This is a genomic window from Streptacidiphilus sp. EB129, assembly GCF_041262645.1.
Taxonomy (GTDB): Bacteria; Actinomycetota; Actinomycetes; order Streptomycetales; family Streptomycetaceae; genus Streptacidiphilus.
The window spans coordinates 110,797-168,467 of record NZ_JBGCCS010000001.1 but is presented as its reverse complement, the minus strand read 5'-3'; the positions used below and the strand labels follow the sequence as shown (position 1 = coordinate 168,467).

The window sequence follows — 57,671 nt, the reverse complement described above, 5'->3', positions numbered from 1 at the left end:
CCCCGGACCTATCCGGCCGTCTCGCTGACGATGCCCACGCATCGCCGCGAGCCGGACAACATCCAGGACCCGGTACGGCTGCGCACCCTGGTCACCGAGGCCAAGCGGCAGGTGGACGCCGACCCGGCGGTGGACCGCGCGGTGCGGCTGGAGCTGCACCGCCGGCTCGACCTGATCGCCGGGGAGGCCGACCTGCGGCACGCCCTGGACGGGCTGGTCGTCTTCGTCAGCACCGACGAGCACCAGCTCTGGTACGTGGCCCACCAGGTCCCGGAGCGGGTCGTCCTCAGCGACAGCTACCTGACCCGCAACCTGGTGGCGGCCCATGCCCACGCCGAGCCGTACTGGGTGCTCTGCGTCGCCGCCGACCGGGCGACCCTGTGGCACGGCTCGGACGAGAACCTCCGCGAGAGCCGCGACCACGGCTTCCCCATGACGGTGGAGCCCTGGGCGGAGGAGAACGACGTCCAGCGCAAGGAGCGGGTCGGCGACGTCCCGAACAGCTTCTCCTCCGAGCAGACCCGGTCCTTCTTCCGCGCCGTCAACACCGCGATGGCCGAGCTGCTGCACGCCTCCCCGGACCCGCTCTACCTGGTCGGACTCGCCGAGGCGCTCACCCTGCTGGAGGAGACCGGCGACAGCGTGAAGCGCAGCGCCGGCCACACCCTCACCGGCGGGCTGGTCAACGGACCCGGCCGGGCGCTGCACGAGGCCCTGCACGCCGCCTTCGACGAGCGGTCGGCCCGGATCGAACGGGACGTGGCCGACCGGCTGGACCGGGCCGCCGGCCGTGGAGTGCTCGCCGCCGGCCTGGACGAGGTCTGGCGCAGCGCGCTGGACGCCAGGGCCGGGCTGGTGACCGTGGAGGAGCACTACCAGCAGGACGTGCTGATGACCGGCGAACACCTGGAGCCGGTCACCGAGGAGCTGACCGCCGCGGGCACCAACGGGGCCAGGATCCGCACCGACATCGTCGACGAGATCGTGGAGAAGGCCCTGGCCAAGGGCGCCGACGTGGTCTTCGTCCCGGACGACGCACTGGCGGACCGCGGCCGCATCGCCGCCGTGCTGCGGCACTGACGCCCGCACGCCCCGCCGGCCCAGGCCCGGCGGGGCGCCGGCGCACGTCGGCGGTGACCTCGGGAGTCGACCGCCGACAGCATCGGCTCACGGCGCCGTCACCTCACGACGCCGTCAGGTCACCTTGAGCTCCGGACGCCCGGTTCCATGCAGTGCGAACGCCGCGTTGATCAGCGCGACATGGGTGAACGCCTGCGGAGTGTTCCCCAGCTGGCGGCCGGCCAGCGGATCCCACTGCTCCGCGAGCAGGCCCAGGTCGTTGCCGAGGGCGACGGTCCGGGCGAAGAGGTCGGCGGCCTCGCTCCGGCGGCCGATCGCGGACAGCGCCTCGGCCAGCCAGAACGAGCACGCCAGAAACGCGCCCTCCACCCCCGGCAGCCCGTCCCCGACCCCGCCCCTGTCTGCCGCGCGTGCCGCGGCGTAGCGGCGGACCGGGCCGGCGGCGCCCAGCTCGCTCCAGACCGCCTCGACGGTGCGCACCCACCCGGGGGTCGTCCGGCGGCAGGAAGCCGGTCTTGGCGATGAACAGGGTGGCCGCGTCCAGCTCGCGGCCGCCGTAGTGCTGGACGAAGACCCCCCGCTCCCGGTCGTACCCGTGCGCGCAGACGTCCGCGTGCACCGCCTCCCGCAGTGCGCGCCAGCGCTCCAGCGGGGCGGGCAGCCCGGTGGCCTCGGCCATCCGTACCGCGCGGTCGGCGGCGACCCAGCACATCACCTTGGAGTGTACGAAGTGCCGCCGCTCGGAGCGGACCTCCCACAGCCCCTCGTCCGGCCGCTGCCAGTTCTCCTCGACGAAGGACATCAGCGTGCGGAACAGCCGCCAGACCTGACGTTCCATCGGGATCCCGGCCAGCAGCGCCAGGTGCAGGGTGTCGGCGACCTCTCCGTAGACGTCCAGCTGGAGCTGGTCGACGGCCGCGTTGCCGATCCGCACCGGGGTGGAACCCCGGTAGCCGGGGAGCCAGCCGGCGACGGTCTCGGAGACGGCGCGCTCCCCGGCCACCCCGTACAGGGCTTGGAGGTGGGCCGGATCACCGGCGATCGCCCGGAGCAGCCACTGCCGCCAGGCGGTGGCCTCCTCGCGGAAGCCGCCGCGCAGCAGCGCGGCGAGGGTCATGCTGGAGTCCCTGAGCCAGCAGAAACGGTAGTCCCAGTTGCGTTCGCCGCCCAGGCACTCGGGCAGCGAGGTGGTGGTGGCGGCGACGATGCCGCCGGTCGGGGCGTAGGCGAGGGCCTTGAGGGTCAGCAGCGAGCGCAGCACCGCCTCGCGCCACTCGCCCTGGTAGCCGCAGCCGTCGGCCCAGCGCTGCCACTGGTCGACGGTCTGCAGCAGCGACGCCTCGGGGTCGAAGCGGTGTGCGGCCGACTGGTGCGAGGGCTGCCAGCTGAGCGCGAAGGCGGTGCGCTGCCCGGAGCGCACGGTGAACTCCGAGCGGGTGCAGCCGTCCACGCCGTAGGTGTGCACGCCCGGCGGCACCCGCAGCCAGGCGGAGTCGGGCCCGGCCACCGCGACCCGGTAGTGCTCGGTGCGGCGCACCCAGGGCACGATCCGGCCGTAGTTGAACCGCAGCCGCAGCTCGCCGCGCATCTCCACGCTGCCGCGCAGCCCCTCGACCACCCGGACCAGCCGGGGTGTCCGGTTCCGCTGCGGCATGAAGTCGGTGACCCGGACCGCGCCGTCGGCGGTCTCCCAGCAGGTCTCCAGCACCAGGGTGTCGCCCCGGTAGCGGCGCGAGGTGCACTCCTTCGCGCCGTACGGGGCCAGCCGCCAGTGGCCGTGCCGGTCGTCGCCGAGCAGCCCGGCGAAGCAGGCGGGCGAGTCGAAGCGGGGCAGGCAGAGCCAGTCGACCGAACCGTCGCGCCCGACCAGCGCGGCGGTCCCGCAGTCTCCGATGAGCGCGTAGTCCTCGATGCGTCCGGCCATCCGCATCGCCCCCCGTCCGCGTCCGCAATGCCCGATAGTTTATCTATGTCATATTATGAGGCCCCCTAGTGCCCTGCTCCTTCGAGACGCCACAGTCTTTCGAGAAGCCCATGCCGGAAGGGGCCGCATCGTGCGACGCCAGAACTGGACACCCGGCTGGATCGACCTGGACACCCCCAACGCGGCCCGGATGTACGACTACTACCTGGGCGGCTCGCACAACTTCGCGGCCGACCGCGAGGCCGCCCGGCGGGCGATGGCGCTCTGGCCGGAGCTCCCGCTGATCATGCGCGCCAACCGGGCCTTCATGCGCCGCGCGGTCCAGTACCTGGCCGCGGAGGGGGTGAACCGGTTCCTGGACATCGGCTCCGGGATCCCGACCCTGGGCTCGGTGCACGAGGTGGCCCGTGAGGTCGACCCGCGGGCCCGGGTGGTCTACGTGGACCGCGACCCGGTCGCGGTCGCGCACAGCACGATGCTGGTCGCCGACGATCCGCTGACCGAGGTCGTCGAGGCGGACCTGACCGATGCGGCGGACCTGCTCGCCCGGCCCGAGGTGCGGCGGCTGCTGGCCCCCGGCGAACCCGTGGCGGTGCTGCTGGTCGCGGTGCTGCACTTCGTCACGGACCAGCAGGCGCCGCACCTCCTGGTGGCGGAGCTGCGCGACGCGATGCCGCCGGGCAGCGCCCTGGTACTCTGCCACGCCGCCCTGGAGGGCCGCCCGGACCAGGCGGGATCGCACCAGGAGATCTACGCGAGGACCGCCACGCCGCTGACGATGCGCAGCGTCGAGCAGATCACCGCCTTCTTCGACGGCTTCGACCTGGTCGATCCCGGGGTGGTGTACCTGCCGCAGTGGCGGCCGGACGATCCGGAGTCGGTCGATCCGCACCCCGAGCGGATGACCGGCCTGGTCGGAGTGGGGCGAAGGCCGTGACCGCGACACCGGACGCCGCACCCGGCGCGGCCGCGGCGCTGCACGAGGGCTGGGCCGAACTGCTGGACCGGCAGGCCCTGTCCATGCACCCGCGGGCGCTGCGCAGGGTCGCCGCCACCACCTCGGACCTGCTGCACCGGGCCGTGAGCGCCTCCCCGATCGACCCGGCGCCGGTCGAGGCGGCGGCCGCGCAGCTGGTGGAGGCGCACTTCACCGACCCCCGGATGCTCAGCGGTGCGGTCCGGCTGCTGCAGGGGCTGCCGCTTCCGGACGGGCGCGGCGGCGAGCTGGCGGCCGCGTTCGCGGCGGGCTGGGCCAGCGCGCTGCGCGACCGCACGCTGCGCGAGCAGGAGGCCATCCGGCTCGCCGTGGACTCCGCCCGCAGGGGTGTGGAGCAGGCGCTGAAGGCCTCCGAGGCCCGGTTCCGGGCGCTGTTCGAGACCGCCGCGATCGGCATCGGCATCGGCGACATCGAGGGCAACATCCTGGCGGCGAACCGCTCGCTGCTGGAGATGTTCGGGGCCCGGCTGGAGGACCTGAAGGACCGCAAGGTGGAGGAGCTGGTGCACCCGGAGGACTCCCCGGTGGTGTGGACCGCCTACCGCGAGCTGGTCCGCGGCGCCCGGGACTCGTTCCAGTGCGACAAGCCGTACTACCGGGGCGACGGCGAGGTCCTCTGGACCCATCTGACCGTCTCGCTGATCAGGGACGAGGGCGGCGCGCCGAACTACCAGGTGGCCATGATGGAGGACATCACCGACCGCTACCGGCTGCAGGACCGGCTGCGCCACCAGGCCACCCACGACCCGCTGACCGGGCTGCCCAACCGGGCCGCCTTCTTCGAGCAACTGGAGCAGCTGTTCGACAAGGCCGGGCCGACCACCCGCTTCGGCCTCTGCTACGTCGACCTGGACGGCTTCAAGGTGGTCAACGACAGCCTCGGCCACGAGACCGGCGACCAGCTGCTGATCCGGGTGGCCGGCCGGCTGCGCTCCGCGCTGACGCCGATGGGGCACCTGGTGGCCCGGCTGGGCGGCGACGAGTTCGTGGTGCTGCTGGAGGACAGCCGCGACGAGCAGGAGGCGGTCTGCGCCGCCCAGACCGTGCTGGCGGCCCTGGACGAGCCGGTGCTGCTCGGCGGGCACCGGCTGGCGGTCGGCGCCAGCATCGGCGTGCTGGAGCGCAGGGTGGCCAGCACCACCCCGGACGCGGCGGTGCGGGCCGCCGACCTGACGCTCTACCGGGCCAAGGAGGCCGGCCGGGGCCAGTGGACCCTCTTCGACGCGGAGAGCAACGCGCAGTCGGTGAGCCGCTACACGGTGTCGGTGCGGATGCCGCTGGCGCTGGAGCGCGGCGAGTTCTTCCTGGAGTACCAGCCGCTGTGCGCACTGGCGGACGGCTCGCTGACGGCGGTGGAGGCACTGGTGCGCTGGCGGCATCCGCTGCTGGGGGTGCTGGGCCCGGACGAGTTCGTGTCCACCGCCGAGGACACCGGGCTGATCCTGCCGCTGGGCCGCTGGGTGCTGGAGCAGGCGTGCGGCCAGGCCGCCGACTGGTCCCGCCGCTTCGGCGCGGCCGCGCCGCAGGTCAACGTGAACATCACCGCCCACCAGGCCCGGAGCCGGGGCCTGGTGACGGACGTGAACCGGGTGCTGCGGGCCAGCGGCCTGGACCCGGGCCGACTGCAGCTGGAGCTCACCGAGAGCGCCGCGATGGGCCCGGAGGACGCCTCCGTGGAGATCCTGGAGTCCCTGGTCGGGCTGGGGGTCTCGCTGTCCGTGGACGACTTCGGCACCGGCTGGTCCAACCTCGCCTACCTCAGGGACCTGCCGGTCTCGGCGCTCAAACTGTCCGGTTCCTTCATCGGTGACCTGAACGGCCAGGAGGACCTGAACGGCCAGGAGGAGGACGGGACGACGGGGCCCGGCAGCGAGGATCACGTGGGATGGCGCATCGTCAGCGGGGTGGTCTCGCTGGCCCACACCCTGGGGCTGACCCTCACCGCCGAGGGCGTCGAGAACGCCGCCACCGCAGAGCGGCTTCGGCGCCTGGGCTGCGACTGGGGCCAGGGCTGGCACTTCGGCCGCCCGGTCCCGCCCTCCGAGATCGACCGCCGGATCGCCGAGGGACCGGTGCGGGGCGCGACCGGACTACCATGAAGGCAGGCGAAAAGAGCGGTATGTCTTGATTGCTGCTCCAGTGCGCAGGACAATGTGCCTGGCACCGGTTATGTGCGCCATGTGGTGGTCGACGCGTCAGCGTCCGAGATCGAACCAGTCGCGCTGCGGGCCGGACCACGTCCCGTCCGACGCGGCGAGCCGAATCCCTCTACCGGAGAGGCATCTCCGATGGGCTCCGCCCGGCGCACCGCCGCCTGCCCCTGCCCTGTCGCCCGCGACTCGCTCTGCACCGCCGTCGAAACCGACGGGCGCGTCCGGGCGTTGGTGCGACCGCACGGACACCCGCTCGGCGTCGACGCGGCCCGTCAGGGGGCCCGCGGTCGCGACCGGGCGGGGGGCGAACCACCATGACCGTGGTGCCGGTCCTCGCCTACCATTCGGTGTCCGAGGAACCACCCTCCTGGATCGCGCCCCGCACGGTCACGCCCAGGACCTTCGCCGAGCAGCTCGACCGGATCACCGACGGCGGCAGGACGGTGGTGCCGCTGCGCCGGCTGGTGTCGGCGATCCGCGGCGGCCCACCGCTGCCGCCCCGGCCGGTCGTGCTCACCTTCGACGACGGCTTCGCCGACTTCTACTGGACGGTGGCCCCGCTGCTGGCCGACCGCGACCTCTCGGCCACGCTCTTCGTGACCACCGGGGCGATCCACCCGCCCGGCGGCCGGCCCAGCGGCAGCCTGCTGCCGCCGGCGCCGATGCTGAACTGGCGTCAGGTCGCCGGCCTGGAGGCCTACGGGATCGACATCGGCGGCCACTCGCGGACCCACCCGCAGCTGGACACCCTGTCCGGGCACCGGTTGTGGGAGGAGATCGCGCTCTGCAAGCGCGAGTTGGAGGATGTGCTGAGCCGGCCGGTGTCGGCCTACGCGTACCCGCACGGCTACTCCACCCCGGCGGTGCGCCGCAAGGTGCAGCGGGCGGGCTGGACCTCGGGCTGCGCCCTGGGCGGGGCACTCGGCTCCACGACCGACGACCCGCTGCGGATCGCCCGGCTGACGGTGCGGGCCGACACCCCGCCGGAGACGTTCCGGCTCTGGACCGAGGGGCACGGCGCCCCGTCGGCACGGACAGGCGAGACGCTCCGCCAGCGCGGCGGACGCGCCTACCGCCGCCTCGTCGCCGGCCTCGGCCACCCCCGTTCCTGACGCAGCGGGCTCTCCGGCCCCGACCGTCGGGGCCCCGCCAAATGACCCTTCCCGCCGTCCCCCGGCCCGGCGTTACGGCTGCCCGACATCACGGCAGCCCAACGTGACGCCCGGACGGCGTTAACGGCTACCCAATGTCACGGCCGCACGAGCTCAAGGCCGGACGCGGTCAAGGCCGGCGCCCGCGGGCGCTCAGCCGCGGGCGGGGCGCAGGGCGGAGGCCGTGAGGCCGACCGCGTAGCCGCCGTAGCAGCGGGCCGCCTCGGCGACGGCGCGCAGCTCTCCGGTGCGACCTCCCGCAGGGCCCGGCGCGGGCCCCAGCGCCCGCACCGCCCGGACCGGCAGCTCCACGCCGAGGATGAGCGCCATCAGGGCCCACGCCTGCCTGCGCGGCCAGTGCGCCCGGGCGTACTCGGTCCGGCTCCGGAGCGAGTAGAACAGCCGGCGGCCGGGGACCTGGCCGGTGCTCACCCCGCCCCGGTGCCGGACCAGGGCGTCGGCGAGGAAGTAGCAGCCGTAACCGGCCCGGCGGGCCCGGTAGGCGAGGTCGACCTCCTCGTAGTAGACGAAGTAGCGCTCGTCGAAGCCGCCGAGCCGGTCGAACAGCGGCCGGCGGATCAGGAAGAACGCGCCGATCACCTGGTCCACCGGGCCGCTGCCGCCGGTCTCGGCCGGTGACAGCCGCTGCCGGGGGACGCGTCCCGGCATCAGCCGGGCCAGGCCGGTCGTCTTGGCCAGGGCCATCGGCAGGGTCGGGAAGCGCGAGCAGGACGACTCGAACTCCCCGCCGTCGCCGACCATCTGACCCCCGCAGATACCCACCCGGGCCTGTTCGGGGCGGTGCAGGAACCCGACCGCCAGGTCCAGGGTCTCCGGGAACAGCACCGTGTCGGGGTTGAGGAACAGCACGTACCCGGCCGGGCCGGCGTCCTTCGCGGCCCGCGCGCCCTGGTTGCAGGCGACGGCGAAGCCGCGGTTGTCCCGGTTCCGGAGGAACCGCAGCGGCAGGCCCGGCTGCCGGTTCAGGTCGGCGACGGCGTCCATCGAGTCGTCGGTCGAGGCGTTGTCCACCACCACCACCGCATGCAGCGTGTACGCGGTGCGGCGGGCGTCCGCTACCGAGCGCAGGCACTCGCGCAGGCACGCCCCGGTGTTCCAGTTGACGATCACGATGTCCAGGACCGGCGGGTCGTCGGAGTGCCTCTGCGTCATCCGCGTTCACCCCGCATCGGCGAGGCCGAGCAGCCGCCGGTAGCACTGGTCGATGGCCGCGCACATGACGGCCGGTTCGAAGGTGGCCCGGACCCGGGTGCGGCCCTGACGGCCCATCGCGGCGGCCTGCTCCGGATGGTCCAGCAGCCAGCCGACCGCACCGGCCATCGCCGCCGGGTCGGCGGGGTCCACCAGCAGGCCGGTCGCGCCGGGCTCCACCAGGTCGGGCACGCCGTTCACGCAGGTGGCCACGGTCGGGCGGGCGGCGGCGAGCGCCTCGGTGAGGGCCCGGCCCAGTCCTTCGTACAGCGAGGAGATGACGAAGACGTCCAGTCCGGCGACGAGCCGGGCCGCGTCCGGGCGGTATCCGGTGACCCGCAGTTCCACGCCCAGCGCGGCGGCCTCCCGGCGCACCTCGTCCTCCAGCGGACCGCCGCCGACCATCACGAACGCGGTGTCCGGGTGGGTGGCCCGGAGTGCGGCCGCCATCCGGACGAAGTCCAGCGGCGCCTTCTGGTGGTCGATCCGGCCGACCGTGCCGACCAGCGCGACACCGGTGGGCACGCCCAGCTCGCGGCGCGCCCCGGCGTCGAAGTCCAGCGGGATGGAGCCGAGTTCCACCGCCGAGGGCACCACCTGCACGCTCCCGGGCGGGGCCAGCCGCTCTTCGACGACCTCCCTGGCCAGCTGCGGCGCCACCGCGAGGAACGCGTCGGTGAAGCGGCGCGGAAACCGCTCCAGACGGCGGTAGGCGGCCCGGCGGACCGGGGGCATCCGGTCGTGGAAGCTGATGCCGTGGAAGGTGTGCACCACCACCGGGGTGCGGCACAGCCGGGCCGCCAGCCGGCCCAGGAAGCCGCCCTTGGCGGAGTGGGTGTGCACCACCGCGAAGCGCTCCCGGCGGATCAGCCGTACCAGCCGGACCAGCACCAGCAGGTCGGCGGGCGTCAGCACCTCCCGGAACCCGCGGATCTCCACGGTGCGGACCCCCGCGGCCCTGGCCCGCTCCCACAGGTCTCCGCCGGGCACCCCGACCACCCACACCTCGTACACCCGCGGGTCCATGCCCACGGCGGTCAGCAGGGTGTTCCCGCCCGCGCCGGCCCAGAACCGGGTGATCACGTGCAGCACCTTGACCCGGGGCGGGGCCGACTGCGGCGGCAGCAGTCCGACCGGTGCCACCGGGCTCGGCGCGGCCGGCCAGGCCGTCATCCCGGCACCGCCGCACGCGGGGCCGGCTCGGCCCGCGCCCGTGCCCAGCGCTCCTCGCGTTCGGCCCGGACCATCGCCGCCAGACCCTCGCGGATCCCCACGGTGGGCCGGTAGCCGAAGGCCCGCCGGGCCACCGAGGTGTCGGCGGAGGTGTGCCGGACGTCGCCGTCCTGCTCCGGGGTCCGCAGCAGCCGTACCGGCGCCGCCAACTCCGAGACGATCGCGATGACCTGGTTCATCGACACCGCGCGGCCGCTGCCGCCGACGTTGGCCACACCGGTCCAGTCGCAGAGCGCGGCCCTGCGCATGGCGGTCACCACGTCGCGGACATAGGTGAAGTCCCTGGTCTGCTCGCCGTCCCCGTGCAACGGGAAGGGCTCGCCGCTGAACGCCGCCGGGACCAGCCGGGCGAACGCCATGTCGGGCCGCTGGCGCGGCCCGTAGACGCTGAACAGCCGCAGCGAGACGGTCGGGATCCCGTGGCAGGTCCGGTAGAGCTCGCACAGGTGTTCTGCGGCGAGTTTGGTCACCCCGTACGGCGACAGCGGCCGGGGGCGCAGGGTCTCGGTGACCGGGTAGCTCTCGGCGTCCCCGTAGACCGAGGAACTGGACGCGTAGACGAAGCGGCGCGGCGGGGCCGTCCTGGCGGCCTCCAGCAGGCACTGGGTCGCCTGGACGTTGCGTTCCAGGTAGACGGCGAACTGCTCGCCCCAGGAGCCGCGCACCCCCGGCTGCCCGGCCAGGTGGTAGACCACCTCGGCCTCGGCGAGCAGTGGTTCCAGGGGCAGTTCCAGCAGGTCGCCGCGGACGAAGCCGAACCGCTCCCGGCCCAGCAGCCCGGCGAGGTTGCGCTCCTTGCGCAGCGGATCGTAGTAGTCGGTCATCGCGTCGACCCCCACGACGCTGTCCCCGCCGGCGAGCAGGTGCTCGCAGAGGTGGGACCCGATGAATCCGGCCGCGCCGGTGACGAGGGCTCGCACCCGGAACCACCTCCACGGATCACGACGGTTGCCGGTCGGCTCGGTCGAGACGCCCGGTCCAGCCTCCTCTGACGCTAGGTCAGCGCCTGCTCCGGGTGATCCCGTCCCGGCACGAGATCGGCTACGTCATCCGCGCGAGCCGGCTCCACCGCTCCCAGGACCTGGCGGAGCGTCCGCAGCACCAGGCCGAGGTCGCGCAGCGGCGAGCGGGTGGCCAGGTACTCCGCGTCCAGGGCCACCCGGCGCGGCACCAGGACGTCGAGGTAGTAGCCCTCCGGGTCGGGGACGCCGTCGGGCGGCGCCGCGAGCTCACTCGCCCTGAGCTGCACCGGGCCGGTGATCCCGGGCCGGTGGTCGAACACCCACCGGCAGTCCCGGGGGTAGCGGCGCGCCATTCCGGGGGTCTCCGGACGCGGCCCCACCAGCGTCATGTCGCCGCGTACCAGGTTGACCAGCTGCGGCAGTTCGTCCAGGTGGGCGCGGCGCAGCAGGGCGCCGACGGGGGTCACCCGGGGGTCGGCGGCGCCGGTCAGTTCCGGCCCCTCCGATCTCCAGCGCATGGAGCGGAACTTGTAGAGGGTGAACTCTGCTCCGCCCTCCCCCACCCGCTGCTGGCGGTAGACCGCCGGGCCCCGGCTGCTGCCGCGCACCAGCAGTGCGATCCCGCCCAGCAGCGGCGAGAGCCCGACGAGGGCGAGCGAGCCGACGGCGACGTCCACCGCGCGCCGCACGGACGCCGGCCGCCGAGGCCCGGCCGGCGGCCTGCGCACAGCGGTGAGCCCGGAGCATCCCGGCCCCGCCGCATACGGCGCGGGGGGCGGCGGTGCGGGGTGGACGTGGAGCGGTGCGGGGGAGGGCGGAGTGGGGGGCTCGGGGGCGGCGGGCGGTGGCAGTTCCAGCGCGGAGCGCCAGGCGGGGAGCCAGGCCTGGAAGGAGTACTGGCGGCGGGTGACGTCGTGGGCCCGTGCGCCCAGCCGGGCGCGTCTGTCCGACGAGCAGTCCAGCAGGCCGAGCAGGACTTCGGTCCACTCGCCGGGCTCGCGCGGTGCGGCCGCGCCGAAGCGGTCGAGTATCTCCTCGTTCACCCCGATCGGGTCGGCCACGGCCGGCACCCCGGCGGCGCCGTACTGGAGCAGCTTGTATCCGCACTTGCCCCGGCTGTACGGGGTGTCGGGGAGCGGCATCAGCCCCAGGTCGAGCTCAGCGAGCACCGTCCGCTGCACGGCCTCGGACCAGGCGACGCGGTCGATGAGCCGCTCCAGCGGCCCGAGCGAGCGGCGGGTGGTGCCGATCAGGGTGAGCCTGGCGCCGGTCCTGGCATGGACCTCGGCCAACGCGTCCGCGACCAGCAGCAGGTAGCACTCGTTGCCGGGCGAACCCAGCCAGCCGAGCCGGGGCGGATCGTGCAGCTCGTAGCCGGTCTTGCGCAGATAGCTGGCCGGATCGACGCAGCTGGGGATGATCCGGACGTCGTGGTGGTATCCCGACGCCCAGTCCGCGAGCACCGGGCAGCCCGCCACCACGCGGTCGGCCGCGCCCACCGCTGCCAGCGCCTTGGCCGCCTTGGGGGCCCAGCGGCGGGCCAGGCCGCCGTCCCCGTGGTCCCACTGCAGCGCGTCGTCGAAGTCGTACACCGCGAAGCCTGCGGCGGCCATCAACCGCCGTTCCAGGCCGCCACGGCTCAGCGGCGACGCCTCCCGGTGCAGCAGCAGCCGTTCCGGCCGGGCGTCGGCCAGTTCCCGGAGCCGCCGTTCGGCACGGGCCACCGCGGCCGGGCGCCGGGCCAGTTGCGCGGGCCTGGCGTCGCGCCGGGACAGGTAGCTGCTGACCACGAAGTCGGCGTCGACCCGGTCCAGCCACTCGAAGACCCGTACCCGCGCGCTCCCCGCGCCACGGCCGTAGGGCGTGACCGCGCAGTTGGGCGCGGGCGCGTCCCGCATCCCCGGGTCCTGCGCGGGCAGTTCCTGCGCGGGCAGCTCCTGCGCGGGCACCGCTGCGCGGTCGTCCCGCGTGGACACGTCCTGTGCGTGTCTGTCCCGGACCAGCATGGCCTGCCTCCACCGGCGGATGGGACACCCACGCTAGGCAGCAGCACGACGACGACGGCTCCCGCATTCGGACGACATTCCGGCAGCCGTTCGCGGTAGCACGTCCACCGCACATTGCCTGATGCCTGCTCACCGCCGACCCTCGGCCGCAGGGCCCCTGTCGCGCAAGGGCGGTCGTGCATAAGGCCTAGCGCGACTGGTCCCCCCGCCGGATCCGGAGGCCATGGGTCCGCTCCTAGGCTGGGGACCGCCGATCGAGTCGGGCTTCTCACCCGTACCCGGGGAGAGGGCCCGCGCGCCGCCGCAGTCGGGAGACTTCCATGCAGAACCAGATCTCTGGGCAACACGTTCTGATCACCGGTGGCATGGGATTCATCGGGGCGTCACTCGCCAGGACACTGCTGGACGGCGGCAACTCGGTGACCCTGCTCGACGCGGCCGGGCCGGAAGGGTCCACCGCGCAGGCGCTCGGCGTGACCGGTCACCCCCGGGTCCGCTGCGTCCGGGGCGACATCACCGACCGGCGCACCTTCCGTCTCCTCGGCGAGGACTACCAGTACATCGTCCACGCCGCGGCGGTACTGGGCGTCGAGCGGGTGTGCCGCGAGAGCATCCTGACACTGGACGTCAACATCCGCGGCACCCAGCTCTGTCTGGACTTCGCCGCCCGGCAGCGCGCGCTGCGGCGGATCCTGGTCCTCAGCACCAGCGAGGTCTACGGCCGCTACGCCGGCGGGGCCGCCGAGACCGCGTCCATCCGGCTCGACCGCGACTCGCTGCGCTGGAGCTACGCGGCGAGCAAGGCCGCGGGCGAGTTCCTGGCCATGGCCTACCACGCCGAGCGCGGGGTACCGGTGTCGCTGGTGCGCCCGTTCAACATCTACGGTCCGTACCGCTCCGAGGGCAACGCCATGACGACCTTCGTCAGCCGCGCGCTCCGCGGCGAGGCGATCGTGGTGACCGGTGACGGCGCGCAACGGCGCTCCTGGTGCTTCATCAGCGACTTCCTCGACGGCGCGATCCGCTGCCTGAGCAGCGACGCCGCGCTGGGCGAGACCTTCAACATCGGCAACGACGCCACCTCCCTGTCGATCCTCGAACTCGCCCGGCTGGTCGTGGAGCAGAGCGGTTCCCGCTCACCCGTCCAGGTGCGCGGCGACCGGACCGCGGACGTCGTCGACCGTGCCCCCGACATCGGCAAGGCCCGCCGGGTGCTGGGATACCGGCCCACGGTGGGCCTGGTGCCGGGCGTAGCGGCCGTGATCGAGGCGACGCGCACGGACGCACGGCCGGTCCGGCCGGCCAGGCCGTCCAGGCCGTCCCGTCGGCGCCTCACCACGGTCCGCTGACCCACGGGCCGAAAGAGGGCTGCCTTGACGGACGAAGGAGGGTGCCATGACTCTCGTCGCTGACATCCGGCGCGGCACCGCCGTGGTGGGCGTGGTGGGACTGGGATATGTGGGACTGACGAACGCCATCGCCTTCGCCGAGGCCGGGTTCCGCGTGGTCGGGCTCGATGTCGAACCCAGCCGGGTGGCCCGGATCGGCAGGGGCGAGAGCCACCTGGAGCACGTCCCGCACCGGGACGTCGCACGCCAGGTGACAGCCGGACGGCTCACCGCCACCACCGACTTCTCCGTCGTCGCGGAACTCGACTGCATCCTCATCTGCGTGCCGACACCGGTCCGGCACGAGGGGCCGGTGCCCCAGCCGGACCTGTGCCATGTGAAGGCCGCGGCCGAGCTGATCCAGCCCCTGCTTCGCCGGGGCAGCCTGATCGTGCTGGAGTCCACCACCTACGCGGGCTGCACCGAGGAGGTGCTGCAGCCGATCCTGGAGCGCGGCGGCCTGCTGGCCGGCCGCGACTTCCTGCTCGGCTACGCGCCCGAGCGGGTGGACCCCGGCAACGCGCGCTTCGCGCCGGCCGGGATCACCCGCGTCGTCAGCGGCTGCGGGGCGTTGTGCCGGGAGGCGATCGAGACCCTGTACGCCAAGGTGTTCAGCACCGTCGAGACGGTCTCCTCGATCCGCGCCGCCGAGATGTGCAAGCTCTTCGAGAACACCTTCCGCTGGGTCAACATCGGCCTGGTCAACGAGCTGAAGATGCTCTGCGACCGCCTCGGGATCGACGTCTGGGAGGTGGTCGCGGCGGCCGCGACCAAACCCTTCGGCTTCATGCCCTTCCAGCCCGGCCCCGGCGTCGGCGGACACTGCATCCCGGTCGATCCGTACTACCTGGCCTGGAACGCCCGTCAGCTCGGCCTTGAGGCCCGCTTCGTGTCGGCGGCCGGAAGCGTCAACGACCGCATGCCCGAGTACGTGGTCCAGCGCACCGCCGAGGCCCTGCGGGCCGGCGGCGGGCAACTCGCCGGGGCCCGGCTGCTGGTGGTCGGCGTCGCCTACAAGCGCGACATCGACGACATCCGGGAGAGCCCGGCGGTGACCGTGATGCGCATGCTGCACGACCGGCACGCCCTGGTCGACTACCACGACCCGCACGTCCCCGAACTGGCCGAACACCTGGTCGGCCGGTACGCGGTGAAGTCCGTCCCGCTGTCGCCGGAGGCGATCCGGAGTTACGACGCGGTACTGATCCTGGTGGACCACTCCGACATCGACTGGGCAGACCTGATCACCCACGCCGCCCTGGTCGTCGACACCCGCAACGTCACCGCCCAACTCACCGCAAGCCCGACCTACCACGGCCCGCACATCGTGAAGGCCTGACGCGGGTGAGCGCTCAGACGAGCAGGGACTCCAGCGGCTGCAGGGTGCGGTCCCAGGCGAGCCGGCCGGCCTGGGCGTAGGCCTCGTCGCTGAGCCGCTGCCACTCGGCCGGGTCACCGAGCGCGGCGACCGCAGGGCCGAAGGTGGACTCGTCGTACGGGACCGAGCCGCGCAGCCCCTCCAGGTGGCGCCGCCAGGACGGGACCAGGACCGGCAGGCCGTGGGCGAAGTACTGCAGGTGCTTGGCCGAGAAGCCGTCCCGGCGCAGCTCGTCCCGGGTGCAGGTGACCAGTCCGAGCTGGTAGTCGGCGAGCACCTCGGGGGACGCGTAGCCGAGGTGTCTCAGGCCCAGCCGGGGGTCCGGCGGCGGGCCGCCGTAGACGTCGATGTGCGGGTACAGCCGGGTGAGCCGCGCGAGCAGGTCGAGGTTGATGAACCGCGAGCTCAGCGAGCCCAGGTAGGCGATCCGCGGCGGGTCACGGAACCGGGCCCGCCGCGGCGAGGGCACGCAGCCGAAGTTCAGCGTCAGCAGGTTGCGTCCGCTGATCCCGTAGTGCTCGACGGCGTAGCGGGCGTAGGAGTCCCAGTGGAAGGCCAGATGGTCCACGCCCTCGAACAGTGCCGCCTCCCGGCGCCGCAGGCTGCGGTGCTGGCGGCCCGTGAGCCTGCCCTCCAGCAGCAGTTCGTCGGCCCACGGGGTGGGGCAGTCGTACAGCGTGCGGGCGGGACCGGCCCCGGTCAGCACGCCCGCGTCGTAGGGCTCCTCACAGACGATCAGGTCGAACTCGTCGAGCGGCAGCGAGGAGCGCAGGATGCCCCGGCGCAGCCTCTGGTCGGCCAGCAGCAGGTGGTACGACAGGGTCCGGCGGAGTCCCTCGCGGCGGAGCAGCAGGGCGGACGCCGCCTCGGTCGCGTACAGGGCGAGCCTGCGCGGCGCCGGGGCGGGGAGCCGGCTGCCGACGCTGCCGGGCCGGGCGGAGGCGCGGCTGAGCCGGTAGGTGTCGACCAGGGTCACCTGGTGGCCCCGCTCCCGCAGGAAGCGCTGGACCTGGAGCGGCTTCAGCTGGTTGGCATAGCCGTCCAGCTGGCAGACGACCAGTACCCGCTTGCCCGCCGGGCGCGGTTCCTCCGCGGCGGTCCGCGGTCCCTCCCCGGTGGTCGGTGTGGCGGCAGTCATCCCGCACCTGCCTTCTCCGGTGCCGTTGCTCCCTTGCCGGTGCGCGGCGTGGCCAATGCTTGGCGGCGGCGCCCGCGTTGGCACCGCCGTGCCGCCATCGCACCGCTCTGCCGTCACCCTACGTGGACGGAGCCGGGCCGGTCGCGGGTGATCCGTAGATGGCGTACGAGAAGTCGTCCTGCCACCGGATCCCGGGCTCGCGGGCCGTGCCTAGGTTGTGGACAAGGTCACGTCCGCTCTGAGGAGGCCCGCGATGCACGTGTCGATGGTCGACGCGACGGTGGTCGACGGCGGAGCGTCAGCAGTGGCGTCCGAGGTCGACGAGTCGCCGATCCCCTTCGCGCGCACCGAGATCTGCCCGGAGGCGCGCGAGGCCGCGCGGCTGGTGCTGGAGTCGGGCTGGGTGAGCGCCGGACCGCAGACGGGGCTGTTCGAGCGCGAGTTCGCGGACCGGGTCGGGGCCCGGCACGGCGTGGCGGTGAGTTCCTGCACCGCCGCCATCGAACTCGCGCTTCGGGCACTGCGACTGCCGCCGCAGAGCGTGGTCCTGGTCCCGACCCTGACCTTCTGCGGCGCCGCGCAGGCCGTGGTGCACGCGGGACTGCGGCCGCTGCTGGTCGACGTCGATCCGGGGACGGCGATGCCGACGCCCGGCACCGTCGCCCACGCGGTCCGGGACTGCGGGCCGGCCCAGGCGATGATGGTGATGCACTACGGCGGGTCCCCCGCGCCGGTGGAGGAGCTCGCCGAGGCGGCCGGACTGCCGCTGCGGCGGGTCGTCGAGGACGCCGCACACGCCCTCGGCACGTCCGTCGGCGGCCGCCCGGTGGGCTCCCTCTCCGAGGCGACCTGCTTCAGCTTCTACGCCACCAAGAACCTGCCGATCGGCGAGGGCGGCATGGTGACCACCGACGACGACGATCTCGCCGAGTGGGTGCGCCGGGCCCGGCTGCACGGCATGTCGGCGGACGCCTGGCGGCGCAACCTCCCCGGCGGCAGCTGGCAGTACACCGTCGACGAGGCCGGACTCAAGGCGAACATGACCGATCTGCAGGCCGCCATCGGGCGCGCCCAGCTGCACCACCTCGGCGACTGGCAGCACCGGCGCGAGGTCCTCGCCGCCCGGTACACCGGGCAGCTGCGGTCCGTGCCGGGGCTGGTGCCGCCGTCGGCCCCCCGGATCGGACGCCACGCCTGGCACCTGTACGCGATCCGCGTCCTGGAGCGGTACGGGATGTCCCGGGACGAGCTGCTGTCCTGGCTGGCCGAGCGGGGCATCGGCAGCTCCGTGCACTTCATCCCGCTGCACCAGCTCTGGTACTTCCGCCGCACCGCGCTGCGCCCCCCGGAGGGGCTGCCCGGGGCGGACGCGCTCTTCCCGCAGCTGCTCTCGCTGCCGCTGCACCCAGGGCTCACCGACGACCAGGTCGACCGCGTCTGCGCTGCGCTCGCGGCGGCGCCGCAGGCACAGCAGCCCCGCACGCAGCGAGCCGACACCCCGGCCCCGCAGGCGCAGGAGCCGCACCCGCACGCGTCGTCCGCGCAGGCCGCGCCCGTGCCGGCAGATTCCGCGCAGGCCGCGTCCGTGTGGGCAGAGTCCGTGTGGGCAGAGTCCGCGCCGGGGCCGGATCCGGAGCGGAGCCCTCATGACTGACGGCCGACCGCCGCGCGGAACCACCGGCCTGCGGACCCTCATCGTCGGGGCCGGCCAGGCCGGTCGAGCGCTGGCCCGCGACCTGCTGCGGGTGCCGGAGTTCGGCCTCGCGCCGGTCGGTTTCCTGGACGACGACCCGGACAAGCCGGGCAGCGGCCCGCTGCCCCGGCTGGGCGCGCTGGACCAGACCGGACCGGCGGTCACGGCGCACCGGATCGAGGCCGTCGTGGTGGCAATCCCCGGGCTGCCCGCCGAGCGCTTCCACCAGGTGGCGGCGGCCGGGGCGACGGCCGGAGCCAGCGTGCGCTACCTGCCCTCGTTCACCGCCGCGCTGCGGCACGACCCACGCGGTACCGATCGCCTCCCCGACCCGCGCAGCGCCCTCGGCGGCTCGGGTGGTGGCGGCACGCTGGACATCAGCCGCCTGATCGGCCGCCAGGACCCGACCGCCGCAGGCCCTGAGGCCGTGGGCCCCGATGCGGTGAGTGCCGAGGCGCGGGACGCCGTCGCCGGGCGCCGGGTGCTGGTGACCGGCGCCGGTGGATCGATCGGCAGCGCGCTGTGCCGCGCCCTGCGCGCCCTCGGGCCGGAGCGACTGTTCCGTCTCGACCACGACGGCTCCAACCTCTACGGCTGCAACCTCTACGGCCAGGCCCGCGACGACGACGTGGTGATCTCCGACATCCGCGATCGTGCCCGGCTTGAACAGGTGTTCCACCAGCTGCGACCCGACCTGGTGTTCCACACGGCCGCGCACCACCACCTGGCGATGCTCGAACACCATCCCTGCGAGGGTGTGAAGTCGAACGTGCTCGGCACCGACCACCTGGTCCAGGTCGCCATGAAGACCGGCGTCGAGCGCTTCGTCCTGGTCTCCACCGACAAGGCCGCCGATCCCGTCTCGGTGCTCGGGGCGACCAAGCGGCTGGCCGAGTCGCTCGTGCAGGCCCGGCACACCGCGTCCACCGTCTTCGCCGCCGTCCGGCTCGGTGATGTGCTGGACAGCCGCAGTTCACCGCTCGCCGCCCTCTCCGCCCAACTGCGGTCGGGGGCGCCGGTGACCGTGGCCCACCCGGACCTGACCCGCTTCTACCTGACCGTCGATGAAGCCACCGCGCTGGTGCTGGAGGCTGCCGGGCTGGCCACCGGCGGTGAGGTGTTCGTCCTGGAGCTGGGCGCACCGGTGCGCGCGCTGGACCTGGTGCACCGACTCGCCGAGCAACTCGGCACGGAGCAGCCGCAGATCGGGTTCACCGGACTGCGGCCGGGCGAGAAGCTGAACGAGGCGCTGTTCTCCGAACGCGAGCGGCGCCGTCCCACCACGCACCCCCGGATCCGGGCCGCGGTGCCGTACTCGCCGCGCGAGCTCGGCTTCATACCGCTCGGCCTGCCCGGCCTCTACGCCGCCGCCGAGCGCAACAATGCCGCCGAGGTACGCAGCAGGCTCGCCCGGCTGCTCCCGGGATTCCCGCCGCCGGAGCGTACGGCCCCGTCGGCCACCGCCGAGCGGCAGTTGGTACCGGCTGCCACTCCGTACGCGGGAGGCATCTGATGCTGCGCCGCCGCAAAGCAGGCCGAAGCGAGGAAGGTCCGGGCGTGGAAGGTCCGGGTGTTGAGGCTCCGGGCGTGGAGGGTGCGGACACCCTCGGTGGCGTATCGCGGCACCGACGTCGGCGCCGCATCCTGCTCTCGCTGCTCGCCGCGCTGGTGGTGCTGCTCGCGCTCGGCGCCGGCGGAGTCTGGTACGGCGTCAACCACTACGCCGGCCAGGTGCAGCGGATCCCCAACGCGCTGCCTACCGTCCCCGCCTCGCAGCGTCCGGTGAAGCCGGCCGCCGAGGCCGGCGCGGTGACCTTCCTGCTGATCGGCACGGACTCGGAGTCGACGGTGCCGACCACGGGCAACGCGGCCAAGGCCCCACTGTGGGTGTACGGGGCGCAGCAGAGCGACACCATCATGCTGCTGCATCTGACCGCCGACCGGAAGAACGCGTACGTGATCTCGATCCCGCGCGACACCTGGGTGCCGATCCCCGGCCACGGCAGCGCGAAGATCGACGCGGCGTTCTCCTGGGGCGGCCCGCCGCTGCTCATCCAGACCGTCGAGCAGCTCACCAACGTCCGGATCGACCACTTCGGCGCGATCGACTGGAGCGGTTTCAAGGCACTCACCGACGCCGTCGGCGGCGTGACCATCACCATCCCGAGCAACTCCTACGACTCCGAGCAGAACATCCACTGGACCGCCGGGACCTACACCATGAACGGCACCACCGCCCTGGCCTACGTCCGGCAGCGCTACGGCTTGCCCAACGGTGACCTGGACCGGATCGCCCGGCAGCAGAACTTCCTCCGGGCGCTGATGTCGAAGACCTCCGGCGAGTTCTCGCTGACCAACCCGTTCGGGGTGAACCGGGTGCTGGACGCGGTCACCAAGGCGGTCAGCGTGGACGATCAGCTGTCCAACGGCGACCTGCGCGATCTCGCGCTGAGCCTGGTCGGCCTCAAGGCCGGCAACGTGACCTTCGCCAGCGCTCCGCTGGGCCAGTTCATCACCGTGGACGGCCAGGACGCGCTGACGCTGGACCCGAGCCGGACCCCGCAGCTCTGGCAGGCGATCAGCCACGACAGCCTGCCGTCCTGGATCCACCAGTACGGCGGCGACACCGTGCTTCCGGCCGCAGTGCAGTGAACGGCCGAACGGGTGAAGGTGCGCCCCGCCGAACGGGTGAACGTGTGAAGCGGCACCATCGCGTCTCAGCGGCGCACCGGCGGGGAGGCCAGCTCCACGCCGAGGCGGTTGGCGAGCGCCACGGCCTCCAGCCGCGAGTGCACGCCGAGCTTGTCGAGGACGCTCTGCACGTGGGTGCGGGCGGTGTTGGTGGTCATGCTGAGCGCATGCGCGATCTCGGTCGTGCCGTCGCCCTGGGTGAGCCGCCGCAGCACCTCCAGTTCCCGCTGGGTCAGCCAGCGGAACGGTTCGCTGGGGCCGTTCCGCCGGCTTCTGGCGTGCCGGATGGTCTCCAGGGCCAGCACCGGTTCGATGAACAGCTCGCCGGACGCGACTCGCCGGAGCGCGCCGTCGAGCACGTCGATGCCCTGGTCCTTGCTCAGGTAGCCGGCCGCGCCGGCCTCCATGGCGGCCGCCACCAGCACCGGGTCCGGGTCCCGGGAGAGCGCCAGGATCCGGACCTCCGGCTCGTAGCGGTGGATCAGCCCGATCACGTCGACGGCCCGGCCGTCCTCCAGGTACAGGTCCAGGACGCAGATCTCCGGACGGTGCGCGAGCACCGCGCGCATCAGCCCGCTGCGGGAGGTGGCGGTGGCCTTGACCTGGTGGCCCCGGCCGACCAGGGCCAGCGCCAGAGCGTCCGCGAGCAGCCGGTGCGCGTCGGCCACGATCAGTTCCACGACGGGCCCTCCTTCCGGGGCGGACGCTGCCGGTGTGCCCTTCCCGGGCTGCGTCCTCCCCGGCTGCATCCTTTCCGGCTGCGTCCCCTTCAGAGAAGCAGACCGGAACCGACCCGGCCACCAGTGGCGGGCCCGCGCACCCCGTGACAGCCTCGAAGGCATGTCGGGCGCGATCAGCATCGTGGTGGCCGACCGGCGCCGTACGGTGGCCGAGGTCCTCGCGACGGGGCTGCAGCACAGCGGGATGGCGAGCCGCGCCGTCACCGGAATGGCCGAGGCGCGCAGTCTGGTCGCGGCCGGGCACGGCGACGTGGTGGTGGCCGACATCGGCCTGCTGAACGCGGACGGCCTCCCCGAGGAGGGCCTCCCGTGGGTCCGCGAACTCAACGTGCCGGTGATCGTCCTCAGCGAGGGCGGCGGCAGCGACGATCTGGCCTGCGCGGCCGTCCGCGCGGGGGTCCGGGGATGGGTGCCCAAGAACAGCTCGCTGCGGCACCTGGTGATGGTGATCGGCGGGGTGCTGCGGGAGGAGACCTGGATCCCGCCGCCGCTGCTGACCCGGGTCCTCGACGAACTGCTGACCCTGCGGGAGACCCAGGAGCAGGGCGCGGAGTTGCTGTCCGGCCTCACCAGCCGCGAACGCGAGGTGCTGAGCCTGCTCTGCCTGGGGCTGAGCCGGCCGGAGATCGGGCGGCGGCTCTTCCTGTCGACCAACACCGTGCGCACCCATGTGCAGAACCTGATGATCAAACTCGACGTGCACTCCTCGGTCGCCGCAGTGGCCCTGGCCAACCGGGTCGGTCTGGCCCAGCCCCTCGACGACCCCGGCCGCGCGTCGTGATCCCCCTGACCGTCGTGATCCCCCCGCGCACCGTGACGCCCGCGCGGGGAGCCGCGTCCGGCACGGTCCCGCCGGCCGAGGAGCTTGACCATGGGCGCACACAGCCCAAGAGTGGGCCGATGATCTCCGCACACTCCGCCACCGGTCCGACCCGCCACCACGACCACCGCGATCGCAGCGCCCGCCGCGACCGGCCGGCCGGTGTCACGGCCGTGGCCGCCGCCGCGGTTTGGCTCGCCGCTCTGCTCAGCGGCTGCAGCTCGGCCGGGCCGACGACCCCCCGTCCCGGCACCTCCGTCGCGGCCACCGGCGGAGCAGCGGTGCCCCGGCCGGACCATGTGGTGGTGGTCGTCGAGGAGAACCACTCCTACGCCGACATCATCGGCAACACCGCGGCCGCGCCGTACCTCAACTCGCTGGCCGGGCAGGGAGCTTCGTTCACCCACTCGTTCGCCGTCACCCACCCCAGCGAGCCCAACTACCTGGCGCTGTTCTCCGGTTCGACGCAGGGCGTGACCGACGACTCCTGCCCGCACTCCTTCGCCGGACCGGACCTCGGCTCAGAACTCACCGGTGCGGGGCTCAGCTTCGCCGGCTACTCCGAGGACCTGCCCGCCACCGGCTCCACCAGCTGCGACAGCGGCGCGTACGCCCGCAAGCACAACCCCTGGCTGAACTTCACCGACGTGCCCGGCACGGCGAACCAGCCCTGGACCGCGTTCCCGCACGACTACACCCGGCTGCCGACGCTGTCCTTCGTCGTCCCCAACCTCGACCACGACATGCACGACGGATCGGTCCAGCAGGGCGACAGCTGGCTGCGCCAGAACCTCGGCGGCTACGCCACCTGGGCGAAGACCCACAACAGCCTGCTCGTGGTCACCTGGGACGAGGACGACCAGAGCCAGGCCAACCAGATCCCCACCCTCTTCATCGGCGAGCAGGTCCGCCCCGGGCAGTATGCCGAGACCGTCGACCACTACCGCCTGCTGCGCACCCTGGAGGACGCCTTCCAGCTCCCCCACGCCGGTTACGCCGCGTCGGTGACCCCCGTCGTCGACGCCTTCCGCCCCACCCCTCCGTGACCTTCCGCGGGGCGCAGAGGGTCCGCTGAGCCGGTCCGCCGTTGCTGTCGCGCAAATGACGTAGCCGAAGTCCCGCCGCTGGCGCATCCTGCCTCGACCGCGGCTTCGTACGGTGAAGGCATCCGGTAGTCACCGTGCCCCGGCCGGGACGGAGGAGTCCGATGGACCTGCGCGACTACGTCAGAGTGCTACGCGAGCGGTGGAGGTTCGTCATCGCCAGCCTGCTGATCGGTCTGTGCGTCGCCGGAGCGGCGATCGCCCTGACACCGCGGACCTATACCGCGCATGCCCAGCTCTTCGTCGCCACCAGCGACACGAACAGCGCCAACGCCTACCAGGGCGGCCTGTTCTCCCAGGAGCGGGTCCAGTCGTACACCCAGATCATCGACAGTCCGTCCGTCATCAACGGCGTCATCTCCACGCTGGGTCTGCACACCACGGCCGAGAAGCTCGCCGGACAGATCAGCGCCACCGCGCCGCTGGACACCGTCCTGATCGACATCAAGGTGACCGACACCTCGCCGCATCAGGCACAGGCCATCGCCAACGCGACGGCTACCCAGTTCACCAGGTTCGTGTCGAGCATCGAGCCGGCATCGCCGAGCGGAGTCCCGCTGGTCAAGGTCAGCGCGGTCGGGCCGTCCGCGGCGCCGACCTCGCCGACGAGCCCCCAGCCGGCGCTCTATCTCGGCATCGGGGCCCTGGCCGGCCTCGCCATCGGCATCACCGGCGCGCTGCTGCGTGCGGCGCTCGACACCCGGATCAAGACCCGCGACGACGTCCGCCAGGAACTCGGCCTGAGGACGCTCGGCGCCGTGCCCGCCAACTCCTCGTCGCGACGCAGGCCGCAGACCGAGGACACGCCCCGGTCGGCGCGGACCGAGGCCGTCGATCAGCTCTGCACCAGCATCCGGTACCTCGGCGGCGGCGATCCGGCCCGGTCGCTGGTGGTCACCAGCGCGCTCCCCGGCGAGGGCAGAACCACGACCGCCGTCGACTTGGCGTTGAGCCTGGCACAGGCCGGCCGCCGGGTCGTGCTGGTCGAGGCTGATCTTCGCCGGCCACGGCTGGCCGAACTGCTCGGCCTGCCGGGAACGGTCGGGCTCACCGACGTCCTGCTGGGAACGGCCGAACTCGACGACGCCGTGCAGGACTGGGGCGACGGGCTGCTGCGGGTCGTGGTCAGCGGCGGAACCGCGGCCGACCCCACCGAACTGCTCGCCAGGCCCGCCCTGGGCGACCTGCTGCGCGCCCTGGAGACGCGCGCGGACCTGGTGCTGCTGGACAGTCCGCCTCTGCTGCCGTTCACCGACGCCGCCGTGCTCGCCGCGGAGGCCGGCGACGCCTGCCTGGTCGTGCGGGCCGGTCGGACCTCCCGCGCGCAGGCACGGCGTGCCCTGGACAGTCTGGCGGCGGTCGACGCCCGGATGCTGGGCGTCGTCCTCACCACGGCGGCCGGGGAGCGGTCGGACGATGTCCGCCACGGCCGCGGTGCGGCCTCGGACGGGACCGCGGCACGCTCCGGACCGCGTCCGACCCCCTGGAAGGCTGACCGGAACGGCGGACCCAGACCACCCCGGTCGACGACGGTGAACGGCGTGCCGGTCCTGACGCTCGACCCCCCGAGCACTCGCGCCGGCAAACGCCGCACCTAGCATCCGCCCAGGTCAGGCAGCGATGTCACCGCAATCGATAGCACTGGTCCTCGGGATCACCGCTCTGCTGGCCGTGATCCCGATCCTGGCTGCGGCCCGCCACGCACTGGCGTTCGGCGACTGGGACCTGACCGCGACGTTCGTCCTCGCCGTCGGGGTGGTCGCGAGTCTGCCCACGATCGTGTCCAGCCTCGGCTCGTCCCAGCCGGTGACGACGAACGCCTTCGGCAATGTCGAAGTAGGGCTGTCAGCCGGCGCCTACCGGTTGGACCAGGCCGGCAACGCCGCGCTGCTCGCCGGAAGCGTGCTCTTCTTCGCGCTGAGGTGCTTCAGCGGCAGGGTGCGGATCAACGTCGCCCCGCTGATCGCCGCCGGAATCTGTCTGGTCACCGCTACCTCCGACGCGCTGAACGGCCATCAGATGTTCGTGAGCAGGCAGGTCGTGCTGCTGGCCGTACTCCTGGCCGCCGCTGTCGCCCGACCGGGTCGCTCCGCCTTCCTCGGCGCGGCCGCGACCGGACTGCTGCTGACGTTCATGGGTGGGGTACGCGCGCTGATCAACGCCAACGCCGTGTTCCGCGACTGCCGATCCGACAAGTGCAGTGTCTTCGGGGTCCTCTACACCGGCGTGTTCCCCAACGAGAACACCTTCGGGCTGGCGCTGGCACTCTCCATCCCGTTCATCTGGATCGCGCTGCGCGGCCCGGTCCGGGTGGTCCTCGCGTTCTACGTGGGCGCTGTCGTGCTCGTGACCGGCAGTCGACAGGCCACCGCGACCGCCGTCGCCGCGCTGTTGTTCCTGCTCCTCCTCGCCCCCCGCCTGCGCGAGCCGAGGAGCGGGGACGACGCCGACGCGAGATCCGGCTCGACGGGGAGGAGTTGGCTGGCGCTGGGAGGCATCGCCGTGGCGGCCGGCACCAGTGTGGTCCTGCCGTTCCTGAACCTCGGCCCCGACGCGCTGTCGCAGCGGGAGGCCTACTGGAGCCTCGCCAGGGGACAGTTGCAATCCTCGCCGATCATCGGGTTCGGAGCCAAGGCCTGGGCCGACCTCTACCAGGTCGGGCAGATCCCGGTGGCGCTCACCTACTCGCTGCACAACCAGTGGCTCGACGTCCTCTACGCGGGCGGGATCATCGGCCTCGCCGGCTTCCTCGCGCTGCTCGGCTACCTGCTGCTGCGCGGCGGCAGCTCCGGCCTCGCGGTCGCGTCCTGCGTCATCATCCCGGTGCTGGTCACCGGGAGCCTGGAGCGACCGTGGTCCTTCGGCATCAACGACTGGCTCAGCTTCACCCTGGTTGCCGCCACACTGATCCCGGTGACGGCGCGCGGCAGTGCGGGGCGCGCCGGCACCGGGCCGACGGACCGGAGGAGGCGCCAGTGGCTGTCTGGGGCCCATGCCCTCACTGCCCCACCGGTCGGCCGGTCAACGATTCCACCGTGGACTCCGACGGGCGGAGAGCCTCGTCCCACGCCGGTCAGCGCGCCTGGGCACAGGGTTCGTCCCTGATCCGCCGCCACTTGCCTTGTCACCCGCGGCCTGTCGCCCACAGCTTGTCACCCGCGGCGACATCTCCCCGCAATCACCGAGAATCTCGCCGCGGCACCGCGACGATCGCGGCTACGACGAGGCCGGCTACCACCGGAAGGCCGGCCAACGTGAGCGGCGCCATGCCGTGCCACCCGGTGCCCGCGACGAGCAGTTCGCCCGCGACAGCCACCAGCACCGCGAGCGCGATCGCCAGGATCCATCGCAGGGGGATGCGTTGCCGGTGGAGTTCGGCGACACGGCCGCAGAGCACCACGAAATACAGCGATCCAGCCACCAGACCGATGGCGGTGGCGGCGACCACCCCGACCACCCCGAACATCAGCGCCAGCGGCACGGTCAACGCGGAATTGACCACCGTCGCGAGCCAGGAGTAGCGGGTCTCCAGGCCGGGTCGCCCAATGGCCCTGACCAGGCAGGTCCGCATCCCGGTGAGCGCGACGTGCACGGTGTACCCCACCAGCAGTGTGGCCGCCACCACCCCGCTCAGCCGCAGCCCCGGGCCCAGCCACACGGGCACGGCGAAGATCACGGCGGCGGTCGAAACCGCTCCGTAGGCGAGCACGGCCCCCAGCCAGCGGGGCTGCAGCAGGTGGAACTCCCGTACCGCGCCTGGCAAGCCGTGCTGGGCGAAGCCGGTGGTCATGCGGGTGAGGATCGGAGGGAAGGCGTAGAGCGGGAGGCTGCGCACCGCGGACGCCGCCTGGAGTCCGGCGGCATAGATCCCGACGTAGCGGATCGGCAGAAGCGCGGCGATCACGAAGGCGTCGATCTCGCCGTTGAGGAACACGGTCAGGCCGGAGACCTGCATCCGAAGGGCGTAGCCGCCGAAATCGCGGCGCTCGCGCGAGGGCGGCAGCAGCGGACGACGGATGACGACGTGCCGCGCCCCCAGCACGAACCCGCCGACCAACAGGACCACGAACCGGAGGGCGGTGACGGCGGCCAGCGCGGTCAGCGACCCGCCGTGCCCGATGACCAGCACCACGCCCGCCGCGTAGACGGCGCAGGAGCAGAGCGTGACACCTGCCAGGCCCCGGAACCGGGCGTTGGCCTGCAGCAGCGAGGTGGCCGAGTTGGTGACCAGCGCGAGGGTGACCAGCGGTCCCAGGAAGCGCAGTACCTCAACGGTCTCGCCCCGCAGTTGCGGCGAGATGTGCAGCAGGAAGGCGGAGGGCGCCAGCAGTACGCACAGGCCGCTGAGGAGCAGGCCGAGTGCGGCGAACAGTGCCAGCGACCCCACAACCAGGCGCCCGGTCCCGGCCCGGTCGCCGTGTGCCTGGTGGAACGCGTAGAAGCGCGCCAGCGAGGCGCTGACGCCGCCGTCCAGGGAGGTGAGAGTGAAGAGCAGGACCAGGATCAGCGACCAGACGCCGAAGCGGTCCAGTCCGAGGTGACGGATCAGATAGGGCGTGAGCGCGACGTTGACGACCAGGGGCGCGGCCTGGGCGATCGCGCTGTAGCCCACTCCGGCGAAGAGATCCGTCCCTGTGCCGCCGACCAGTCGGCCCAGTGAGGCGAATCGAGCACGGGGGCGATCGAGGATTGTCAATGCCCTGCCCTCCAGCCTGTACTGGCAACGTACCTCGTGGGCCGCGACTGGTCGGGGGGTGATCCTCAGATGGCGTACCTGAAGTCGTCCTGCCGCCGGATGCCGCTCCTGCGGAGCGGGCCCGATCCCGCAGCAGGACACAGCGGCTCGGCAGCAGGGAACGGCGGTCAGTTCTCGACGAGTTGGACGGTGAGGGAGAAGGGGGCGCCGTCGGGGTCCTGGAGGGAGGCGGTCTCGCCGTAGGGGGTGGTCGTCGGGGGTTCGACGAGGGTGGCGCCCAGCCGGAGCGCGTGCAGGGTGGCCTGCTGGATGTCGGTGACCCCGAACGAGACGTGCCAGTGCGGGCGTTCCGGCATCGGCCCGGCCTCGCGCGGGGCGGTCCGCAGCGCGGCGAACTTGTGGCCCTCGATCCGCAGCACCACCCGTTCGTTCTCCCAGGACACGTCCAGGTGCGCGGGGTCCTGCGCGGCCCAGTCCAGCACGTCGCCGTAGAACAGCGCCGCCGCGAAGGCGTCGGTGGAGAGCTCGATCCAGGTCGGCGCGCCCGGCATGGGCAGCCTGCGGGCGGAGCCGATCCGTCCCTGCCAGAGGCCGAAGACCGCGCCGGACGGGTCCACGGCCAGGGCTATCCGCCCGCCGTGGATGTCCATCGGGCCCACCCCGACCGTGCCCATCCGCTCCCGGACCCGGCGGGCGGCGGCGTCCACGTCCCTGACCCCGAAGAAGGTGGTCCAGGTCGAGGCGTAGCGGGCACCGGTGTCCGCCAGGGAGCCGATCCCAGCCACCCTGATCCCGTCCACGCTCGCGTAGACGTACTCCCCGGGCTGTTCCGGGCCTGCCTCGAACGACCAGCCGAGCAGCGGACCGTAGAAGTCCTGCGCCAGCTCCGAGTCCTGCGCCAGCAGGCTGATCCAGCTGGGCGTCCCGGGGAGGCACGGCACACGGGGGGACCGTGCGGTGCGCAGTTCGCTCATTGTGATCTCCCGCGTCCTCCAGGCCGTAGGACAAATCACCCCATGTCCGCCCTTGCGACGATACACCCGGCACTGCCGGGGCGGCGGTTCGGCGGAATCGCCGCCCCCGGACCCCGGCCGGCCGCGTGCCGGGAGTCGCCCGCGGCGGCAGCGGCGGCCAGGACACGGCGGAGCCCCGCACTCCCGGGCGGGAGTACGGGGCCCGTTGCGCTAACGATCTGCGGTGCCGATCTGCGGTGCCGATCTGGCGTGCTGACCCGATGCGCAGGCCTGCTGTGCCGACCTGATGCGGGGTCAGCCCACCGTGGCGAGCGCCTTGACGAACGCGGTGCCGTCGACGGTGCCGAGGCCGGAGGCCAGGTCGTAGCCGGGGCCGGCGGTGTAGCCGGTGACCCCGCCGAAGGAGTTGTTGCCGGTGGTGATGTCCACCTCACCGCTGATCTTCGGGGGCAGGTAGGACAGCCCGTACAGGGCCGGGTTGATCAGGCCGAGGCGGTGTCCGGCCATCTGGGCGGCGAGCGCGACGACGCCGGAGAAGATCGGCGTGGCCTCGCTGGTGCCGCCGACCAGGCCCCAGCCGGTCGCGTTGGGGTCGTAGGACGCGTACGTCCAGGCCGCACCGTCGACCGCCGCGCTCATGCTGATGTCGGGGGTACCGCGATGGGTCCCGACCACTCCCTTCACCCCGGTCTGGTACCAGGGACGGGAGAACACGGCGGAGACCCCGCCGCCGCCCGCGCCGTAGCCGTCGTTCCAGGTGGTGTCGGGCGCCAGCCGGTTGCCCTGGTCGTCGAGCAGCAGCTGGCTGCCGCCGACGGAGGTCACCAGCGGGTCGGAGGACGGCCAGGAGTCGACCTTGTACGGGAACAGCGAGCCGTCCAGCGCCGAGTCGGTCGCACCGTTGTCGCCGGAGGCGCCGAGGACGGTGACCCCGTGCTTCAGGGCGTCCTGGAAGGCGTAGCGCAGGTTGGTGAGCGAGGAGTAGTCGCCCTGCGCGAAGCCCGGGAAGGTGTTCTCGGTGGCGCCGAAGCTCTGCGAGATGACGTCGCCGACCCCGGAGTCGATCATCGACTTCTCGGCGTTCATCATCTCCGGGAACCCGGTGGTGCCCTCGGTCTCCGAGACCGCGGTCTCGACCAGGACGATCTTCGCGTCCGGGGCGATGGAGTGCGCGTACTCCACGTCCAGCGTGGTCTCCCCGGCCCAGCCCGACATGTCGGCGTTGCCCGGGTCAAACACCGGTACGTTGCCCCACTTCACCACGTCGACCTTGGTGTCGGGGAACCCCCACTGCTTGTCGAACACCTGCAGGTCGTTCTGGATGGTGGGCGACCCGTAGGAGTCGACGATCACGATGGTGCGGCCCTTGCCGGTGATGCCCCGGGCGTAGAGCGGGTTGAGGTTGTACGCGTTCCGGTACTGCACGGGCGAGTAGCAGTGGATGCCGATCTGCGTCACGCACTGGCTGGTGGGGATCGGTGCGGCGGCGGTGCGGGCCAGCTTGAAGAAGCCGGCGGACGCGGGACGGATGGCCGCCCCGATGTGTCCGGCGCTGCTGTTGCCGGCCTTGGCACCCGCCACTGCGGTGGTGGCGGGAACGGCTGCCGTGCCCAGGGCCAGAGCGGTGACTCCGGCGGCGAGCGCTACGGCGGAAGTGCGTCGCATGGGACTCCTTGACTGTGGAGGGCCCGTCCTCGACGGTTGGTGTCCCATGTCACCGCTGGTGGCACGTCCACGTCAGCAAAGTCGTCTAATCGTGATATTCGCTGGTCGGATGAGTCTCGGCGCAACGCCGGAGCGGGGCACACGATCACCCGTATGCCCTGCTGCGGCCGTAATTGTCCCGCTGGCTTCCGCCGCCGAGCACCGCCCACCCCCGCCGACCGCAGCCGACCCCAGCTGCCCGCCACCGCCCCGCCGCCCGCCGCCGGGCGGCCTACTGGCGGGCCGGGGCCGCCGCCCTGGCCGCCGTCGCGGCGGCGCCCGCCGCGCCCGCCGCGATCCGGGTCAGCTGCCGGGGCAGGACCAGAGCGCCCAGGGCCGGAAGGGTCTGGTGCTCGCGCAGGCCGATGCGCGCGTGCAGGCGGTGCAGCCACCCGGGGGCCCACCAGTTGAGCTTCCCGAACAGCGTCATGGTGGCCGGCACCAGCAGCATGCGCACCAGCGTCGCGTCGACCAGGATGGCCACGGCCAGGGCCAGGCCGATCTCCTTGATGTCGAGCATGCTGCCGGTCGAGAAGCCCGCGAACACCACCACCATCAGCAGGCCGGCCGAGGTGATGATCCGCCCGCTGCGTTGCACGCCGAGCTCGACCGCCGAACGGCAGGTGTAGCCCAGTTCGTGCAGTTCCTTGATCCGGGAGAGCAGGAACACCTCGTAGTCCATGGACAGGCCGAAGGCGAAGGCGAACACCAGGACCGGGATCCAGGCCTCCAGGCCGCCGGTGGGGGTGAATCCCAGCAGCCCGCTGAACCAGCCGTCCTGGAAGACCAGCGTCATCACCCCGAGCGAGGCGCCCAGCGAGAGCAGATTCATCACCAGCGCCTTGAGCGGCACCAGCACCGACCCGGTCATCAGGAACAGCAGCAGGAAGGTGACCGCCGCGACCAGCCCCAGCGCCCACGGGCCGCGCGTGGCGACCTCGTGCTTGAAGTCCACCACGGTCGCGGCGTCGCCGGTGACCCAGGTGGTGAGCCCGCCCCGGTCGGCGCGCAGCTCGTCCACCACGTGCTGCGCCGTCGCCCCCTGGGCGCTGCCGTTGACGTCCACCGCGACGCTGACCAGACCGTCGCCCGGCTCCGCCGTCGCGGCGGCGACGCCGGGCAGCGAGCGGATCTGCACGGCGTAGGCGGCGGCCTGCGCCTGGGTGCCCTGCACCGCGACGGTGACTGCGGGCTGTCGCTGCTCGGGGAAGCGGGTGGCCAGCGCGTCCGCGACGGCCCGGCTGCTGAAGGACTTCGGCAGCACGTCGGCGCCGGCGCTCTGCGCGTGCGCGGTGAAGAACGGGGCCGCCAGGGCCAGCAGTACCGCGCCGACGCCCAGCGCCACCGGCAGCGGACGCTTCTGCACCCGGCGCACCGTACGGGCGAACACGCCGTCGTCGGCGACCGGGGTCGCCGGGGCCTTGATCCGGCCGCCGACGAAACCCAGCAGGGCCGGGATCAGGGTCAGGCCGGAGAGCACGGTGATCACCACCACGCTCACCCCGGCCGCCGCCACCGCCCGGAAGATCGGGCTGACGAAGACGAACAAGCCGGAGAGCGCGGCCGCGACGGTCAGCGCGGAGAAGGCGATGGTCCGCCCGGCTGTGGCGGCGGTGCGTTCCACCGCGGCGGGGACGTCGGCGCCTCGGCTGCGCTCCTCCCGGAAGCGGTTCACCATGAGCAGCGCGTAGTCGATGGAGAGGCCGAGCCCGAGGATGGTGGCGATGGGCAGCACGCTGGTGTCCATCGGCATGATCCGGCTGAAGCCGAGCAGGGCCAGCAGCGCCCCGGCGATCGAGCCGATGGCCCCGATCAGCGGCAGCCCCGCGGCCAGGAAGCCGCCGAAGATCAGCACCATCACCAGCAGCGTCAGCGGCAGGGTGACGAACTCGCCGAGTTCGGTGTCGTGCTTGGTCTGCTGCTGCACCTGGCTGTCCAGCACCTGCTGTCCGCCGAGCTTCACGGTGGTGCCCGGCGCCGCGTGCGGGATCGCGGCAAGCCGCTGGGACGCGGCGGCGAGCGCCCTCTTCCCCGCCTGGCCGTCGGCCAGCTGCACCTGGACCAGGCTCGCGCTGCCGTCGCTGGAACGCAGCGCGGCCGGGTCCGTACCCCCGGTCTGGTGAGCGGCGGTCTGGTGAGCGCCGGCCTGGGACGCGGCGCTCTGGGACACGGCGGCCGGGTAGGTGGTCTGGTAGGCGTCGCTGACGGCGCTGACCCCGGGGATCCGGGTCAGGTCGGCGGCGGCCGCGGTGACCGCGGCCTTGACGGCGGGGTCGTCCACCGACCGGCCGTCCACCAGTGCGGTGAGGGTGTGGTCGGAGGCGTTGGACGCCGCCAGCAGCGCACTCCCGGTCGCCGACTCCGATCCCGCGGCCGCGGCCGAGGGGGCGGCGGCGTCGAAGACCTTGGTGCCGAAGAGAAGTCCCCCGACCAGGAGCACCGCCCACAGAGCGAGCACCCAGCGCCGGTGGCGGTAGCAGAACCGACCCATCGCCGCGAACGGACCGCCGCAGCGGGGGGAGGGTGCGTACATACGGAGACCTTGCTTCCGGGAGAAGGACTGATGAAACCTTCGCCCAGAAGTTGCCGTATGGGAAGTTTAGTGATCTATGGCCTATTTCACGGTAAGAAGCCGTGATGATCCATTTAACCCCTATCTCCGGCTTATCAATCCCCTCCCACCGGCCGTTCGTCCGGCGGACGGCGCCGAAGCACCCTCCGCCGGACGGTCCCCGCTCTCAGTACTCTCAGTTACTGCGGAGCCCCCTACTTCGGGGGGACGAGGGACCAGAGCTGGTTGGCGCCGCCGTCGGCGGGCCACTGCAGCACCGTGCCGCCGTCGTAGAGCGAGCTGTTGTCGAGGTCGATCAGCTGGCCGTCGTACACGCTCTTGAGCTGCACCTGGTTGGGCCCGGCGTCGACCAGGGTCCAGCGCGAGTTGGAGTTGCCGTCGTCGTGGTACTGGATCAGCTGGGTGCCCTGCCAGGTGGTCGGGCCCGGGATGTTCAGCAGCTTGCCGCTGTTCACGTTGGCGATGGTGTAGACGCCGCCGCCCTGCGCGTTGAAGGTCCAGAGCTGGTCCGACTGCCCGTTGTCCTGCCACTCCAGGATGCCCGCGCCGTCGGAGGTGGAGTCCTGGCCGACGTCCATCCGGCCCCCGCTGGCGCCGTTCACCAGCTTGTACTGGGCGCCCGGGGTCGGCACCGGGACCAGCTTCCACTGCTGGCTCGCCCCGCTTCCGGCCGCCTGCTGCACCACGGTGTCGCCGGAGAGGTCCGCGTTCTGGCCGTCCGAGCGGGCGGTCAGCGTGTAGGAGCCGCTGCCGGTGGGGGTGACCGCCCACTGCGAACCGGCCGAGTTGTCGTCGTGGTACTGGATCAGCGCGGTGCCCTGGGTGGTCGAGCCGCCGGGAACGTCCACCAGCTTGCCGCTGGCCACGTTGTTCAGCTTGTAGTGCCCGTCACCCGTCGGGAGCAGCTGCCACTGCTGGTCCGCGGCGCCGTTCGCGGACTGCTCCACGATCCCGGCGCCGTCGGCGCCGGAGCCGCCGCTGACGTCCAGGTACTTCCCGGTGGCGACGTTGACGAGGTTGTAGTGCAGCGCGGTGGCGGCGGAGCCGGCCGTGGGGGTGACCCGGAGCAGCCGGACCCCGTGCGGGTTGATGGTGGCGGTGAAGCTGCCGGTGGCGCTGCCCAGGTCGGTGTGGTTCCACAGGTCGTGCAAGGTGGCCGAGCCGCTGAAGCCGATGTCGGACCAGCGCGCGGTGACCGGGGCGCTGGAGCCGGTGAGGTTGAACAGCGCGACGGTGTAGCTGCCGTCGCCGTTGGGCGCGGACCAGACCTGCTGCTGGGTGAGCCGGTCCACCGGGCGGGCCGGGTGGCCGGCCTGGTCGACGGCGATCACCTCGTCGTTGGTGAGCAGCGACAGGTCGCCGCTGTCGAGGTTGGTGAGGTCGGTGCCGAGCAGCAGCGGCGCGCCGGAGATGGCCCACAGGGTGAGCTGGCTCTGCCGCTCGTCCGGAGTGAGGCCGTCGTTGGAGCCGTTGCCGACCTCCAGCGAGTCCAGGTCGTTCCAGCCGCCGGTGCCGGCGTACTTGGTCCACTGCGGGACGTCGCCGAAGCGGTAGGCGACGTTGGTCCAGTCGGTGAGCGGGTAGGAGGAGGCGCTGCAGTAGCACTCGACGTCGCCGTCGATCCGCCAGCCGTTGGCGTACTGCTTCCAGGTCGGGGCGTTGTTGACGTCCAGGGAGTTGGACAGCTCCAGGCTGATGGTGCGGCCGGTCTGGTTCAGCGCCTGCGACCAGTGCTCGATGTCGGCGGTGTCCCAGTCGCCCACCCCGTCGATCTTGAGGTAGTCGATGCCGTAGGAGGCCAGCTGGTCGGCCCAGGAGTTGAGGTAGGCCTGGGCGGCGGCGGGGTTCTTGGCGTAGTCGATGTAGTACATCGAGCCGTTGCCGAAGTTGTAGTTGGTCTCGTAGCTGCTGGTGTTGGAGACGATGTCCCGGGCGTGGAAGGACGTGCCCTGGATGGGGGTGTTCTGGTTGTAGGCGGCGACCGGGATGCCCGGCGTCAGGTACATCCCGAACTTCTCACCCAGCGCGTGCACGTAGCCGCCCACCGCGCCCATGCCGTCCGGGAAGCGGGACGGGTCGGTGGCCCAGTGACCGTAGGCGTCGACGGTGCTGGCCGGGTTGAGGTACCAGAAGTCGTCGATGTTCACGTTGCGGTAGCCGTGGGAGACCAGCCCGCTGTCCGCCATGGCCTTGGCCTGTGCCTCGATATTGGCTTCTGTTGGATTCTTCCTCAGAAAGCTCCAACTACTCCACCCCATGGGTGGGGTCAGCGCGGCTCCGTTGGCCTGGGCCTGGGCCGGGGCGGCGCCGAGTGAGGTCATCTGAGCGGCAGTCAGGGCGACAGCCAGCGCGGCGAGTAGGGCTGATCTACGCAAGGGGGTGCCTCCGGGTGGGGATGGGCGAAGCCATGAGCAGAACCAACAGGTTCAGACAGAAAACAACTTTGCGCACCACATCACAGTGGTCGGCTCAAGACATGTCAAGGGCTCTTTCATGACTGGTTCACATCCCGCACATGGACACGGCCCGGCGCGTTGGCATTGAGCTGCCACCTCGCCGACGATGGAGGCATGGACATCCAACCCACGGGGCCGGATTTCGAGGACCCGTTCCACCCCCCGGTGATCGTCCAGCCGGTCACCGCGGCGGCGACGCCGTTCCGTCGCGTCGAGATCTACGGGCGTGAGGTCGGCGTCGCCTACTGCGCCGAGGATGTCGTCGAGTTCCTGCGCCGCGCGGGCGTCCCGGACGCCGACCTGGACGACGAGGAACTGGTGGGATGGCACGGCGGCGGCCGGGACGTCTGGGTGTGACCGGCCCCGCCCGGTGACCGGGTTCGGGGCTCGACGGTTCGGGGCCCGACGGCTCAGGACCCGCCCGGGGCCGGTACGGCGGACTACCCGGCCGCGCTGGAGCAGTGCCGACCGACCGTCACCCCGGCGATGACCGACGAGTCGCCGCGGACATCAGCTCGCGCGCCCGGCCCTGACGGCCGGTCACCCGGTCAGCCGGTCAGCCGGTCAGCCGGTCAGCCGGTGCACCAGAACAGGAAGTGCGAGGTGCAGCCGGGCGAGTGCGTGGCCGAGGGGGCGGCCGACGGCGATCCGGAGCCCGGAGCGCCCGGGGCGGACGCCCCCGAGGACGCCCCCGGGGACGCCGTGGCCCCCCGGGGCTCCACCGTGGCGGAGCCTGCGGACGCCGACGGCGAGGTGCTCGGGTGCGCGGACTGCGAGGCGGACGCGGACGGCTTCGCGGTCGCTCGGTGACTGTGCGTCACCGGCTGAACCGGCGCCGCCGCGCCCGTGGTGACGTCCGCCGACGGGCCGGCGCCGGGGTCGGCCGTGGCCGTCCCCTGCGCCGGCGCGGCCGATGCCCCGGTGGCGGGGGTCTGCGCCGAGCCGATCAGCAGCGCGCTCACCCCGCCGACCACGACCAGCCCGGTCGCGGCGAACAGCAGCGACCGTCCCCGGGCGGCACGCTTGCGCCCTCGTCGCCGGGCCGCCGCCCGGCGCGGACCGAGGTCGGTGGCCGGTGTCGCGGGCAGCCCGGTCGACCGCACGGCGGGAAGCACGGCCGTCGGTTCGAGGGGCGGGCGCGGCGGCTGGCCCGGCCACGCCGCCGCGGGGGCCGGCATTTCTGCGGGCCGCCCGCAGCCGGGGCAGGAAAGGGCACCGTTGAGATGGCGCCTGCAGGTTGAGCAGAAGTTCATGCGGTCTTCCGTGCAGGTTGCGGTCGTGCCGCCGGTGGGGGTGTGCCTTTCGCACCCTACGGTGACCAGAACATGATCGAACAGACGCGCGGTGTGTCATTCATGGGGAGAAACAGTGACGTCGTCACTGTCCGGAGCGGTCCCCGCCGTCCCGGTGACATCCCCCGTCGCACGCCCGGTCGCCTCCCCGGTCACCCGCCCGGCGGCTCGTCCGGCCGTCCACTTCGTGGCCGCCAGGCCGATCAGTGCCGCCGTGCAGTGCCCGATCGAGGTGAAGTCCGGCAGTGCCCCGTACCAGTCGGCGTCCACCAGCGGGTAGAGCAGGACGGCCGCCGCCCACCACGGCCGCAGCCGGCGCGGCAGCAGCGGGGTGACCGCGGCCACGGCGGCGATCGACACATAGCTGACGCCGTAGTCCAGCGCGTGCGGGGTCCAGGCCGGGTAGGCACCGTCGCCGGTGGCCACCGCGATCACGGCCGTGGTGGTGAGGGTGGCGCCGACATGCGCGAGCAGGACGACGGCGACGGCCCTGCGCGTCCCGAACCGGCGCTCCAGCAGGGCCAGGCAGACCACCAGGCCGACCACGACCACCAGCAGGAAGTTCAACGGCCCGCCACCGTCGACCACCAGCATGCTGCCCAGCAGGCTGCGGAGCGGGTGCTGCCGCATGTTGTCCAGGTTGGTGCTGATGCCCAGCAGCAGCCGGTCCGCCGAAGCGGCCGGGAGCACATGGTCGACCAGCACCGCGTCCAGCGCCAGCAGCACCAGGTAGCCGAAGGTCGCGGGGTTCCGGCGCGGATAGCCGGTCACCCGGCGCAGCCGGCTGTCGATTCCCATGGCGATCATTGTCCCCGAGACTGCCGGTCCCCGAGACCCCCGGCCCCCGAAAAGCTGCCGGTTCAGGAGTCGGGCCAGCTGACGGAGAGCCGGATGTGCCGCTTGTCGATCACCAGGCCCTGCGGCAGCCGGTCGTCGGCGGTGCCCACCGGGTAGGCCGCGATCCGCGGGCCGGGGCCGTAGCGGTGGTCGCGGTCCCAGGCCCGGATCTGCTCAACCATCAGCCCGGCGAGCCGGTCCGCCGAAGGGCCGTAGCCGTGCGCGCCGAGCTCCCAGCCGCCGTGGCCTCGGCGCAGCGCCAGGTAGGCGAGCGACCCCCGCTGGACCGTCGCCGGGCAGGAGTTCGGGGTCGCCGGATCCACCCGAGCCGCGTGCGCGGCCCGGCGCACCGAGAGCTGGCAGGAACCCGGCAGCACGCCGGCCAGCCAGAGCGACAGGGAGTCGAAAGGCTCCATCCGGGAGACGGCGACACCCGACCAGACCTCGGTCCGGACCGAGTCCAGGGCCCGGGACAGCCGCTCGGTGTCCAGCAGTGCCCCCTCCTCGTCCAGCTCCAGGAGGACCCCGCGCCCGCGCAGCAGCACCGGGTGGTCCCGGTGCTCACCGGCCCCCTGCATCGCGACGAAGCCGCACATCACCGACGAGCGGCTGACCAGGCAGTCGCCCGCCGGTTCGAAGGCCAGCGAGCGGGTCAGCCCGCGGAACCGCAGCGGGACCACCAGCCGTCCCTCCGGGGCGAGTTGCGCCGCCCAGGCGGGCGGGATGTCCCAGGCTCCGACGGTGACGACGATGCGGTCGAACGGCGCGTGCTCGGCCCAGCCGTCCTCGCCGTCCGCCAGTACCACGGCGATCCGGCCGTAGCCGGCGTCGTCCAGCAGCCGCCGGGCCCGCTCGGCCACCTGCGGGTCGATGTCCAGCGTGGTGATCCGGCCGCGCGGGCCGACCAGCTCGTCGATCAGCGCGGCGTTCGGCCCGTTGGAGCCGATCTCCAGCACCCGCATACCCGGCCGGATGTCCGCCTGCTCCAGCATCACGGCCTGGATGCCGGGCTGCGACAGCGAGCTGGTGACCACGCCGCGCGAGTCCCGCTTGGTGACCACGACCTCGTTGGCGTAGGCCGTACGCAGCGACACCTCCGGCGCGAAGCGGTGCCGCGGCACGGTGCGGAAGGCGGCCTCGACCGCCTCGGACCGGATCGATCCGGCGGCGACCAGCAGGTCGGTGAGGTCGTCGCGGAGCTCGGCCGCGCGGACCGTCTCTGAGTCGCTCATACCGTGATCCTTCCCGGTGAGACCGTCAAGACTCCTTCAAGAAGTTCAACACTCTGTTGACGCGAACCCCTGGGACTCCTACCTTTTCCTTCGAGCGAAATATTTATTTCGCATAGCGGAATTGTGGCCTCGTCTGTCGGGTCATGCACGCCAGGAGGTCCCCCATGAACCTGTCTCCACGCGAGATCGACAAGCTGCATCTCTATGTGGTGGCCGAACTGGCCCGCAAACGCCGCGCCCGGGGCGTCAAGCTGAACTACAGCGAGGCCGTCGCGCTGATCAGCGAGGCGATCCTGGAGGCGGCCAGGGACGGCCTGACCGTCGCCGAGTGCATGGAGCTCGGCCGGACCGTGGTGAGCGGCGCCGAGGTGATGCCCGGCGTCCGCGAGATGCTGCCGCTGCTGCAGATCGAGGCCGCCTTCGTGGACGGCACCAAGCTGGTCTCCTGCCACGACCCCGTGAGCGCCGATCCTGTGAGCGCCAATCCTGTGAGCGCCTGAGTGTCCGCCGCGGTGGTCCTGGTCGGCGGCCACGAGAGCGCGGACGGCCGGAACCTGCGGGCCTGGGCCGACGAGGGCCGCGCCGTGGCCGCCGGGCAACCGCTGGTCCGAGCGGTCGAGGAGGCCCTGGCCGGGCCCGGCCCGGTCTGCGTGGTCCCGATGTCCCTGGGCCGCGACCCGCACCTGCTCGCCGACACCGCCCGCACCCTCGCCTGGCTGGCCCGCTCGGTTCCCCCCGGCCGGATCGCGCTGGCCGACCCCTTCGGGACGACCGAGCACCTGATCGGCTACCTCCGCGCGGCCGCCGTACGCAACAGCGCAGCGGACTCGACCGCGCTGCTGCTCACCGGACCGGCCGCCGACCGCGACGCGGACGCCGAGCTGTTCCGGATCGCCCGGCTGGTGTACCAGTACGGGCGGCACCGCTGGGTCGAGGTGGCCTTCGACGGCGGCGACCCGGAGCCCGGCCAGGGCGTCGACCGCTGCCGCAGGCTCGGCGCCCGCCGGGTGGTCGCCGTCCCGGCGACCTTCGCCCCGGCCGCCGTACCCGGCGCCGAGGACGGCGGTCCGCTGCTCAGCGGTCCCGCCGTGGCGGGGGTGATCCGGGCCCGCACCCGGGACGCGCTGCACCGGCTGGGCCACGGCACGGACGGGATCGCCGATGCCCTGCACCGGTACGGCGACGCGCACGGCCACACCCACGGCCCCTCACACGACCCCAGTCACAGCCACCCCTGAGCCACCCCTGAGAGAAGGAGTCACCATGTCAGGCGGAGCCGCCTACCTCTACGGGGACGACCCGATCGAGATCAACGCCGGACGTGCCAAGGCCACCCTCCGGGTGAGCAACACCGGCGACCGGGCCGTGCAGATCGGATCCCACTACCACTTCTTCGAGGCCAACCGGGCCCTGGAGTTCGACCGGGCCGCCGCCTACGGCATGCACCTGGACCTGCCCTCCGGCACCGCCGCCCGGTTCGAGCCCGGCGACACCCGCGAGGTCGAGCTGGCCGCGTTCGCCGGCAACCGGCGGCTGGTCGGCTTCAGCGGCCTGGTCGACGGCGGCCTCGGCTCCGCCGACACCCGCGAGCGCGCCCTGCGCCGCGCCGCCGAACTCGGCTTCCGGGGCGCCGAACGCGGCGCCGAGCCGGCCGCGAACCCCGGCTCTTCGAACCCGGGCTCCGGGCACGCCGAAGACCACCCCGATGTCCGAGAAGGCAGACTCTGATGGCCGTCATCCCCCGCAGGCAGTACACCGACCTCTTCGGCCCGACCGTCGGGGACCGCTTCCACCTCGCCGACACCAATCTCCTCGTCGAGGTCGAGAAGGACTACAACGAGGGCCACTACGGCGACGAGGCCGTGTACGGGGGCGGCAAGGCGATCCGCGACGGGATGGCCCAGGACCCGGCGGCGACCTCACTGCAGGGCGCGCTGGACCTGGTGATCACCAACGTCGTGGTGATGGACCCGGTGCTCGGCATCGTCAAGGGCGACATCGGCGTACGGGACGGCTTCGTCGTCGGCGTCGGCAAGGCCGGCAACCCCCGGCTGCAGAGCGGGGTGCACCCGAAGCTGGTGATCGGCCCGGGCACCGAGGTGATCTCCGGCGAGCACCTGATCGCCACCCCCGGCGGCATCGACACCCACATCCACTTCATCGCCCCGCAGCAGGTCCAGGAGGGCCTGAGCAACGGCATCACCACCCTGATCGGCGGCGGCACCGGCCCCTCGGACGGGACCAACGGCACCACCTGCACCCCCGGGCCGTGGAACATCGGCCGGATGTACCAGGCGGTGGAGGACCTGCCGGTGAACGTCGGGCTGCTGGGCAAGGGCAACGCCTCGCTGCCGCAGGGGCTGCGCGAGCAGGTCGAGGCCGGCGTCTGCGGGCTGAAGATCCACGAGGACTGGGGCACCACCCCCGCCGCCATCGACACCGCGCTGCGCGTCGCCGACGAGTACGACGTCCAGGTGGCGATCCACACCGACACCCTCAACGAGTCCGGCTTCTTCGAGGACACCCTGTCCGCGATCGACGGCCGCACCATCCACACCTTCCACACCGAGGGCGCGGGCGGCGGCCACGCCCCGGACATCATGCGGATCGCCGGGGAGCCCAACGTGCTGCCCTCGTCGACCAACCCGACCCTCCCCTACACGGTCAACTCGGTCGACGAGCTGCTGGACATGGTGATGGTCTGTCACCACCTCAGCCACAACGTGCCCGAGGACGTCTCCTTCGCCGACTCCCGGGTCCGGGTGGAGACCATCGCCGCCGAGACGGTGCTCCACGACGAGGGCGTGATCAGCATCTTCTCCTCGGACTCGCAGGCCATGGGCCGCATCGGCGAGTCCTTCGCGCGGGCCTTCCAGACCGCGCACCACTGCAAGGACCAGCGCGGCAAGCTGGACGGCGACTCCGAGCGCAACGACAACCAGCGGGTGCTGCGCTACCTGGCCAAGCTCACCATCAACCCGGCCATCGCCTCCGGCACCGCCGAGCACATCGGCTCGCTGGAGCCGGGCAAGCTGGCCGACATCGTGCTGTGGCCGATCAACGCCTTCGGCGCCAAGCCCAAGATGGTGATCAAGGGCGGAATGATCAACTGGGCGCTGATGGGCGACCCCAACGCGTCGCTGCCGACCACCCAGCCGATCTACTACCGCCCGATGTACGGGGCCATGGGCAAGGCCCGGACGGCGACCCGGGTGTCGTTCATGTCCCAGGCCGCGGTGGACCTCGGCGTCCCGCAGCAGCTCGGCCTGGACAGCCGGGTGCTGCCGGTGCGGCACTGCCGCACCATCGGCAAGCAGCACATGGTGCGCAACGACGCCACGCCGGTGATCGAGGTGGACCCGGAGACCTACCGGGTCACCCTGGACGGCTTCCCGGCCACCATCGAACCGGCCCGGACCCTGCCGCTCAACCACCTCTTCTACCTCGCATGACCGGCGCACCCGTGAACGCCGTGATCCCCGTGATCCCCGTGGACGAGGACGCGCGGGAGCTGGACGCGCTGCTGGTCGGCCTGCAGCTGACCGATTCGGCCTTCCCCAGCGGCCGCTACACGCTCTCACAGGGGCTGGAGGGGTACGCCCAGGCCAAGGCCGTCGACCGGGACAGCCTGCCGGTGCTGCTGGCCGACCTGCTGCGTTACTCCGTCGGCCCCTCGGACGCCACCGCGCTCGCGCTGGCGCACCGGGCGGTCACCGCCGGCGACTGGGACGCCGTGGTCGAGGTCGACGAACGGCTGAACGCCACCAAGCTCAACCGCGAGTTGCGGCTGGCGTCCACCAGGACCGGACGGCAGACCCTGGACACCGCCCGGGCGGCGCTCGGGCGTCCCGCCGTCGACCGCTACGCCGAGCTGGTGACGGCAAAACGGACGCCCGGCAGCCAGGCCGTGGTGACCGGGGTCTGCTACGCCGCGGCCGGAGTGACGGTCGGGCCCGCCGTGGCGAGCGACCTGTTCGGCTTCGCCGCCAACTTCGTCGGCGCCGCGCTGCGGCTGCGGCTGACCGACCACTGCCGGGCCCAGGTCACGCTTCGCGAGCTGGCCCCGGTGATCGCGGAGGTGACCGCCGCCGCGTTGCGGCGGGAACTCGCCGACCTGGGCGGCTGCGTCCCGGTCGCCGATGTGATGTCAGGCCGTCATGAACGGGCCGAGGCACGGATGTTCGCGTCGTGACGACCGGACCGGAGCAGGGAGACAGGACATGACGGACAACGTGCTGCGGGTCGGCATCGGCGGGCCGGTGGGCTCGGGCAAGACCGCGCTGATCGAGGCGCTGGTGCCGGTGCTGATCGCCCGCGGTCGCCGCCCGGCGGTGATCACCAACGACATCTACACCCAGGAGGACGCCCAGCACGTCCGGCGCAACCTGGCCGGCATCCTGGCGCCGGAACGGGTGGTGGGCGTGGAGACCGGCGCCTGCCCGCACACCGCCGTCCGCGACGACCCGACGATGAACCTGGCGGCCGGCGCGGAGATGCTGGAGCGCTTCCCCGACGTCGACACGCTGCTCTACGAGTCGGGCGGCGACAACCTGACGCTGACCTTCAGCCCGCTGCTGGTCGACATGTTCTTCTTCGTCCTGGACACCGCCGAGGGCGAGAAGATGCCGCGCAAGCGCGGCCCCGGCATCACCGACTCCGACGTGCTGGTCATCAACAAGATCGACATCGCCCAGTACGTGCGTACCGACCTGGCCGTGATGGAGGGGGACGCGCACCGGGTCCGCGAGGGCGGCCCGGTGGTGCTCACCAACAGCCTGACCGGGGAGGGCCTGGACCGGGTCGCCGACCTGCTGGAGACCTACCGCCGGGTGCCCGCGTGATCGCGGCCGCCACCCCGGTCGAACCCGCACCGGTCGCCGCCGCTCAGGTCGGCCGCGCCGGCGCCACCCCGGGCGCGACGGCCGCCACGGAGGTGACAGCCGCGCCCCCCATCGCGACCGCGCCGGCGCCGGCGGTGGCGACGGCTGCCGTGGGTTCGACCGGGGCGCACCGGCTCACCCCCGCGCACTACGAACCCGCCCGGGTGCCCCGCGAGGTGCTGCGGTACGCCGGCCGCCCGGACACCCTGGGCGTCGGCGCGCCCGGCAAGATCGGCCTGCTGGAGCTGCGCTTCGAACGCCTCGGCGACCGTACCGAACTGGTCAGCCAGTACCAGAAGTCGCCGCTGCAGATCATGCGGCCGTTCTACTTCGACCCGGCCCGGCCGGACCTCGCCGTCACCTACCTGATGTCCACCGGCGGCGGCATCGTCCAGGCCGACCGGCTGCGGATGGACCTGCGCTGCGGCGCCGGCACCGCGGTGCACCTGACCACCCAGGCCGCCACCAAGGTGCACCGGATGGACACCGACTACGCGACCCAGCTGGTGCACCTGGACGCCGGCCCGGACAGCTACGTCGAGTACCTGCCCGAGGCGACCATCCCCTACGCCGACGCGCGCTTCTACCAGCGCACCGTCATCACGGCCGCGCCCAGCGCCACCGTGCTGGCGTCCGAGACCGTCTCGGCGGGCCGCCTGGCCCGGGGCGAGCGGCACGCGTACCAGGTGTTCGCCGCCGACCTGGAGTGGCGCCGTCCCGACGGCCGGCTGCTCGCCCTGGACACGGTACGGCTGGAGCCGGCCGCCGGCGGGGTCGACGGTCCGGCGGTGCTGGCCGGCCACGACGTGATGTCCACCTTCTACGCCGTCACCCCGCTGGCCCCGGCCGCCGAGGTGGCGGACGTGCTGCACGAGGCGCTGCGGGACGGCGGGCTGCGCTTCGGCGTCAGCGTGCTGCCGCAGGACTGCGGCGCCTGGGCGCGGGTGCTGGGTCCTGACTCCCCCGGCGTCAACGCCGCGGTGCGCCGGGCCTGGGACGCGGTGCGGCGCCTGCTGATCGGCGTCCCGGCCCCGGTGATCCGCAAGTCCTGACCCCCGAACCCTCCGCCCCTCCGAGCCCTCCCCGCTGAACCACCGCCCCCGAACCCTCCACCTCCCGATCCCCCTGTCCACCCCCCGACCTCTACGGAGAGAACCCGTATGCCCCACGGTCTCGATACCGGCAACACCGCGTGGCTCATGGCGAGCACCGCGATGGTGCTGCTGATGACACCCGGCCTGGCCTTCTTCTACGGCGGCATGGTCAAGACCAAGCACGTCCTGGTCATGCTGAAGATGAGTTTCGTCTGCCTGGCCCTGGTCACCCTGCTCTGGCTGGCCATCGGCTACAGCCTCGCCTTCGGCAAGGACGTCGGCGGCTGGGGCCTGATCGGCACCCCCGCCCACTGGTTCATGCACGACGTCGGGATGAACAGCCTGCACGGCTCCATCCCCACCGTGGTCTTCTCCTGCTTCCAGATGGCCTTCGCCATCATCACCGTCGCCCTGATCAGCGGCTCCATCGCGGGCCGCGCCACGATGCGCGGCTGGCTGTGGTTCGTGGTGCTGTGGACGCTCTTCGTCTACGTGCCGATGGCGCACTGGGTGTTCGCCCCGGACGGCTGGGTCACCACGCACCTGGGCGCGCTGGACTTCGCCGGCGGCCTGCCGGTGGAGCTGAACTCCGGCGCGGCCGGGCTCGCCGTGGCCATCGTGGTCCGCAAGCGCAAGGACTTCGAGCGGGAGACCATCCGCCCGCACAACCTGCCGCTGGTCGTGGTCGGCCTGGCACTGCTGTGGTTCGGCTGGTTCGGCTTCAACGCCGGTTCCGCGCTGGAGGACGGCGGCACCGCCCCGATGGCGTTCCTCAACACCCAGCTCGCCGCCTGCGGCGCGATGGTCGGCTGGCCGCTGATCGAGAAGTGGCGGCTCGGCCACGTGGAGATGCTCGGCGTGGCCTCGGCGGCCGTGGCCGGCATGGTCGCGATCACCCCCGCCTGCGGTGAGGTCTCCCCCGGCGGCGCCCTGGTCATCGGCTTCGTCGCCGGTGTGGTCTGCGCCTTCGCCATCAACCTGAAGTACAAGATGCGCTACGACGACACCCTCGACGTGGTCGGCGTGCACGGCTGGGGCGGCATCGTCGGCGTGCTGGCCATCGGTCTGTTCGCCACCGCCCAGATGAGCGGCAAGAAGGGCCTGTTCTACGGGGGCGGGGTGGACCTGCTGTGGCGGCAGGCCGTCGCGGTGGTCGCCTGCGGTGCGTTCTCCTTCGGCGTCACCTGGCTGATCGCCAAGGCCGTGGAGAAGACCGTCGGCTTCCGGGCCGCCGAGGAGTACGAGGACGTCCCCGGCCAGGAGGAGGAGCAGGCCTACGACGACGAGACCATCGCCGAGATCCGCAAGCGGCTGTCCGAGGCCCGGGTCCCGGTGACCGTCGGCGCCAGTGCCGAGCGCGACACCGGCGCCGGCACGGACGCCGAACTGCTGGCCGAGCTCCGCGAGGTGCTGCGGCGACGGGAGCAGGAGAAGTGACTCCCGGGCTGTTCGACACGGGCGACTCCGCCTGGCTGATGATGGCGGCGGCCATGGTGCTGCTGATGGCACCGGGGCTGGCCTTCTTCTACGGCGGGATGGTGAAGACCGGTCAGGTCATCGCCATGCTCAAGATGTGCTTCGTCTGCGTGGCCGTGGTCAGCATCATCTGGTTCACCGTCGGCTACTCGCTGGCCTTCGGCGGCGACGCCGGCGGGCTCGGCGTGATCGGCACCCTGGACCACGCCTTCATGTCGGGTGTGGGGCTGAACAGCCGCACCGGGGACACCCCCACCGTGATCTTCTCGGTGTTCCACATGTCCTTCGCGATCGTCACCGTGGCGCTGATCAGCGGCTCGATCGCGGGCCGGGCCCGGATGCGCGGCTGGATCGCCTTCGTCGCCGCCTGGACCCTGCTGGTCTACGTGCCGATGGCGCACTGGGTGTTCTCGCCGGACGGCTTCGTCGCCAAGCAGATCGGCGCGGTCGACTTCTCCGGCGGCACCGTGGTCGAGCTGGGCTCCGGCGCGGCCGGACTGGCGCTGGCGCTGGTCGCGGGCAAGCGCAAGGACTTCGACCGGCAGCCGATCCGTCCGCACAACCTGCCTCTGGTCGTCATCGGCCTGGCCCTGCTGTGGTTCGGCTGGTTCGGGTTCAACACCGGCTCCTCGCTGGGCGTTCCGGGCGCGGCCGCGATGGGCTTCGTCAACACCCAGATGGCGGCCGGCGCGGCGATGGCCGGCTGGGCGGTGACCAGCTACTGGCGCACCCGGCGGGTCGGCCTGCTGGACATGAGCATGGGCGCGGTCACCGGCATGGTCGCGATGACCCCCGCGGCCGGCGACGTGACCCCGGTGTGGGCCGCGGTCATCGGCTTCCTGGCCGGTCTGACCTGCGCCTTCGCCATCAGCTGGAAGTACCGCTTCGGGGTGGACGACACCCTGGACGTGGTCGGCATCCACGGCTGGGGCGGGCTGTTCGGCATGGTGATGGCCGGTCTCGCCGCGACCGGTCTGATGACCGGTAAGAAGGGCCTGTTCTACGGCGGTTCCTGGGATCTGCTCGGCAAGCAGCTGGTCGCGGTGCTGGTGGTCGGCCTGTTCTCGTTCGCGATGACGGCCGCCATCGGCAAGGTCGTCGACCTGACCGTGGGACTGCGCCAGCCCAGCGGTACCGAGGAGCGCGAGCAGGTCTACCAGAACGACTGGGACGCCCAGTTCAAGGAGATCGCGGACGCCCTGCGCGGTGTTGGCGACCCGCTCGCCGACGACGAGCCGGACGCCGGCGCGGTGCTCGAACAGGTCCGCCGGATGCTCAAGGCCGACGACTAGTCGCCACGGCGACCAGCCCGGCGCGGGCGGGGGTTCCCCATGGGGAACCCCCGCCCGTTACTCGTTCCGGCCCCCGCAAGGAGAGTGACGGTGGATCAGCTGTGACGCGCGGCGGACCGGCGACGGCTGACGACCACCGCGCCGGCGCCCAGCACGATCACGCCGGCGGCCAGGCCGGCCATCGTGCCGGTACCGCTGCCGCCACCGGTCTCGGCCAGCGCCGGGCCGGACGCGGACGCCGAGGCCGGGGTGGAGCCGGAGCCGGTGGCCGAGGACGCCGCCGAGGGGGCCGTCGAGGGCGAACCGGCGGCCGGGAGGGGGTCGTCGACGAACAGCAGGCCCTTGGGCGAGCCCATCGCGGCGAAGGCGGAGACCTTGCCGGTGGCCAGGTCGAGCCGGCCCAGCGTCCCCGGCAGGGTGTCGGAGTCGTTGGGCACCGCGGTGAACGCCTCGCCCACGGTGAAGTGCCCGGTCACGGCCAGCAGCCGGTTGGTCGAGGAGTCGACCACGTAGAGCGTGCCGGTGGTGTTGGTGGCGAACGCGGTGTCGTCGACCTGGGTGGTCAGGTTCAGCACCTTGGGGTCGGCGCCGTGCTTGAGGAAGACCAGCTGCTTGTCGCCCTGACTGTCCAGCAGCAGGGTGCCGCCGAGGCCGGGCACCGACGAGGGGACCAGCTCGCTGGAGTCCGGGTCGGACAGGTTCAGCGTGGTCTTCTTGCCGGTGACGACGTCGGTGGCGGACGCGTTGTCGGCGAGCACCGGGGTCAGGGTGGCGCTGCCGTCCTTGCCGTGGGCGCCGGCCGTGAGCTTCGCCGTGTAGAGGGCGGGCTTGCTGTAAGTCTTGCCGTCGGCGTCGGCGGCCGGGTTGGAGGCGGTGACGTAGACCGTGGTGCCATCGACCAGGATGCTGTCGGTCCCGCCGCCGTGGGTCAGGCCCTGGTAGGCGTAGTGCGTGAGCTGCGCGGCACCGGCGGCACCGGGGGTGATCACGTAGAGGCTGGAGTTGGCGTCCTCGTTCACCGAGGCGAACACCCGGTTGCCGTCCGCGTCCGCGCCCAAGCCGTCGACCTTGCCGGTGATGGACCAGGACGCGACCTGCTGGCCGGTCATCGTGTACTCGACCACGGTGCTCTTGGTCGCACCGGACGGGCCGGGCTTCCCGTCGGGGCCGATGCCGTTCTGGTAGGTGACGAACAGGTGGTCGCCGAGCCGGGTGATGTCGTCCGGGCTGGACTGCCCGGCCGGGGCGGTGGCGAGCTGACGCACGGCGAAGCCGGACGGCACCGTGACGGCGCTCTGCGCACCGGTCGCGGCGAGGGCCGCGGACGCCGCGCCGAACACGGCGCCGGAGGCGAGCAGGGAGACACTCGCGGCGGCCAGAACGCGGCGCGACGCTGTCGGACGAATAGTCATCAGGGTCCTCGAACAGGAGATGGTCTGAGCGGAGGACCCAAGTTCTTCCAGCCCGCAGTGGCGGGCACGTGGCCGAAAGGCGAACAGCCGAGAGACCACAGTGCTGACACAGGTAAGAGTGGGACGGAAGTGCCGTCCTCAGCGCGGTCGGGCCTGGGTGAAGCGGAGCATGTTTCCGGCCGGGTCGCGGAAGGCGCAGTCCCGTACGCCGTAGGGCTGGTCCATCGGCTCCTGGATCGCCTCGGCCCCGGAGGCGTGGATCTGCTTGTAGGTGGCGTCGCAGTCGTCGGTGGCGATCACCAGGCGGCCCAGCATGCCCTTGGCCATCAGTTCGGCGATCGCCTGGCGGTCGGCCGGGGAGATGTCCGGGCTGGCCGCCGGCGGCTCCAGCACGATGTCGACGTCCGGCTGCGACGGCGCACCCACGGTGACCCAGCGCATGCCCTCGAACCCGACGTCGTTGCGTACCTCGAATCCGAGCACGTCACGGTAGAAGGCCACGGCCTTGTCGTGGTCGTCGACGGCCAGGAAGCAGTGCGACAGCTTGAGATCCATGCGACTCACGGTACCGGCGGAGCGGTGCTCCCGGCTTCTCGATTCCTGACCGGTCTGGTCATGATCTTCACGTAGCAGGCCGGGATCCCCCGGCCCTGCTCGTGCCCACGGGCCCGGTACGCGCTGGGGGTCTCCCCGACCAGCTCGGTGAACCGCGAGCTGAACGACCCGAGCGAGGTGCAGCCGACCGCCATGCAGACCTCGGTGACGGTCATGTCCCCGCGCCGCAGCAGCGTCTTGGCGCGCTCGATCCGCCGGGTCATCAGATAGCTGTAGGGGGTCTCGCCGAAGGCGGACCGGAAACTGCGGGAGAAGTGCCCCGAGGACATCAGCGCGGCCTGGGCCAGCGAGGCCAGGTCGAGCGGTTCCGCGTAGTCGCGGTCCATCAGGTCGCGCACCTGGCGCAGCCGAACGAGATCCGGGAGAGTCACCCCACCATCCTCCCATCTCCGGCCGGTCGAAATTGGCCCACTGATTCCGGCTCCGAATGGACCTTCTGGGCGGTTCTTTACTCCTCTACCGTAGTACTCGGAGGCAAGGACACCAGCACCGCGGAACCCCTGAGGAGACAGCATCATGACCACCACCGTCGACATGTGGTTCGACCCGAAGTGCCCCTGGGCCTGGATCAACTCCCGTTGGCTGCACGAGGTCGAGCGGGTACGCGACGTCGAGGTGCGGTTCCACGTGATGAGCCTGGCACTGCTGAACGAGGGCCGCGAGGGCCTGGAACCCTGGTACCGGGAGTGGCTGGACACCGCCTGGGGGCCGGTCCGGGTGTGCATCGCGGCCGAGCAGAAGTTCGGCTCCGAGGTGCTGCGCGACCTCTACACCGCGCTCGGGACCCGGATCCACCACCACAGGGCGCCGCTCGACCGCGACCTCTACACCGCCGCACTGCGCGAGGTCGGGCTGCCCGAGGAACTGGCCGCCGCGGCCGCGTCCACCGACTACGACGAGGCGCTGAGCATCAGTCACCACGCCGGCCTGGACCCGGTCGGCGAGGACCTGGGCACCCCCGCCCTGCACGTCCCCGGCCCCGACGGCAGCACCATCGCCTTCTTCGGGCCGGTGGTCACCCCGACCCCCAAGGGGGAGGACGCCGGACGGCTCTGGGACGGCGTGCTACTGGTCGCCGGGACCCCCGGTTTCTACGAGATCAAGCGGGGCCGCGATGTCCGCCCGGACACCCGTCCCTGACCCGGCGTCCCCGACCCGGCCGGGCGCCGCCGTCCGGGCCCCGGCCGCAGGGCTGCCCTAACCGCCGCCCGGGTGCCGATCCGGGTCGCCGCCCGGATCACCCACCCGGATCGACGCCCGGGTCGCCGTTCCGGCGCAGGCCGCTGACCCAGCGCAGCACCAGCACGCTCGACACGGCCGCCAGGGCGCACCAGGTGGAGACGAACGCGGCCTGCCACAGCAGCAGGCACAGCAGTGCGCCGACCCCGGTGACCACCCCGAGGAGGCGGATCCCCCGCTGCCCACTGGCGAGCAGCGCGCCCACCGTCGCCAGCAGGTAGCCCGCGCCCACCAGCAGCGGTCGGCCGACGCCCACGCCGTAGCGCAGCGTGTGGCCGGCGATCCGGGCGTCCGGCGCGGCGTGCGCCAGGTCCCAGGCCAGTGCGGCCGAGGTCAGGGCGCCCACCAGGACGAAGACCAGCAGGGCCGGCCGGCGGGCCGGGGCGGCGGCCGCGAGCACGGCCAGCGGGAGGTAGAGCGGGAGCACCGGGTAGGCGATCGCCGCCCACAGCATCCGCGCGGCAGCCGCCTCGGCGGGACCGGTCCCTCCCTCCGCGCCCAGCCACACCACGGCCTCGGTCAGCTGGTGCAGCCCCAGCAGTAACGGCAGTGCTGCCAAAGGGAGTTCGCCGATCCGACGCACTCTCGGCAGAGCGGCGGCGCCGACGACGGCGACCGCGCCGCCCGCGACGAGGTCGGCCGTCGAACTCCAGCACACCGGCCCACGTTAACCGCCGTCCGGCCGCCCGGCCGGGAACCGACCCCCCTGCCGATCCGGTGTCCCGCTGTGACATCTTCATGACATACAGTTCCCTGAGCTGCCAGAGTGCACCATCCGGCTCCCGGTGAGGCCGGTGACCTCAGTAGAGTGCAGGGAACGAACCATGAAGCGGGACTCGGCTGGGAGGAGTTCGGCAATGCTAGAGCTGTTCCCGGGATCCGGCGCGGCCACCGCATCCCCGAAACACTCGGCGCAACACCACACCCGTCCCACCGACCCCGGCGACGAGCCGGGGGCCTCCCGGCACGCCGAATCGGTCCTGGAGCTCGCGGCGGCCCTGCAGCGCAGCCTGCTGCCGCAGTTGCCGACCCGGCTGCCGGGCGTCGAGCTCGCCTACCGGTACCTGCCCAGCAACGACGACATCCAGGTCGGCGGCGACTGGTTCGACGCCATGGTGCTGCCGGGCAAGCGGATAGGCCTGGTGGTCGGGGACGTGATGGGCCACGGGGTGGCCTCGGCCGCGATGATGGGCCAGCTTCGGACCGCCGTGCAGACCCTGGCCTTCCTGGGCCTGCCGCCGCACGAACTGCTGCGGCACCTGGACGAGGCTGCCCGCCGGCTCTCCGACACCCACCTGGCCACCTGCCTCTACGCCGTCTACGACCCGGTCAGCGGCCGCTGCACGCTCGCCAACGCCGGCCATCTGCCGCCGGTACTGGCCCGTCCCGGGGAGCCGGGACGGCTGCTGGACATACCCACCGGCGTGCCGATCGGCGTCGGCGGACACGCGTTCGACTCGGTCGAGTTCGACATTGCCGACGGCGACACCCTGGTGCTGTTCACGGACGGCCTGGTGGAGACGCCGAAGCGCGACATCTCCGAGGGCCTGGAGCTGCTGCGCGGCGCCCTGCCCAGCCAGCAGGTCCCGCTGGAACGGGCCTGCGTGGCCGTCCTGGACGCGCTGGACCCGGTCGCACGCGGGGACGACGCCGCGCTGCTGATGGCCCGCTTCCACGGCATCCCGGCCCGCAACGTCGCACACTGGACCCTGGAGCCCGCCCCGCGCGCGGCCGGCCAGGCTCGGCGACTGCTGCGGCGCGCGCTGGACCGCTGGTCCCTGGCACACCTCTCCCCCGTCGCCGAGCTGCTGGTCAGCGAGCTGATCGGGAACAGCGTCCGGTTCGCCTCCCGCCCGATCAGCCTGCGGCTGCTCTACACCGACACGCTGACCTGCGAGGTCCACGACGACTGCCACACCCTGCCGGTGCCGCGCACCACACATGCGCTGAGCGAGTCCGGTCGCGGCCTGTCCATGGTCAGCACCCTGGCGCGGCGCTGGGGCACCAACCGCACCGACACCGGGAAGATCGTCTGGTTCGAGCTCGACCCCGGCCCGCAGGACGCCCAGTAGGACGGCCCGTAGCCGGTCCGCAGCGCGCAGCCAGTCAAACACCGTGAGCCCGCAGAGAGGACACCATGACCGAGCAGACGTGGATCCCCGAGGACGTCGATCCCAACAGACCCAGCATCGCCCGGATCTACGACTTCTACCTCGGCGGCAACCACAACTTCCCGGCCGACCGGGAGGCGGCCAAGCCGGTCGTGGAGATGATGCCGGAGCTGCCCGACATCATGCGGGTCAACCGGGCCTGGCTGCGGCGTTCGGTGCGGTTCCTGGCCGAGGCCGGCATCCGGAACTTCCTCGACCTGGGCTCGGGCATCCCCACGGTCGGCAATGTGCACGAGATCGCCCAGGCGGTCGCCCCCACCTCGCGGGTGGTCTACGTCGACAACGACCCGGTCGCGGTCGCCCACAGCCGGGAGATGCTGGCCGGCAACGACCGCGCGCTGATGGTCCCGGGCGACCTGCGCGACCCGGCCGCGGTGCTGGCGGACCCGGAGGTGGACCGGCTGCTGCTGCTCGGCCTGGGTGAGCCGATGGCGGTGCTGATGAGCGCGGTGCTGCACTTCGTCCCGGACGACGACGAGGCGGCCGCGCTGGTCGCCGCCTACCGCGACGCCCTGCCTTCCGGCAGCTACCTGGCCCTCTCGCACGGTGCGCGCCGGGAGCAGCAGGCCGAACGCGTCGGCCAGGCGGCGGAGCAGTACTCGCGCACCGTGGCGCCGATGAAGCTGCGCTCGCTGGACGACATCGCGGTCCTGCTGGAGGGCTTCGAGCTGGTCGACCCCGGCATCGTCTACTGCTCCCAGTGGCGCCCCGACCCCGAGGACGGCCCAGGCCCGACCGAGCCCCTCCCCCAGATCTGCGCCGTCGCCCGCAAGCTCTGAGCACGGCCCCCGAAGCGGAAGCGTGGGGCGCGGGACGGCTTGTTTCGTCCGTGCCCCTGCGCCCGTGTAAGGCAGGGCCGTCGGTTGAAAGCTGACCGAGAGCTCCGTGCACCGCCCCGGATGAACCGCAGCTTTGGCCTTCTGGAGGCTGGTCGCAACTGGTCGCCGCCACTGACAGCGGACTCATCAGCTAGAGAAGTCGGACGTAGGCAACCTGGCCGGGCTGCCTACGCCACCTGGCCGGATTCGGACCGTCCCGTCAAACACGCGAGCCGCGTGCGCAATGGTCCCTCCAGCTCGAGATTGTCGCCACGAGTGGTGGTCTGCAGCAGCTCGGTGATGACCACCAGCTCAGCGAATCGCCCGTGCGGGGTGTCAAGGACGTGTCCGAGGTGGTGACGGATCTTGGCGGCTGTTTCGGGAACGAGCAGACTGTAAGCATGCAGGAGGGCCGCGTCGTAGCCGGTGGGTGCGAGTCCCCAGCCTTCCCAGTCGAGCAGGGTCAGTCCGGGACTGGTGAGGTTGGCCCAGTGCAGATCGCCGTGGGCGGTCGACCAGGCAGGGGCAGTGGTGTCGATGGGCATGCCCAGGTACAGCGGCATGGCCCTGTCCAGGTACTCCTGGCGGACAGCCACTCGGCCAGTGGGCACGGCGGCGATGGCGTCGAGCGCGCTGCTGAGACCATCCCACCAAGCGGCGTCCAGGTTCGGAGCCGCCCGCAGGATGGGCTCGTGGGTGGTAACGGTGCGGGCGGTGACCTTGTCGTACAGCTCCGCCAGGTAGCCGTACCCGCCCTCGGTCCATGTAAGCCGTGCCCGTAGGCGTGGGCGGGGGACCGCAGGAGGCATGAAGCGCTCTGCCTCCTGCGGTCCCTCCCAGAGCTTGCCGCCAGCCTTGTCGGCCGGGGCGGACACCACGCGGAGCCAGCCGTCACCGGATGACGCGGCCACCGGTCGGCTGAGCGTGCGGCCGCGCCAACCCCACGCCTCACGAGAGCTTTTAGGCGTCGCCTGGAGCGCTGCCGCTGCGCTGGTGTGCATCCCACGCATCCGCTCGGCAATCTCCGGCTCAGGTTCCGAGTACATCCGTGATCCTTTGCAGCCCGTCCAGCGACAACGACGGCCGGGCGACGGCGTCGGCGGCCTGCCTCCAGTGTTCCGGGTTTCCCGTCGACAGGAGTACGCGTTTCACCCCGGGGGCTGAAGCGGTAACGATTAGGGCTGCCTGGGCGGGTGTGCTTCCTGGGCTAATCAGGTCGGACAGCTCGCGGGTGACCATGCCCGGGACCTCACCGCCGTGCAGTGGGGCGGAGGCCAACACCTCCAGTCCTGCTTCCAGGGCTTCGGCCAGCACGCCGTGCCCGTCGAGGGCCTGGGCGACCGGCGCGAGGTGAACGAGAGAGACGGGGAGCTGGACGGCCCGTAGGTGGTGCTGCGAGCCGCCAGCCTTGGTCGCCTGTTCGAGCAGAGTGGCCACGTCGAAGAGCTCGCTGCTGAAGCCTCGCCAGGTCGCCACCCCGTAGGCCTTGATGATCTGTTGGCTGCACGCCTCCTCCAGAGCAAGGACGGCGGTGTAGATCCGGTCGGCGATTTCGCGCTCCCGGCAGCCGTGTTCCGGATTGTGCAGGAACACCAGGTCAGGTGTGCGGCCGAGCATCCGCTTGCTCCGGGCGACCTGCCAAGCGATGTAGTCCGGGGTGAGGCAGTGGCCGCGCGCGGCATCATCGGGAGACAGCGCCCCGGCGCGGACGCCGATGCGTCTGGCGCTGGGAGCGACGAAGCCGACCTTCGTGGAGACTTGCAGGTGCGGATAGACGGCCAGGACGGGAGCGAGCGATGTCTCCGCCCGGCCATTCTCGTAGTTGGGCGCCGTGTCGACCCAGTCGGCCCCGCAGGAGGCGGCGATCAGCGCTGCCTCGGCGACATCGAGGCAGCGGTAGGTGCCCAGCCCCAGCCGTGCGGTCACTGCCCACCCCTGACAGCAACGACCTGCCCGTCAACCAGCTCCGTCACGACGCCGGCCGCCTGCGTGAGCGTGACGCCGGCGGCCTCTGCGAGATCGGCCAGCCGGTGACTCTCCCCGTCGGTGAGGAGCGCGAGCATCGGTTGGGCCTTGGCCGCGAACGTCCACTCCTCTCCACCCGTGACCAGCCGTACGGTGCCCTCCGGGCCGGCCGCGAGCGCGGACCGCGTGGTGACAAGACGCACCCGCAGCTCCGCATCCGGCGGAGCCACCGTGATGTACGGCAGCGACGGAACCAGCCTGGCCCGCTCGGTGGCGTCGCGAGCGGCGGAGAAGCGAGCGATCAGGTCGGCGCTCTCCAGTTCAGTCGCGACGAGTTTGCCGATCGTTTCGAGGAAGGCGCGTTGCGCCTCAGCAGTCCCGAAGCGCGGAATCTCAGCCCGGACGGCGTCGTGGGAGCGCAAGACCTCCGACAACCAGGTGAGCAGGTCAGCGCCCGTCGTGCTCTGCAGCCCGCACGTGACGTGCAGCGAGTGCTGGCCCACGGAGGCGGCGACGGCGTGCCACCAGCCCCGGGGCAGGTAGAGCACGTCGCCAGCGGTGAGGACCAAGTCGGCCACGGCTTCGTCCGGCGGCGGATCGGGCATGTCGACGTCGCGGTGCATGGGCGCGGTGCGCGTCGGTCCGTAGATGCGCCAGCGCTTCGCGCCGTCGAGCTGGACGACCACCACGTCGTGATCGTCCCAGTGGACTCCAAAGCCTTCGGTGCTGGTCCAGGAGGCGTACAGGTTGACCTGCACGCCGGTTCGCAGCCAGCGCTCCAGTTGGCCGGCCAGAGCACCAATTTCCGGGTGGAGTTCGTCGACGGCGTCCAGGACCAGTGTGGCTCCTTCGGCGAGCCGCTTGTGCAGTTCGCCGGGCTGGAGCTGGTTCCAGACTGTGCTCCGCCGGGTGACCATGGCGCGCGAGTACATGTGCGCCGGCACCTGTTCCCCACCAGCGGCGAGTCGGAAGCGAGGGGGTTCGAACCGGTGGTGGGTCAGGAGGGTGTTGAGGTCATCCCAGCCCATCAGTCCGGCGAGTGACGCGGCGTCGCCGCGTACGACCTTGAAGCTACGGCCGAGCGTCTGGGCGAGGAAGTCATCCCCGTCCAGACGCTCAACCACCGAGAACTGCTCGGCGGTCATCAACGCAGCCGTCAGTCGTTGGTGTCGGTACGGCCGGTGGAACCGCCGTCCGACGGCTGCTCCCCGCGTGCGCGGGCCGCGGGGACCTTCGCGCGGGCGACCAGGAGACCGTCGCCCTCCGACTCGGTGCTG

Annotated in this window: 48 protein-coding genes and 1 pseudogene (2 of these 49 only partly in view); 26 read left to right on the top strand and 23 right to left on the bottom strand. The window is 72.3% G+C overall.

Features of this window, described 5'->3' with window-relative positions:
* Positions 1-1,080, top strand: the 3' portion of a protein-coding gene (locus tag ABH925_RS00810; RefSeq protein WP_370144570.1) for a chemotaxis protein. The gene continues 48 nt to the left of window position 1, outside the view; the window shows 1,080 of its 1,128 coding nt (coding positions 49-1,128); its start codon lies beyond the left edge, outside the window; it ends in the stop codon at positions 1,078-1,080.
* Between the two features lie 114 nt (positions 1,081-1,194).
* Here ABH925_RS00810 and ABH925_RS00805 read toward each other — a convergent pair.
* Positions 1,195-3,010, bottom strand: a pseudogene (locus ABH925_RS00805) (glycoside hydrolase family 15 protein).
* A gap of 124 nt (positions 3,011-3,134) precedes the next feature.
* Between ABH925_RS00805 and ABH925_RS00800 the strand changes: the two are divergent.
* The 3 genes from ABH925_RS00800 (at position 3,135) to ABH925_RS00790 (ending at position 7,266) form a co-directional block, all read left to right on the top strand.
* On the top strand, positions 3,135-3,941 hold the full coding sequence (locus ABH925_RS00800; RefSeq protein WP_370144568.1) for an SAM-dependent methyltransferase: 807 nt from the start codon (positions 3,135-3,137) through the stop codon (positions 3,939-3,941).
* A complete protein-coding gene (locus ABH925_RS00795) occupies positions 3,938-6,100 on the top strand; it encodes a putative bifunctional diguanylate cyclase/phosphodiesterase (RefSeq protein WP_370144566.1) in 2,163 nt (720 codons plus the stop codon). The genes ABH925_RS00800 and ABH925_RS00795 overlap by 4 nt, the downstream gene beginning before the upstream one ends.
* Positions 6,101-6,468: 368 nt before the next feature.
* Positions 6,469-7,266 (top strand): polysaccharide deacetylase family protein, encoded by a 798-nt coding sequence (locus ABH925_RS00790; protein WP_370144563.1) that lies wholly within the window; start codon positions 6,469-6,471, stop codon positions 7,264-7,266.
* Between the two features lie 192 nt (positions 7,267-7,458).
* Here ABH925_RS00790 and ABH925_RS00785 read toward each other — a convergent pair whose 3' ends face one another.
* From ABH925_RS00785 to ABH925_RS00770, 4 genes are all read right to left on the bottom strand, one after another.
* Positions 7,459-8,478, bottom strand: a complete 1,020-nt coding sequence (locus ABH925_RS00785; protein WP_370144561.1) for a glycosyltransferase family 2 protein — start codon at positions 8,476-8,478, stop codon at positions 7,459-7,461.
* Positions 8,479-8,484: 6 nt separating this feature from the next.
* The gene (locus tag ABH925_RS00780) at positions 8,485-9,690 is read right to left on the bottom strand and encodes a glycosyltransferase (protein ID WP_370144559.1); all 1,206 of its coding nucleotides are present in this window, start codon (positions 9,688-9,690) and stop codon (positions 8,485-8,487) included.
* Positions 9,687-10,670: an NAD-dependent epimerase/dehydratase family protein gene (locus tag ABH925_RS00775; protein ID WP_370144558.1), complete on the bottom strand. Its 984-nt coding sequence runs from the start codon at positions 10,668-10,670 to the stop codon at positions 9,687-9,689. Before ABH925_RS00775 ends, ABH925_RS00780 begins: the two co-directional genes overlap by 4 nt.
* 74 nt (positions 10,671-10,744) lie before the next feature.
* On the bottom strand, positions 10,745-12,688 hold the full coding sequence (locus ABH925_RS00770) for a sugar transferase (RefSeq protein ID WP_370144556.1): 1,944 nt from the start codon (positions 12,686-12,688) through the stop codon (positions 10,745-10,747).
* Positions 12,689-13,038: 350 nt separating this feature from the next.
* Here ABH925_RS00770 and ABH925_RS00765 point away from each other — a divergent pair, with 350 nt between their 5' ends.
* Positions 13,039-14,067, top strand: coding sequence for an NAD-dependent epimerase/dehydratase family protein (locus tag ABH925_RS00765; RefSeq protein ID WP_370144554.1), 1,029 nt, complete (start codon positions 13,039-13,041; stop codon positions 14,065-14,067).
* 46 nt (positions 14,068-14,113) lie between these two features.
* Positions 14,114-15,445 carry a nucleotide sugar dehydrogenase gene (locus ABH925_RS00760; protein WP_370144552.1) on the top strand — a complete coding sequence of 444 codons (1,332 nt, stop codon included), beginning with the start codon at positions 14,114-14,116 and terminating at the stop codon, positions 15,443-15,445.
* Positions 15,446-15,458: 13 nt separating this feature from the next.
* Here ABH925_RS00760 and ABH925_RS00755 read toward each other — a convergent pair whose 3' ends face one another.
* Positions 15,459-16,622, bottom strand: a complete 1,164-nt coding sequence (locus ABH925_RS00755; protein ID WP_370144550.1) for a hypothetical protein — start codon at positions 16,620-16,622, stop codon at positions 15,459-15,461.
* 253 nt (positions 16,623-16,875) lie between these two features.
* Here ABH925_RS00755 and ABH925_RS00750 point away from each other — a divergent pair, with 253 nt between their 5' ends.
* The 3 genes from ABH925_RS00750 (at position 16,876) to ABH925_RS00740 (ending at position 20,967) form a co-directional block, all read left to right on the top strand.
* Complete coding sequence (locus tag ABH925_RS00750; protein WP_370144549.1) at positions 16,876-18,276, top strand: DegT/DnrJ/EryC1/StrS family aminotransferase; 1,401 nt, start codon at positions 16,876-16,878, stop codon at positions 18,274-18,276.
* Positions 18,269-19,828, top strand: coding sequence for a polysaccharide biosynthesis protein (locus ABH925_RS00745; protein WP_370144548.1), 1,560 nt, complete (start codon positions 18,269-18,271; stop codon positions 19,826-19,828). The genes ABH925_RS00750 and ABH925_RS00745 overlap by 8 nt, the downstream gene beginning before the upstream one ends.
* A gap of 74 nt (positions 19,829-19,902) precedes the next feature.
* The gene (locus tag ABH925_RS00740) at positions 19,903-20,967 is read left to right on the top strand and encodes an LCP family protein (protein WP_370144546.1); all 1,065 of its coding nucleotides are present in this window, start codon (positions 19,903-19,905) and stop codon (positions 20,965-20,967) included.
* 65 nt (positions 20,968-21,032) lie between these two features.
* Here the strand turns inward: ABH925_RS00740 and ABH925_RS00735 are convergent, their stop codons facing one another.
* Positions 21,033-21,686, bottom strand: a complete 654-nt coding sequence (locus ABH925_RS00735) for a LuxR C-terminal-related transcriptional regulator (RefSeq protein ID WP_370144545.1) — start codon at positions 21,684-21,686, stop codon at positions 21,033-21,035.
* 160 nt (positions 21,687-21,846) lie between these two features.
* Between ABH925_RS00735 and ABH925_RS00730 the strand changes: the two genes are divergently transcribed.
* From ABH925_RS00730 to ABH925_RS00715, 4 genes are all read left to right on the top strand, one after another.
* Positions 21,847-22,527 carry a LuxR C-terminal-related transcriptional regulator gene (locus ABH925_RS00730; protein ID WP_370144544.1) on the top strand — a complete coding sequence of 227 codons (681 nt, stop codon included), beginning with the start codon at positions 21,847-21,849 and terminating at the stop codon, positions 22,525-22,527.
* Positions 22,528-22,646: 119 nt separating this feature from the next.
* The gene (locus tag ABH925_RS00725; RefSeq protein ID WP_370144542.1) at positions 22,647-23,612 is read left to right on the top strand and encodes an alkaline phosphatase family protein; all 966 of its coding nucleotides are present in this window, start codon (positions 22,647-22,649) and stop codon (positions 23,610-23,612) included.
* A gap of 161 nt (positions 23,613-23,773) precedes the next feature.
* On the top strand, positions 23,774-25,267 hold the full coding sequence (locus tag ABH925_RS00720) for a polysaccharide biosynthesis tyrosine autokinase (RefSeq protein WP_370144541.1): 1,494 nt from the start codon (positions 23,774-23,776) through the stop codon (positions 25,265-25,267).
* 22 nt (positions 25,268-25,289) lie between these two features.
* Positions 25,290-26,774, top strand: coding sequence for an O-antigen ligase family protein (locus ABH925_RS00715; protein WP_370144540.1), 1,485 nt, complete (start codon positions 25,290-25,292; stop codon positions 26,772-26,774).
* Between the two features lie 73 nt (positions 26,775-26,847).
* Here the strand turns inward: ABH925_RS00715 and ABH925_RS00710 are convergent, their stop codons facing one another.
* From ABH925_RS00710 to ABH925_RS00690, 5 genes are all read right to left on the bottom strand, one after another.
* Positions 26,848-28,365: a polysaccharide biosynthesis C-terminal domain-containing protein gene (locus ABH925_RS00710; protein WP_370144539.1), complete on the bottom strand. Its 1,518-nt coding sequence runs from the start codon at positions 28,363-28,365 to the stop codon at positions 26,848-26,850.
* Positions 28,366-28,532: 167 nt separating this feature from the next.
* Positions 28,533-29,339 carry a VOC family protein gene (locus tag ABH925_RS00705; protein ID WP_370144538.1) on the bottom strand — a complete coding sequence of 269 codons (807 nt, stop codon included), beginning with the start codon at positions 29,337-29,339 and terminating at the stop codon, positions 28,533-28,535.
* 294 nt (positions 29,340-29,633) lie between these two features.
* Positions 29,634-31,004: a S8 family serine peptidase gene (locus ABH925_RS00700; RefSeq protein ID WP_370144537.1), complete on the bottom strand. Its 1,371-nt coding sequence runs from the start codon at positions 31,002-31,004 to the stop codon at positions 29,634-29,636.
* A 271-nt stretch (positions 31,005-31,275) separates the two neighbouring features.
* Complete coding sequence (locus ABH925_RS00695) at positions 31,276-33,576, bottom strand: MMPL family transporter (RefSeq protein WP_370144536.1); 2,301 nt, start codon at positions 33,574-33,576, stop codon at positions 31,276-31,278.
* Positions 33,577-33,809: 233 nt separating this feature from the next.
* Positions 33,810-35,990 carry an RICIN domain-containing protein gene (locus ABH925_RS00690; protein ID WP_370144534.1) on the bottom strand — a complete coding sequence of 727 codons (2,181 nt, stop codon included), beginning with the start codon at positions 35,988-35,990 and terminating at the stop codon, positions 33,810-33,812.
* 195 nt (positions 35,991-36,185) lie between these two features.
* Between ABH925_RS00690 and ABH925_RS00685 the strand changes: the two genes are divergently transcribed.
* On the top strand, positions 36,186-36,428 hold the full coding sequence (locus ABH925_RS00685; RefSeq protein ID WP_370144533.1) for a hypothetical protein: 243 nt from the start codon (positions 36,186-36,188) through the stop codon (positions 36,426-36,428).
* Positions 36,429-36,643: 215 nt separating this feature from the next.
* Here ABH925_RS00685 and ABH925_RS00680 read toward each other — a convergent pair whose 3' ends face one another.
* The 3 genes from ABH925_RS00680 to fxlM form a co-directional block, all read right to left on the bottom strand.
* Positions 36,644-37,186: a hypothetical protein gene (locus ABH925_RS00680; RefSeq protein WP_370144532.1), complete on the bottom strand. Its 543-nt coding sequence runs from the start codon at positions 37,184-37,186 to the stop codon at positions 36,644-36,646.
* Between the two features lie 234 nt (positions 37,187-37,420).
* Positions 37,421-38,161: a rhomboid-like protein gene (locus ABH925_RS00675; protein ID WP_370144531.1), complete on the bottom strand. Its 741-nt coding sequence runs from the start codon at positions 38,159-38,161 to the stop codon at positions 37,421-37,423.
* A gap of 62 nt (positions 38,162-38,223) precedes the next feature.
* Positions 38,224-39,432, bottom strand: coding sequence for a methyltransferase, FxLD system (gene fxlM / locus ABH925_RS00670; protein ID WP_370144530.1), 1,209 nt, complete (start codon positions 39,430-39,432; stop codon positions 38,224-38,226).
* A 164-nt stretch (positions 39,433-39,596) separates the two neighbouring features.
* Between fxlM and ureA the strand changes: the two genes are divergently transcribed.
* The 9 genes from ureA (at position 39,597) to ABH925_RS00625 (ending at position 48,174) form a co-directional block, all read left to right on the top strand.
* Complete coding sequence (ureA, locus tag ABH925_RS00665) at positions 39,597-39,932, top strand: urease subunit gamma (RefSeq protein WP_370144529.1); 336 nt, start codon at positions 39,597-39,599, stop codon at positions 39,930-39,932.
* Positions 39,933-40,670, top strand: coding sequence for a sirohydrochlorin chelatase (locus ABH925_RS00660; RefSeq protein ID WP_370144527.1), 738 nt, complete (start codon positions 39,933-39,935; stop codon positions 40,668-40,670).
* Between the two features lie 25 nt (positions 40,671-40,695).
* Complete coding sequence (locus tag ABH925_RS00655; protein ID WP_370144526.1) at positions 40,696-41,160, top strand: urease subunit beta; 465 nt, start codon at positions 40,696-40,698, stop codon at positions 41,158-41,160.
* A complete protein-coding gene (ureC, locus tag ABH925_RS00650; protein ID WP_370144525.1) occupies positions 41,160-42,884 on the top strand; it encodes an urease subunit alpha in 1,725 nt (574 codons plus the stop codon). The genes ABH925_RS00655 and ureC overlap by 1 nt, the downstream gene beginning before the upstream one ends.
* A complete protein-coding gene (locus tag ABH925_RS00645; RefSeq protein ID WP_370144524.1) occupies positions 42,881-43,624 on the top strand; it encodes an urease accessory protein UreF in 744 nt (247 codons plus the stop codon). Before ureC ends, ABH925_RS00645 begins: the two co-directional genes overlap by 4 nt.
* Before the next feature lie 28 nt (positions 43,625-43,652).
* A complete protein-coding gene (gene ureG, locus ABH925_RS00640; RefSeq protein WP_370144523.1) occupies positions 43,653-44,273 on the top strand; it encodes an urease accessory protein UreG in 621 nt (206 codons plus the stop codon).
* A gap of 149 nt (positions 44,274-44,422) precedes the next feature.
* Positions 44,423-45,364, top strand: coding sequence for an urease accessory protein UreD (locus ABH925_RS00635; protein ID WP_370144924.1), 942 nt, complete (start codon positions 44,423-44,425; stop codon positions 45,362-45,364).
* 108 nt (positions 45,365-45,472) lie between these two features.
* Positions 45,473-46,843: an ammonium transporter gene (locus tag ABH925_RS00630; RefSeq protein ID WP_370144522.1), complete on the top strand. Its 1,371-nt coding sequence runs from the start codon at positions 45,473-45,475 to the stop codon at positions 46,841-46,843.
* Positions 46,840-48,174 carry an ammonium transporter gene (locus ABH925_RS00625; protein WP_370144521.1) on the top strand — a complete coding sequence of 445 codons (1,335 nt, stop codon included), beginning with the start codon at positions 46,840-46,842 and terminating at the stop codon, positions 48,172-48,174. The genes ABH925_RS00630 and ABH925_RS00625 overlap by 4 nt, the downstream gene beginning before the upstream one ends.
* A 95-nt stretch (positions 48,175-48,269) precedes the next feature.
* Here ABH925_RS00625 and ABH925_RS00620 read toward each other — a convergent pair whose 3' ends face one another.
* The 3 genes from ABH925_RS00620 to ABH925_RS00610 form a co-directional block, all read right to left on the bottom strand.
* Positions 48,270-49,586, bottom strand: a complete 1,317-nt coding sequence (locus tag ABH925_RS00620; protein WP_370144519.1) for a hypothetical protein — start codon at positions 49,584-49,586, stop codon at positions 48,270-48,272.
* Positions 49,587-49,724: 138 nt separating this feature from the next.
* Positions 49,725-50,141 carry a VOC family protein gene (locus ABH925_RS00615; protein ID WP_370144517.1) on the bottom strand — a complete coding sequence of 139 codons (417 nt, stop codon included), beginning with the start codon at positions 50,139-50,141 and terminating at the stop codon, positions 49,725-49,727.
* A 5-nt stretch (positions 50,142-50,146) separates the two neighbouring features.
* A complete protein-coding gene (locus tag ABH925_RS00610; RefSeq protein ID WP_370144515.1) occupies positions 50,147-50,572 on the bottom strand; it encodes a helix-turn-helix transcriptional regulator in 426 nt (141 codons plus the stop codon).
* Positions 50,573-50,717: 145 nt separating this feature from the next.
* Here ABH925_RS00610 and ABH925_RS00605 point away from each other — a divergent pair, with 145 nt between their 5' ends.
* On the top strand, positions 50,718-51,341 hold the full coding sequence (locus ABH925_RS00605; RefSeq protein ID WP_370144513.1) for a disulfide bond formation protein DsbA: 624 nt from the start codon (positions 50,718-50,720) through the stop codon (positions 51,339-51,341).
* 97 nt (positions 51,342-51,438) lie between these two features.
* Here ABH925_RS00605 and ABH925_RS00600 read toward each other — a convergent pair whose 3' ends face one another.
* On the bottom strand, positions 51,439-52,098 hold the full coding sequence (locus ABH925_RS00600) for a DUF6629 family protein (protein WP_370144511.1): 660 nt from the start codon (positions 52,096-52,098) through the stop codon (positions 51,439-51,441).
* Positions 52,099-52,297: 199 nt separating this feature from the next.
* On the opposite strand from ABH925_RS00600, the gene ABH925_RS00595 reads away from it, so the two are divergent.
* Positions 52,298-53,512 carry a SpoIIE family protein phosphatase gene (locus ABH925_RS00595; RefSeq protein WP_370144509.1) on the top strand — a complete coding sequence of 405 codons (1,215 nt, stop codon included), beginning with the start codon at positions 52,298-52,300 and terminating at the stop codon, positions 53,510-53,512.
* Positions 53,513-53,577: 65 nt separating this feature from the next.
* The gene (locus ABH925_RS00590; RefSeq protein WP_370144507.1) at positions 53,578-54,390 is read left to right on the top strand and encodes an SAM-dependent methyltransferase; all 813 of its coding nucleotides are present in this window, start codon (positions 53,578-53,580) and stop codon (positions 54,388-54,390) included.
* A 227-nt stretch (positions 54,391-54,617) separates the two neighbouring features.
* Here the strand turns inward: ABH925_RS00590 and ABH925_RS00585 are convergent, their stop codons facing one another.
* The 4 genes in view from ABH925_RS00585 to ABH925_RS00570 are tightly spaced (at most 11 nt apart) and all read right to left on the bottom strand, a layout consistent with a single transcriptional unit that may run on beyond the window.
* Entirely contained in the window at positions 54,618-55,475 is an 858-nt protein-coding gene (locus ABH925_RS00585) for a hypothetical protein (protein WP_370144505.1), read from the bottom strand.
* Positions 55,459-56,355 (bottom strand): aldo/keto reductase, encoded by an 897-nt coding sequence (locus ABH925_RS00580; RefSeq protein ID WP_370144503.1) that lies wholly within the window; start codon positions 56,353-56,355, stop codon positions 55,459-55,461. The genes ABH925_RS00585 and ABH925_RS00580 overlap by 17 nt, the downstream gene beginning before the upstream one ends.
* The gene (locus ABH925_RS00575) at positions 56,352-57,539 is read right to left on the bottom strand and encodes a cupin domain-containing protein (protein WP_370144501.1); all 1,188 of its coding nucleotides are present in this window, start codon (positions 57,537-57,539) and stop codon (positions 56,352-56,354) included. The genes ABH925_RS00580 and ABH925_RS00575 overlap by 4 nt, the downstream gene beginning before the upstream one ends.
* Before the next feature lie 11 nt (positions 57,540-57,550).
* Positions 57,551-57,671: the 3' portion of a hypothetical protein gene (locus ABH925_RS00570; protein ID WP_370144499.1), read on the bottom strand. 20 nt of this gene lie beyond the right edge of the window; 121 of the gene's 141 nt are visible here — the last part of the coding sequence; its start codon lies beyond the right edge, outside the window; the stop codon is at positions 57,551-57,553.

Coding starts and splice junctions, on each gene's coding strand:
- ABH925_RS00760 (WP_370144552.1), top strand. CDS start 14,114: ATGACTCTCGTCGCTGACATCCGGCGCGGCACCGCCGTGGTGGGCGTG.
- ABH925_RS00750 (WP_370144549.1), top strand. CDS start 16,876: ATGCACGTGTCGATGGTCGACGCGACGGTGGTCGACGGCGGAGCGTCA.
- fxlM (WP_370144530.1), bottom strand. CDS start 39,432: ATGAGCGACTCAGAGACGGTCCGCGCGGCCGAGCTCCGCGACGACCTC.
- ABH925_RS00675 (WP_370144531.1), bottom strand. CDS start 38,161: ATGGGAATCGACAGCCGGCTGCGCCGGGTGACCGGCTATCCGCGCCGG.
- ABH925_RS00745 (WP_370144548.1), top strand. CDS start 18,269: ATGACTGACGGCCGACCGCCGCGCGGAACCACCGGCCTGCGGACCCTC.
- ABH925_RS00755 (WP_370144550.1), bottom strand. CDS start 16,622: ATGACTGCCGCCACACCGACCACCGGGGAGGGACCGCGGACCGCCGCG.
- ABH925_RS00575 (WP_370144501.1), bottom strand. CDS start 57,539: ATGACCGCCGAGCAGTTCTCGGTGGTTGAGCGTCTGGACGGGGATGAC.
- ureC (WP_370144525.1), top strand. CDS start 41,160: ATGGCCGTCATCCCCCGCAGGCAGTACACCGACCTCTTCGGCCCGACC.
- ABH925_RS00685 (WP_370144533.1), top strand. CDS start 36,186: ATGGACATCCAACCCACGGGGCCGGATTTCGAGGACCCGTTCCACCCC.
- ABH925_RS00585 (WP_370144505.1), bottom strand. CDS start 55,475: ATGTACTCGGAACCTGAGCCGGAGATTGCCGAGCGGATGCGTGGGATG.
- ABH925_RS00780 (WP_370144559.1), bottom strand. CDS start 9,690: ATGACGGCCTGGCCGGCCGCGCCGAGCCCGGTGGCACCGGTCGGACTG.
- ureA (WP_370144529.1), top strand. CDS start 39,597: ATGAACCTGTCTCCACGCGAGATCGACAAGCTGCATCTCTATGTGGTG.
- ABH925_RS00705 (WP_370144538.1), bottom strand. CDS start 29,339: ATGAGCGAACTGCGCACCGCACGGTCCCCCCGTGTGCCGTGCCTCCCC.
- ABH925_RS00605 (WP_370144513.1), top strand. CDS start 50,718: ATGACCACCACCGTCGACATGTGGTTCGACCCGAAGTGCCCCTGGGCC.
- ABH925_RS00655 (WP_370144526.1), top strand. CDS start 40,696: ATGTCAGGCGGAGCCGCCTACCTCTACGGGGACGACCCGATCGAGATC.
- ABH925_RS00590 (WP_370144507.1), top strand. CDS start 53,578: ATGACCGAGCAGACGTGGATCCCCGAGGACGTCGATCCCAACAGACCC.
- ABH925_RS00725 (WP_370144542.1), top strand. CDS start 22,647: ATGATCTCCGCACACTCCGCCACCGGTCCGACCCGCCACCACGACCAC.
- ABH925_RS00720 (WP_370144541.1), top strand. CDS start 23,774: ATGGACCTGCGCGACTACGTCAGAGTGCTACGCGAGCGGTGGAGGTTC.
- ABH925_RS00595 (WP_370144509.1), top strand. CDS start 52,298: ATGCTAGAGCTGTTCCCGGGATCCGGCGCGGCCACCGCATCCCCGAAA.
- ABH925_RS00715 (WP_370144540.1), top strand. CDS start 25,290: ATGTCACCGCAATCGATAGCACTGGTCCTCGGGATCACCGCTCTGCTG.
- ABH925_RS00790 (WP_370144563.1), top strand. CDS start 6,469: ATGACCGTGGTGCCGGTCCTCGCCTACCATTCGGTGTCCGAGGAACCA.
- ABH925_RS00700 (WP_370144537.1), bottom strand. CDS start 31,004: ATGCGACGCACTTCCGCCGTAGCGCTCGCCGCCGGAGTCACCGCTCTG.
- ABH925_RS00730 (WP_370144544.1), top strand. CDS start 21,847: ATGTCGGGCGCGATCAGCATCGTGGTGGCCGACCGGCGCCGTACGGTG.
- ABH925_RS00620 (WP_370144519.1), bottom strand. CDS start 49,586: ATGACTATTCGTCCGACAGCGTCGCGCCGCGTTCTGGCCGCCGCGAGT.
- ABH925_RS00615 (WP_370144517.1), bottom strand. CDS start 50,141: ATGGATCTCAAGCTGTCGCACTGCTTCCTGGCCGTCGACGACCACGAC.
- ABH925_RS00695 (WP_370144536.1), bottom strand. CDS start 33,576: ATGTACGCACCCTCCCCCCGCTGCGGCGGTCCGTTCGCGGCGATGGGT.
- ABH925_RS00785 (WP_370144561.1), bottom strand. CDS start 8,478: ATGACGCAGAGGCACTCCGACGACCCGCCGGTCCTGGACATCGTGATC.
- ABH925_RS00765 (WP_370144554.1), top strand. CDS start 13,039: ATGCAGAACCAGATCTCTGGGCAACACGTTCTGATCACCGGTGGCATG.
- ABH925_RS00630 (WP_370144522.1), top strand. CDS start 45,473: ATGCCCCACGGTCTCGATACCGGCAACACCGCGTGGCTCATGGCGAGC.
- ureG (WP_370144523.1), top strand. CDS start 43,653: ATGACGGACAACGTGCTGCGGGTCGGCATCGGCGGGCCGGTGGGCTCG.
- ABH925_RS00645 (WP_370144524.1), top strand. CDS start 42,881: ATGACCGGCGCACCCGTGAACGCCGTGATCCCCGTGATCCCCGTGGAC.